This is a genomic window from Bradyrhizobium hereditatis (genome assembly GCF_020329435.1).
GTDB classification, from domain to species: domain Bacteria; phylum Pseudomonadota; class Alphaproteobacteria; order Rhizobiales; family Xanthobacteraceae; genus Bradyrhizobium; species Bradyrhizobium hereditatis.
The window spans coordinates 228,865-286,535 of record NZ_JAGKJK010000004.1 but is presented as its reverse complement, the minus strand read 5'-3'; the positions used below and the strand labels follow the sequence as shown (position 1 = coordinate 286,535).

41 protein-coding genes, 1 tRNA gene and 3 pseudogenes (2 of these 45 only partly in view) are annotated in these 57,671 nt (G+C 57.8%); 27 read left to right on the top strand and 18 right to left on the bottom strand.

The features are described from left to right. From J6524_RS11610 to J6524_RS11590, 5 genes are all read left to right on the top strand, one after another. Positions 1-373, top strand: partial view of a sensor histidine kinase gene (locus tag J6524_RS11610; RefSeq protein WP_225670574.1) — the final stretch only. The gene continues 1,103 nt to the left of window position 1, outside the view; only the last 373 of its 1,476 coding nucleotides appear in the window; the start codon falls outside the window, past its left edge; it ends in the stop codon at positions 371-373. A 245-nt stretch (positions 374-618) separates the two neighbouring features. Beyond that, a tRNA-Arg gene (locus J6524_RS11605) sits at positions 619-695 on the top strand. A 139-nt stretch (positions 696-834) separates the two neighbouring features. Continuing rightward, positions 835-1,167, top strand: coding sequence for a hypothetical protein (locus J6524_RS11600; RefSeq protein ID WP_225670572.1), 333 nt, complete (start codon positions 835-837; stop codon positions 1,165-1,167). 376 nt (positions 1,168-1,543) lie between these two features. After that, positions 1,544-1,762 (top strand): hypothetical protein, encoded by a 219-nt coding sequence (locus J6524_RS11595; RefSeq protein ID WP_225670570.1) that lies wholly within the window; start codon positions 1,544-1,546, stop codon positions 1,760-1,762. Positions 1,763-1,989: 227 nt separating this feature from the next. Next, entirely contained in the window at positions 1,990-2,217 is a 228-nt protein-coding gene (locus J6524_RS11590) for a hypothetical protein (protein WP_225670568.1), read from the top strand. Between the two features lie 73 nt (positions 2,218-2,290). On the opposite strand, the gene J6524_RS11585 is transcribed toward J6524_RS11590, so the two are convergent. Further along, entirely contained in the window at positions 2,291-2,635 is a 345-nt protein-coding gene (locus J6524_RS11585) for a response regulator (RefSeq protein WP_225670566.1), read from the bottom strand. 186 nt (positions 2,636-2,821) lie between these two features. On the opposite strand from J6524_RS11585, the gene ligD reads away from it, so the two are divergent. Next, positions 2,822-3,706: a non-homologous end-joining DNA ligase gene (gene ligD / locus J6524_RS11580; protein ID WP_225670564.1), complete on the top strand. Its 885-nt coding sequence runs from the start codon at positions 2,822-2,824 to the stop codon at positions 3,704-3,706. Positions 3,707-3,877: 171 nt separating this feature from the next. On the opposite strand, the gene J6524_RS11575 is transcribed toward ligD, so the two are convergent. Continuing rightward, positions 3,878-4,171, bottom strand: a complete 294-nt coding sequence (locus tag J6524_RS11575) for a hypothetical protein (RefSeq protein ID WP_225670562.1) — start codon at positions 4,169-4,171, stop codon at positions 3,878-3,880. Positions 4,172-4,442: 271 nt separating this feature from the next. Here J6524_RS11575 and J6524_RS11570 point away from each other — a divergent pair, with 271 nt between their 5' ends. Beyond that, complete coding sequence (locus J6524_RS11570) at positions 4,443-6,098, top strand: P-loop ATPase, Sll1717 family (RefSeq protein ID WP_225670560.1); 1,656 nt, start codon at positions 4,443-4,445, stop codon at positions 6,096-6,098. Between the two features lie 284 nt (positions 6,099-6,382). Here J6524_RS11570 and J6524_RS11565 read toward each other — a convergent pair whose 3' ends face one another. After that, a complete protein-coding gene (locus tag J6524_RS11565; RefSeq protein WP_225670558.1) occupies positions 6,383-9,706 on the bottom strand; it encodes an adenylate/guanylate cyclase domain-containing protein in 3,324 nt (1,107 codons plus the stop codon). A 660-nt stretch (positions 9,707-10,366) separates the two neighbouring features. On the opposite strand from J6524_RS11565, the gene J6524_RS11560 reads away from it, so the two are divergent. From J6524_RS11560 to tnpC, 6 genes and pseudogenes are all read left to right on the top strand, one after another. Beyond that, positions 10,367-11,641: a serine hydrolase domain-containing protein gene (locus J6524_RS11560; protein WP_225670556.1), complete on the top strand. Its 1,275-nt coding sequence runs from the start codon at positions 10,367-10,369 to the stop codon at positions 11,639-11,641. Positions 11,642-12,055: 414 nt separating this feature from the next. Next, positions 12,056-12,472 (top strand): ester cyclase, encoded by a 417-nt coding sequence (locus J6524_RS11555; RefSeq protein ID WP_225670554.1) that lies wholly within the window; start codon positions 12,056-12,058, stop codon positions 12,470-12,472. A gap of 263 nt (positions 12,473-12,735) precedes the next feature. Then, positions 12,736-16,062, top strand: a complete 3,327-nt coding sequence (locus J6524_RS11550; RefSeq protein WP_225670552.1) for an ATP-binding protein — start codon at positions 12,736-12,738, stop codon at positions 16,060-16,062. Between the two features lie 252 nt (positions 16,063-16,314). Continuing rightward, on the top strand, positions 16,315-17,484 hold the full coding sequence (locus J6524_RS11545; RefSeq protein WP_225670550.1) for an ABC transporter substrate-binding protein: 1,170 nt from the start codon (positions 16,315-16,317) through the stop codon (positions 17,482-17,484). Between the two features lie 190 nt (positions 17,485-17,674). Continuing rightward, complete coding sequence (locus tag J6524_RS11540) at positions 17,675-17,908, top strand: transposase (RefSeq protein WP_312002380.1); 234 nt, start codon at positions 17,675-17,677, stop codon at positions 17,906-17,908. Next, a pseudogene (tnpC, locus tag J6524_RS11535) lies at positions 17,874-19,037 on the top strand (IS66 family transposase); the annotation flags it as partial. The gene J6524_RS11540 and the pseudogene tnpC, both read left to right, overlap by 35 nt. Before the next feature lie 473 nt (positions 19,038-19,510). Here the strand turns inward: tnpC and J6524_RS38265 are convergent. Together J6524_RS38265 and J6524_RS11530 are read right to left on the bottom strand one after the other, a co-directional pair. Next, positions 19,511-20,689, bottom strand: coding sequence for a hypothetical protein (locus J6524_RS38265; RefSeq protein ID WP_512699564.1), 1,179 nt, complete (start codon positions 20,687-20,689; stop codon positions 19,511-19,513). Positions 20,690-21,035: 346 nt separating this feature from the next. Then, on the bottom strand, positions 21,036-23,711 hold the full coding sequence (locus J6524_RS11530) for a hypothetical protein (protein ID WP_225670548.1): 2,676 nt from the start codon (positions 23,709-23,711) through the stop codon (positions 21,036-21,038). Between the two features lie 686 nt (positions 23,712-24,397). Between J6524_RS11530 and J6524_RS11525 the strand changes: the two genes are divergently transcribed. The 3 genes from J6524_RS11525 to J6524_RS11515 all read left to right on the top strand — a co-directional run bounded on the left by J6524_RS11525 (position 24,398) and on the right by J6524_RS11515 (position 28,859). Next, positions 24,398-25,345, top strand: a complete 948-nt coding sequence (locus tag J6524_RS11525) for a hypothetical protein (protein WP_225670547.1) — start codon at positions 24,398-24,400, stop codon at positions 25,343-25,345. A gap of 19 nt (positions 25,346-25,364) precedes the next feature. Beyond that, entirely contained in the window at positions 25,365-26,765 is a 1,401-nt protein-coding gene (locus J6524_RS11520) for a TIGR02594 family protein (protein WP_225670546.1), read from the top strand. A gap of 954 nt (positions 26,766-27,719) precedes the next feature. Beyond that, on the top strand, positions 27,720-28,859 hold the full coding sequence (locus tag J6524_RS11515; protein WP_225670544.1) for a hypothetical protein: 1,140 nt from the start codon (positions 27,720-27,722) through the stop codon (positions 28,857-28,859). Between the two features lie 762 nt (positions 28,860-29,621). On the opposite strand, the gene J6524_RS11510 is transcribed toward J6524_RS11515, so the two are convergent. Together J6524_RS11510 and J6524_RS11505 are read right to left on the bottom strand one after the other, a co-directional pair. After that, positions 29,622-30,971, bottom strand: coding sequence for an NAD(P)/FAD-dependent oxidoreductase (locus tag J6524_RS11510; protein WP_225670542.1), 1,350 nt, complete (start codon positions 30,969-30,971; stop codon positions 29,622-29,624). 551 nt (positions 30,972-31,522) lie between these two features. Continuing rightward, a complete protein-coding gene (locus J6524_RS11505) occupies positions 31,523-31,636 on the bottom strand; it encodes a YjiS-like domain-containing protein (RefSeq protein ID WP_249789413.1) in 114 nt (37 codons plus the stop codon). Between the two features lie 274 nt (positions 31,637-31,910). On the opposite strand from J6524_RS11505, the gene J6524_RS11500 reads away from it, so the two are divergent. Beyond that, a complete protein-coding gene (locus J6524_RS11500) occupies positions 31,911-33,464 on the top strand; it encodes a winged helix-turn-helix domain-containing tetratricopeptide repeat protein (RefSeq protein ID WP_225670540.1) in 1,554 nt (517 codons plus the stop codon). A gap of 286 nt (positions 33,465-33,750) precedes the next feature. On the opposite strand, the gene J6524_RS11495 is transcribed toward J6524_RS11500, so the two are convergent. Together J6524_RS11495 and J6524_RS11490 are read right to left on the bottom strand one after the other, a co-directional pair. Beyond that, positions 33,751-34,683 carry an alpha/beta hydrolase gene (locus J6524_RS11495; RefSeq protein ID WP_225670538.1) on the bottom strand — a complete coding sequence of 311 codons (933 nt, stop codon included), beginning with the start codon at positions 34,681-34,683 and terminating at the stop codon, positions 33,751-33,753. A gap of 564 nt (positions 34,684-35,247) precedes the next feature. Next, positions 35,248-36,231: a Bug family tripartite tricarboxylate transporter substrate binding protein gene (locus J6524_RS11490; RefSeq protein ID WP_225670536.1), complete on the bottom strand. Its 984-nt coding sequence runs from the start codon at positions 36,229-36,231 to the stop codon at positions 35,248-35,250. A gap of 216 nt (positions 36,232-36,447) precedes the next feature. On the opposite strand from J6524_RS11490, the gene J6524_RS11485 reads away from it, so the two are divergent. Then, positions 36,448-37,410 (top strand): LysR family transcriptional regulator, encoded by a 963-nt coding sequence (locus tag J6524_RS11485; protein WP_225670534.1) that lies wholly within the window; start codon positions 36,448-36,450, stop codon positions 37,408-37,410. Positions 37,411-37,519: 109 nt separating this feature from the next. On the opposite strand, the gene J6524_RS11480 is transcribed toward J6524_RS11485, so the two are convergent. After that, a complete protein-coding gene (locus J6524_RS11480; RefSeq protein WP_225670533.1) occupies positions 37,520-38,107 on the bottom strand; it encodes a tyrosine-type recombinase/integrase in 588 nt (195 codons plus the stop codon). 236 nt (positions 38,108-38,343) lie between these two features. Here J6524_RS11480 and J6524_RS11475 point away from each other — a divergent pair, with 236 nt between their 5' ends. Both J6524_RS11475 and J6524_RS11470 read left to right on the top strand, forming a co-directional pair. Further along, positions 38,344-39,621: a serine hydrolase domain-containing protein gene (locus tag J6524_RS11475; RefSeq protein WP_225670532.1), complete on the top strand. Its 1,278-nt coding sequence runs from the start codon at positions 38,344-38,346 to the stop codon at positions 39,619-39,621. A 166-nt stretch (positions 39,622-39,787) separates the two neighbouring features. Beyond that, positions 39,788-39,940 (top strand): hypothetical protein, encoded by a 153-nt coding sequence (locus J6524_RS11470; RefSeq protein WP_225670531.1) that lies wholly within the window; start codon positions 39,788-39,790, stop codon positions 39,938-39,940. Positions 39,941-40,233: 293 nt separating this feature from the next. Here J6524_RS11470 and J6524_RS37685 read toward each other — a convergent pair whose 3' ends face one another. Together J6524_RS37685 and J6524_RS37680 are read right to left on the bottom strand one after the other, a co-directional pair. Further along, a complete protein-coding gene (locus tag J6524_RS37685) occupies positions 40,234-40,887 on the bottom strand; it encodes a hypothetical protein (RefSeq protein WP_249789428.1) in 654 nt (217 codons plus the stop codon). Positions 40,888-40,977: 90 nt separating this feature from the next. After that, a pseudogene (locus tag J6524_RS37680) lies at positions 40,978-41,163 on the bottom strand (YjiS-like domain-containing protein); the annotation flags it as partial. A 163-nt stretch (positions 41,164-41,326) separates the two neighbouring features. Here J6524_RS37680 and J6524_RS11460 point away from each other — a divergent pair. Continuing rightward, complete coding sequence (locus tag J6524_RS11460) at positions 41,327-42,868, top strand: winged helix-turn-helix domain-containing tetratricopeptide repeat protein (protein WP_225670529.1); 1,542 nt, start codon at positions 41,327-41,329, stop codon at positions 42,866-42,868. Between the two features lie 249 nt (positions 42,869-43,117). Further along, positions 43,118-44,902, top strand: a complete 1,785-nt coding sequence (locus tag J6524_RS11455) for an adenylate/guanylate cyclase domain-containing protein (protein WP_225670528.1) — start codon at positions 43,118-43,120, stop codon at positions 44,900-44,902. Positions 44,903-45,216: 314 nt separating this feature from the next. Here J6524_RS11455 and J6524_RS11450 read toward each other — a convergent pair whose 3' ends face one another. Further along, a complete protein-coding gene (locus tag J6524_RS11450) occupies positions 45,217-45,360 on the bottom strand; it encodes a DMT family transporter (RefSeq protein ID WP_225670527.1) in 144 nt (47 codons plus the stop codon). A 305-nt stretch (positions 45,361-45,665) separates the two neighbouring features. Between J6524_RS11450 and J6524_RS11445 the strand changes: the two genes are divergently transcribed. Beyond that, a complete protein-coding gene (locus J6524_RS11445) occupies positions 45,666-48,098 on the top strand; it encodes a bifunctional diguanylate cyclase/phosphodiesterase (RefSeq protein WP_225670525.1) in 2,433 nt (810 codons plus the stop codon). 535 nt (positions 48,099-48,633) lie between these two features. On the opposite strand, the gene J6524_RS11440 is transcribed toward J6524_RS11445, so the two are convergent. The 3 genes from J6524_RS11440 to J6524_RS11435 form a co-directional block, all read right to left on the bottom strand. Continuing rightward, complete coding sequence (locus tag J6524_RS11440) at positions 48,634-49,305, bottom strand: FAD-dependent monooxygenase (protein ID WP_225670523.1); 672 nt, start codon at positions 49,303-49,305, stop codon at positions 48,634-48,636. Between the two features lie 32 nt (positions 49,306-49,337). Continuing rightward, the gene (locus tag J6524_RS37355) at positions 49,338-49,466 is read right to left on the bottom strand and encodes a hypothetical protein (RefSeq protein WP_283843299.1); all 129 of its coding nucleotides are present in this window, start codon (positions 49,464-49,466) and stop codon (positions 49,338-49,340) included. 324 nt (positions 49,467-49,790) lie between these two features. Continuing rightward, the gene (locus tag J6524_RS11435; protein WP_225670521.1) at positions 49,791-50,030 is read right to left on the bottom strand and encodes a DUF1127 domain-containing protein; all 240 of its coding nucleotides are present in this window, start codon (positions 50,028-50,030) and stop codon (positions 49,791-49,793) included. Between the two features lie 145 nt (positions 50,031-50,175). Between J6524_RS11435 and J6524_RS11430 the strand changes: the two genes are divergently transcribed. Continuing rightward, entirely contained in the window at positions 50,176-51,726 is a 1,551-nt protein-coding gene (locus J6524_RS11430) for a winged helix-turn-helix domain-containing tetratricopeptide repeat protein (RefSeq protein ID WP_225670519.1), read from the top strand. Between the two features lie 170 nt (positions 51,727-51,896). Here the strand turns inward: J6524_RS11430 and J6524_RS11425 are convergent. Further along, a pseudogene (locus J6524_RS11425) lies at positions 51,897-53,478 on the bottom strand (winged helix-turn-helix domain-containing tetratricopeptide repeat protein). Positions 53,479-53,638: 160 nt separating this feature from the next. On the opposite strand from J6524_RS11425, the gene J6524_RS11420 reads away from it, so the two are divergent. Both J6524_RS11420 and J6524_RS11415 read left to right on the top strand, forming a co-directional pair. After that, complete coding sequence (locus tag J6524_RS11420) at positions 53,639-53,899, top strand: DUF1127 domain-containing protein (RefSeq protein WP_225670517.1); 261 nt, start codon at positions 53,639-53,641, stop codon at positions 53,897-53,899. 211 nt (positions 53,900-54,110) lie between these two features. Further along, the gene (locus J6524_RS11415; RefSeq protein ID WP_225670515.1) at positions 54,111-55,481 is read left to right on the top strand and encodes a heterodisulfide reductase-related iron-sulfur binding cluster; all 1,371 of its coding nucleotides are present in this window, start codon (positions 54,111-54,113) and stop codon (positions 55,479-55,481) included. 675 nt (positions 55,482-56,156) lie between these two features. On the opposite strand, the gene J6524_RS11410 is transcribed toward J6524_RS11415, so the two are convergent. Beyond that, positions 56,157-57,662 (bottom strand): phage/plasmid primase, P4 family, encoded by a 1,506-nt coding sequence (locus tag J6524_RS11410; RefSeq protein WP_225670514.1) that lies wholly within the window; start codon positions 57,660-57,662, stop codon positions 56,157-56,159. On the opposite strand from J6524_RS11410, the gene J6524_RS11405 reads away from it, so the two are divergent. Further along, positions 57,651-57,671 carry the 5' end (the start) of a hypothetical protein gene (locus J6524_RS11405; protein ID WP_225670513.1) on the top strand. Its footprint extends 222 nt past the window's final position, so only the first 21 of its 243 coding nucleotides appear in the window; the start codon lies at positions 57,651-57,653; the stop codon falls past the right edge of the window. The genes J6524_RS11410 and J6524_RS11405 overlap by 12 nt on opposite strands.

Below are 57,671 nucleotides of genomic sequence, written 5' to 3'. Positions count from 1 at the left end.
CCAGCTCTTCCGCGTGCTGCTCAACCTGGTTCGCAATGCGGTTCAGGCACTGGACAGCCGCCCGAAGGGGGACGGCTCGCCCTTGCAGATCCGCATCACCGGACGCCGCGAGGGCTCGGTTGCCATCATCGAAGTGTCCGACACCGGCCCCGGCGTGCCGGCGAAGACGCGCGAGCATCTGTTCGAGGCGTTCCAGACCTCCGGCCGCCCCGGCGGCAGCGGGCTGGGGCTCGCGATCGCCGCCGAACTCGTGCGCGCCCATGACGGCGACATCCATCTGGTCGAGGGCACCATCGGCGCCACCTTCCGGATCTCGATCCCCGACCGCCCGGTGGAACTGCAGAGCGTCCGCAACGAGCGGGCGCGGGCGTAGGGGTTTTGTCCGTCATTCCGGGGCATCGCGCAGCGATGGACCCAGAATCCATTGTAATCTCATAGGAATTCTGGATTGATGCCAGCGCCTGCGTGGGACGGCGCGGCCGATTAGCGGCCAGTGCAGATCGCGCGTACCGGACCTTGCAAAGCGAAGCCGGAGCGGGTAGCTAGAGCGCTCTTTCGCGACCGTCCGGACCTTCGGACGCATCCGGGCCCCTGAAGCCCAAATGCCAAAGCGAAAACGCGCCCGTAGCTCAGCTGGATAGAGCACCAGACTACGAATCTGGGGGTCAGAGGTTCGAATCCTTTCGGGCGCGCCAACACTTAGCTGGTAGTCACCGTGCAAAAAGTTACGCCGTTTTACGGCATTTGCAAGGAAGTCCTAGCAGTAAGCCTCATATCCGTTAGCAATCCGCTTCCGCCCGAGTAAGTCGCAGACATCGATCTCGGCCCTCGCAATTGCCCTTTGAAGTGTACCTTTATGAGCAGGTGATCGCCCCTGCCCGGGTGACCTTGAGTTCACTTTGTACTCTCGGCGAGGAACAATGCCGCCTTCAAGGCGTATCCATTCCGGCTGGAGGAGACGGCAGGACACCGGTTGTGAGTAGCAGTTTTCTGATCGAAGCAGCCTCTGCGCTGCTCAAGTTCGCAAGATCGACATCCGATCCGAACGTCGCCGCCGCGCTCCTCGATAAGGCCGCTGAACTCAATGAGAGGATTGCGACCGGGACCGTGTCAACCAGTGACACCAGCCCGAACGCGCCGGACGTAGCGACTTATCAGTCAGCCTAGTGCGTTGAGCCGACGACACCGCCCCCACTGGGGGGAAATCGCGTGGCCTGCATCGATACTCCCGTCTCAAAAGTTCGCCGAATTTTCAGACCGGCCATCACCTTGACACCAAGTTCTCATTTTGTTCTCATGGCTTGTCACCGTGAAAACTCGCCATGGCCCTCGATCACATCCGATCCGAAATAGCATTCATGCGCCTACAGGTTGGGCGGCAGCGAAGGGAAATCCTACTGCTCCAACGAGCGGGCATCTCGACCGCGTCGGCTGATGCCTTATTGCAGCGAATGCTGGACAAGATCGACATCCTCTGCATCGAACGAGACCGGCTGAAGGCCGAACTGCCCAAGCCAAAAGGCCGAGTGTTGGGAGGGCGGAAGTGGTGAAGCACTTCCAAGACGATCCCGACCCGCCGCCCTTCATCAAGGCGCTCGCTCAAATCCGCCAACTAGCAACACGGGAAGGCTATTGTTATCAGCATGTCCAAGCCATCACGGTGGCAATCGACCAGTACGCCGAGAAGGCGCTGGGCAACCGCGATTACTTCCTGAACAAGCCCTACAGCATCGGCGGCACACGGAACAAGGACGCTTCCTAAAATCTGCTACCCGGTGGGAACGGATCGGGCTGTCATCAGGTTTTCAATACGTCCCTAGTAAGAGGACAATGATCTAGCAATCTCTCCAGGCCCGTCGCATCCTGCCCGATGCGGCGGGTCTTTCCTTTATGGGTTCGGGTCGCAGGCCCTGTCCACGGACTTCAGCTTCACCACTTGAGGAAGGCTGCAAGGGAGGAACAGGGCACACCTGACAACGTTCGTTCGTCATGAGCGAGACGACGCAATCCATCTTCGCGAACTCCTTCCAGATCGCTTGGGATTATCTGGAAGCAACGGGTGAACTGGGCAATCCCGATAGGACCGCACAGTACCTGCTCAATACCATTGAAGCCATGATGCGGCAGGGCGAAAGACGACAACTCCTCTTAGCCAACAAAGCGATTATTGCCTATCAGCGGTTCAGAGCGGAGCAGGCGCTGTCCATTGCCTCCTAGAGGAAAGGCGTTCCTGACCTCATGGTATGGTACTGAAGGTGTGGGGTATGGAGCGAGGCGCCCACGCTTTTTGTTACTCACGAACCATATCTAGCAGCCGTTCGGGAGGAAAAGGCTTTTGCAAGAACGCCGTACCGACCGGCATAGGCTTCACGGTTGTGCCGGACATGATGACAATGTTCATGTGCGGGTGTCGGCGGCGGGCATAGTGGGCGAGTTCGGCTCCTGACATCTTGCCCGGCAGGTTGTGGTCAGTAATGAGCGCCTGCAATTCGGTTCCAGTTGACGCGACGATCAACTCACCAGCCTCGCCGGTGGTGCATTCGATCACCTCAAATCCCTCGTCCTTCAGTATGTCGGCCAGCACCTCACGCTGGAACATATCGTCCTCCACTAAGAGAACCACGAAATTCGACATCCGCACCTCCGTTTTACCACGTAATTCGGGTGGTAGGATTTGGTTCAGTGCGGTGGTGGACAGGAAGGATTACGTCCCCTAGATTGTTCGAGTTTCCTGCGAAGTCGGTAAGAATGCTCGCCGTGGCCCTCCAAGCGCGGCGGGCATTTTCATTTGTGAGTTTGCGTTGTGTCGAAGCGTATTTCCATGCCGGGCTTCATCAAGCCACAACTCGCCACGTTGAAGTCTAAGGCACCAAGGGGCGAGCAGTGGCTACATGAGATCAAGTACGACGGCTATCGCATCCAGGTTCACACCATCGGCGGCAAGAACAAAGTCTACACCCGTAATGGACTAGATTGGACGAAGCGGTTCTCGACCATCGCTGGCGCTCTCGACATTCCCGGTGATGCGATCATCGATGGTGAGGTGGTTGTTGTCCACGAAGGACGCACCAGCTTCTCAGAGTTGCAGGCTGAACTTGCTGCCGGGAGGCAGGACCGGCTGGTCTATTACGCCTTCGACCTCTTATGGCGTGACGGTGACCTCCGCAATTTCCCACAGATCGAACGCAAGCAGGCGCTGTTGGACTTGCTCGGTGAGAACGGCATTGAACTGCCCGTCCTGTACTCTGAACATCTCGTCGGCAACGGCCAGCAGATGTTTGAACATGCCGCCAAGCTGAACTGGGAAGGCATCATCTCTAAGCGGGCTGACGCTCCGTACCGTTCTGAGCGAAATGAGAACTGGCTGAAGATCAAGGCTGTTCACAAGGGCAAGTTTCCGGTCGTCGGCTTTATCAAAGACCCAAGCGGCGTGGCCGCGTTGTATCTGGGCAAGCAGCAAGGCAAAGACCTCGTCTACGTGGGCAAGGTCGGGACCGGCTGGTCTCGCACTGTCTCCAGCAAGATCAGGAAGCAATTGGACACCGTGGTTAGCCCGAAATCAAAGCTGACGCGGCCCATCAGGAAGCCGAAAGCGACATGGGTTGAACCGAAATTCTTTGCGGACGTTGAGTACCGCGACATCACGTCGGAGGGCTTATTACGTGCCAGTTCGTTCAAAGGGCTTTCTCGGAATCATAAACTCTGATTGTCCCGTCTGCTTTGGCGTGGGCTGGGTATGCGAGAATCATCCCAAGCGGGCTTGGAGCGAGGATGTCGGGTGTCAGTGCGGAGCAGGAATGCCATGCGAATGCGTCAGTGTTGACGGGCTTGAGGAGCCTGACATAAGCCAAGTCCTCAAAGCCCCATCAACGCTCCATTAGCGCCGACCTCCCTTGGCGGTCTTGCGCCTATTGTACGGCGAGCGATTGGTCGGTTTCAGGGAGATGCCTTCACGCTGCGCTTTGCTGGCTATCGACGCAGGCGGACGCTCCATCTTAAGGCTGATCACGCCAGTGGGCGTGTTGGCCTTCGCAAGCGAACGCAGTTGCTTGACCTCTTTGTCGCTCCACGGCTGACGCGAGCGGCGTTTATACTTCGGGTTTGTTTTGCGCGGTCCCTTTTTGCCGATGGGCGAGCCGGGACGCTTCAATGATGTATGTCTTGCAGCCATGTGATCCTCCTATGTCGGTTAAGGCACGAATCGGCCGACTGGTTCCTTCTTGCCCGACCCGCTATCGCGGCTGCACGGATGGCCTTAGCATCTAGCTATCCACCCGGCTGTGGAGCGCAACTTCGATCATTGACGCTACTCAAAATAGAGTAGGGTGGGTGTAGGTTGTCGTTTTGTGTGGACTGCTCGAAATGCTGCTCGCCGCTGTTAGGCGTTCTCATAAGATCGAGAATCACTGGTCGCGCTTTAGAAGTCACTTAGGAGTTTCGTTATGAATAAACCGCCTGTTCGGCTGTCGCAATTGCGCTTCGGCCAGATCGACGCTCGAAACGAGGTGACCACGCGTGATCCTATCGCGATAGAGCATTTTCGACAGTCTTTCCTGGAACCAAGTGGGATCAGGATTGACGACTTCAAGAAAGGCGTTCGTTACTTTGTGTACGGAATGAAAGGTTCAGGAAAGACGGCGTTCCTGCGCTATCTAAGTATGACCCTCGATGAGGAGCATTGCTTAACCAAGTTCATTTCGTTCGCCACGCAGATTTCTGATCAACAGCGAACCAAACTCGTCCAAGATGCAGGGATCACGGCGTATGAACAGGGCACCGAGGCCGACGAAGACGTGGGTCAAAGCGCCGTCAATGTTTGGCTTCTCTTCATCTTCAAGCAAATCGCAAACTTCATTGACGAAAACCAAACGGCTTTCACTCGCAACAAGGAAATAGATACATTCTGCGATCTGGTAAAGCGCTTCCATGAAGGCGAAACGAAGGGGCTTCTGAACTGGTTGGCTGGCATGGCGAAGCGAGGACGCTACAGCCTCAAATCGCGTCACTTCGATGCCAAAGTCCAAGGCAAAGCGGCCGATATGGACAAAGAGTTCACGACAGACCAAATCGTCGAGCAATGCTTCAACTTGCTCGCAAAGCTATTTTATGAAGGCACTCAAGGAGCCTATATTTTCTTTGATGAACTAAATCTTTCATTCGGATCGCGGAGCCAACATCGACGTGATGCGATACTAATACGCGATCTCATCTTGGCGATTGATCGAGTGAATGGGTTTTTCACCGATCAGAGGATCAACATCTTTATTCTTGCCGCGGCTCGATCAGAAGTGCTGCACGCGCTCAACGTTCCCACTCTAGAGATAAACAAGGTGTTGTCGGACAAGGGCGCGGAGTTGCGCTGGTTTGGTCAGACGGCGAGTGAGACATGGCCAATAACGCGGCTTATTGAGCGAAAAATTCAGGCGTCTGAAAGTCTTCTCAAGCGCAAACCATCGCCCGATGTTTTCGAGCAGTACTTCCAGCGCGGCATATTCAACATGGCGCCGCAAGTGCTGATGGTTGAACTGACATGGTGCAATCCGCGCGACGTTGTCCTCTTACTTGGTAAAGCGGCGGAGGCCTCTGAGGGTGAACTCCGGTTCGGCGAGGCAGTCATAAACCGTGTGTTGGAAAAATTCAGCGAAGACGCTTGGAATGAGCGCGTAGAGGAACTGAACGTCAAATATGCGAAGGTCGAAATCGATTCGGTGAAGCGAATATTGTTGAGTTTCCAACCTTGGTTCAAGGCAGCAGACTTCACCCGTCAAGCCAAAACCAAGGAGGCGGATCCCAATATCAAGAAGCTGATGAAAGGTAAGACTGCTGAACGGATCCTGGAGGACTTGTATCGAATAGGCGTGATTGGCCAGTCCAGCCGAGAACCGGATTTGTCGAGCGGCGGCCTTCGGCAACTGCGCGAACACTGGGCCTATAGAGGAGACCTCAACTTTGATCCGACAGCTTGGATGATAGTTCATCGCGGGCTTTGGCCACAACTGCGTCTGGGACGCATCCAGCCAAATCCAGCAACTCTTAAGCCGATGGAACCGAGGCGATCTAGAATACCACAGCATCCAAGCGGCGATGCGAAGGGGTAACTGATAACTGGCTCCTCCACATTGAGCGGCTCATGCCGCCTGCCGCTTCATTTATGGAGCCTAGCTCCACCTTCGGTCATGTCCAAGTTCGGCTTCGGCACACCACGCCGCGACCGGCCAACGTGCTTTGATGGGGGATTAAGAATGCTTGTGGTTGCGGTTAAGCTCCGAGGGTGGTCCGCCAGGATGTCAGCTTCTTCAGGGTAAGGCGGAAGAACATTCGCTCGCCGGCGCCCGCTTTTTTGACCCGAAGCAGAAGTCGCAGACCTCACTGAGAGACCTTTCTAGGTCAATTCGGTAAGGAGCGCAGCGACTTCCTTGAGGTCGCGTGTATCGAAGCCTTCGGTGAAGGATGCGTAGATCGGTGCCAGCAGCGCGCGGGCGTCGATGCGCTTGGCTTGATCGCGCCAAAGGCGCGCCATGCTGGCAGCGGCACGCAATTCCCAATGCTTCGCACCCTGTTTGCGCGCTGTTTGAAGGGCGCCGCGAAGCCAGCGTTCGGCATCGTTTCGATCTGAGCCGATGATTGATGTTTCGCCCATGAGCCGATACAGCTCTGCCTCGTACCATCGCTCGTCGGTCCGCTCCACCAGCTCAAGAGCTTCATTTAACAGGCTCATCCCGTCCGCGATCCGGTTTGCTCGCCGGTGTGCTTCGGCCAGAAGGCCAAGATAGTAAGGCACCTTGATCTCCGCACCCGTCGCCCGCTTCGCCGCCAGTCCCCACTGCATCCTGCTGATGGTCTCCTTGATTGATCCTCCCATCTCGAGCATGGCCCATGCCCGGAAGCAGGCTCCCGTTCCCACGAAGTGCGGAAAGCCATGCTCGGTCGCGATTTCCACTAGTTCGTCGGCTCGTTGTTGGAGAATAGCCCCGTCGCAGCGAAGTTGGTGGAAAACACAGTTGACGTGCAGCGCAAATGCCAATGTGTAGGGATGTGACAGCTCGCGTGCCCAAGCCAGCGCGCTTCGGCTCTGCTCCAGCGCCTGATCCGATTGTCCGAGCAGCAGATGTACCCAGGCAACGAAGCTCTCGCAGGTGACGCGGACGTCGTGCGGCGTCAGCTTCGGAGGTCGATGCCTGGCCTGGTCATAGAAGTCGATGGACCGTCGCAGGTGGGCAAGTGCGCGGCTGAACTCGGCCCGAAACAGAAGGCTGATACCCACATTACGGTGCGCAATCAGCTTGGTCTCGCTGTCATTTCGGCGCTCAGAAAGCTGAAGCAGTTCGTTTGCCAACTCGTGACTGCCACGGATGTCTGCGCTGTTGTGCAGGTACGAGAGAGCGCCGGCCCAGGCTGTCGCCACCTGCGCTCCATCCGGTGCGTCACGGCACAGCTCGCGGGCGCGGGCATAGGCTTCACCGGCCTCGGGCGACGCCCACCCTTTGGCCGCGGTAAGAGCCCCGGCGAGGGCGAGCTGCAGCGAACGTTCATTGGAGCATTCCTCCGGACTCTTCGGCAGGCTGCCAAGCAACTCGAGTGCCTTGCCAAAGTGCGCGGCGGCCTCGGCCATGGTCGAACGCTGGACGGCCATGCGTCCTGCTTTGTCCCAATACTCAACTGCCTTTTCAACCATGCCGGCACAAGTGCAATGCTGCGCCACAAGCTCGGGCTGTGCCGCTGCAATCTCCGGAAACTTGCGTTCAAGCGTCGCTGCAATACGGCCGTGCAGTTGCTGGCGTCGGCTGCGCAGCAAGGTGCTATAGGCGGCGTCTTGCACCAGCGCGTGTTTGAACGTGTATGTCGCGTCGGGCGGCGTGCCGCGCCGGAACACGAGTTCGGCACGGGTCAATTGCTCCAACGCGTTCTCCAGCCTGGCTGACGGCACGTCGGCGACCGCATTAATCAGCTCGTGGGAAAACTGGCGCCCCAGCGTCGCCGCGATCTGAGCCACTTCTCGCGTAGGCGCCAAGCGGTCGAGTCGAGCGAGAAGCGAGGCTTGGAGTGTGCTCGGGATCGCGAGATGCTCTCCCGCTCCGGTGATGCATCCGCTTTCGATTACAGACTTCGTCAGCTCCTCGATGAACAATGGCACGCCATCCGTGCGATCGATAATCTGATCAGCAATCGCCGTGGGCAATGTCTTTCCCCCGGCTACGTGAACGATCATCTCGGCGCGGTGCCGAGGGGGCAGGCGATTGAGACTGAGCAATGTCACGTGCGGACGGCCGACCCAGGGCGGCGTGAACTCCGGTCGAAAGGTCAGAACCATCAGGAGCCGCAGCGTCGCGGCCCGATCGATCAGCAGATCCAGCGACTCCAGCGTGGTGGGATCGCTCCAGTGGATGTCTTCCCATAGCATCAGCAGCGGCTGCTGTGCCGTAAGCCCCTCGACCTGCGCCACCTGCATCTGAAGTGTTTTCTCCTTGCGCTTCTGCGGCGTGAGATTGAGCGGCGGGTATCGGTCCCCGGTCGGTATCGACAGCAAGTCCGCCAATAAAGGGACAGCTTCGCTCAGCTCTTGGTTGGCCAAAGCCAGCACGGCCACAAGCTTGTCCAAACGGGTCTCGGCCGTGTCCTCGCGTCGAAATCCGGCCGCCTGCTCGAGCTGAGTGATGCTGGGATAAAGCGCACTGTGCTGATGATGTGGCGAGCAGAAATAACGCAACCGCGTGTGCGGCTCGTTGCCCAGCTGCTCCAGTAGGGTTTGTGCGATGCGCGACTTGCCGATGCCCGGCTCGCCGGCTATCAGGACGACCGAACCGTCGCCGGCCTTGGCTCGCTCCCAGCGCCGCGTCAACAATGCGATCTCTTCCTCGCGACCGACCAGCGGCGTGCTGGTGGCGCGCAGCGCCTCGAATCGACTGCCGACCAGGCTTGCGCCCACGACCCGCCAGACCTGCACCGGATGGTCCATGCCCGCGATCGCCAATGGGCCGAGATCGCGATAGTCGAACAGGCCGCCCAGCAGGCGGCGCGTATTGTCCGCAATGACAACCGTGTTCGGCTCTGCAAGCCCCTGGAGCCGGGCGGCGAGATTGGGGGTCTCACCAATGACCGCTTGTTCTTGGGCCGCGCCTTCACCGAGCAGATCGCCAACGACGACAAGGCCGGTGGCGATACCGACACGCACCTGCAGCGAGGACGACCCACCAGCATTGAGCCTGGTCACGGCCTCGATCAGAGCAAGGCCGGTGCGAACAGCCTGTTCGGCATCCTCCTCGTGCGCCTTCGGGTAACCGAAATAGGCCAGCACCCCGTCACCGAGATATTTTGCAACAAAGCCACCCGAGTTGGTGATCACCTCGGCGCACCGGCGGTGATAGGCGCCAATGATGTCGCGCAGCTCCTCAGGGTCAAGCCGCCCGGACAAGGCGGTGGAGCCGACGAGGTCGACGAACATGACCGTCAGCTGGCGGCGTTCCGCAGCGTCGCTCGTTTTCGACGGCACGGAAGCAGCAGCGGGTTCGAATGCGGCCTGCGCCGCGGAAGCGGGCCCTCTGATGGCTGCAAGGATTTTCCGCCGGTGCCCGAGCGGAATACCGATGTCCTTGAGGTCCTGGTCAGTCAGATGGGGGAGTACCGAGACATCAATTTCATTCTCAGCAAAGCGCTGCGCGTATTGCTCGAAACCGAGTGCATGAAGCCAGTGCGCAATCGACTGCATCCCGGCCACCTATTCTTTCGGCGTGGCCTTAAGGCAACCAGCACTATATCCCGATCTTTTCTCGATGACACCTCATCTGTCTCGTCATTGGGCTGTCCTTACGACCCAAATACCGCACATGCGACTTCGACCCATCCCGCGAAATGCCGCGAGGTTACGGCCGGAGACACGTTCACGGCGACAATGGCCGGTATTGGCCCGAAAGCGAAGTCCGGTCAGGCTCTTTGATTGCGGCTTAACGGGATAAACCGGAAGCGGCCGAACGATCTTCCAATCGGCGCCTTTTGACCCCAAAGCCGACGTCAGTGAAAGCATCGCGTAGGGAATGCCGGTGCAAGTGGCGTACCCGTTCCGACCGAAGCTCGTATGTTCTTCATTCTGCGTGCGGGGCGATGGATAGGGCAAAGCGGCTGACATTCCCTGTGCCCTCCTGTTTCGCCGTGAGCGCGCGCACGGTCGCCGTACATTGTTGGCAAGAGTCGAAATCGGAGGATGCTCCCTTCTTCGGCGCCGCGGCGCCAGGTTGGCTCAGTCGGCATCGCTGGCGGCAAGCGAATTCTGGTTGCGGACCATTGTGCCGAATCCTAGTCTCGCGCTGAGGTCGCCAACCACACCACCTCTAATAGCCAATCAAAAGCAATAGCGGCAAAGGAGGACATAATGCGACACAGCAATCCAGACCGTCGAACCATTCTGAAAGCCATGACGTCACTGGCGGCGGCATCATCGATGGCAAAAATCACTGTTGGACGTGCGGAGGCCGCCGCCGCTTCTGAACCGGCCCTGAGCCCCGCGCTTGGGGATATCGATCAGGCGCTGCGGCAGGCCGTCAACGCGAGGACCGTGCCGGGCCTCGTCGCCATCGCGGCAAACGACAAGGGCATCGTCTACGAGGGCGCGTTTGGACCCTCCATAACCGCGGACAGCGTGTTCTGGATCGCTTCGATGACGAAGGCGATCACGGGCGCGGCCTGCATGCAACTGGTCGAGCAGGGCAAGTTGGAGCTCGATCAGCCGATGGGCACGCTGCTTCCGCAACTTGAGCAACCCAAGGTGCTTGAAGGATTCGACGCCAGCGGCGCACCGAAGCTTCGCCCCGCCAAGCGATCGATTACGCTGCGGCACCTCCTCACTCACACTGCAGGTTTCACCTACAGTATCTGGAGTGAGCCGATGATGCAGTTTGAGAAGGTCACGGGAACTCCTTTCATCGGCCAATGCAAGAATGCCGCCTTCAACGCACCTCTGGTATTTGATCCCGGCGATCGCTGGGAATACGGCATCAATATTGACTGGGTCGGCAAGGCGGTTGAGGCCGTGAGTGGCCAGTCATTGGAGGTCTATTTCAAGGAGAAGATCTTTGCGCCGCTCGGCATGACGGATACCGGCTTTCTGATCAGTTCCTCGCAAAAGGCCCGTGTTGCGCCGATGTTCAGCCGCCAACGCGACGGCTCGCTCAAGCCGATGGCCTTCGAAATGCCCCAGCGGCCCGAATTCTTCATGGGCGGCGGTGCGCTCTTCAGCACGCCGCGGAACTACATGGCGTTTCTGCAGATGCTGTTGCACGAAGGCACGTTCAACGGCGCGCAGGTACTGAAGCCCGAGACCGTGGCGCTCATGCGGCAGAACCATATCGGGGATCTCAATGTGGTCACGTTGAAGACAGTGCGACCGGAAAGCTCGAACGATGCGAACCTGTTCCCCGGCATGACCCAGAAATGGGGACTGTCGTTCGACATCAACACCGAACCCGGCCCCGCCGGACGCAGCGCCGGTAGCCTCGCCTGGGCCGGGCTGTTCAACACCTACTTCTGGATTGATCCGAACAAGCGTGTGACCGGCACGATCATGACGCAGCTCCTGCCGTTCGCCGATGATCAGGTCCTGAAGCTGTTCGCCAAATTCGAGAGCGGTCTCTATGCCGCTATCGCCTGACGCATGATCCGGAAAACGGACACGTCCTCCGAAAAGGTTATGCGTCGCAAACAATGAGCCAAAGCGCGCTGTCGATTAGAGCGAACGCGCTTTAGCGCATAATTTGGAAAAGCCTGCCCCGCACTTGGTGACGGGGTGGGCTCCGGTTTCCCCTCGCGACACGGCTGAATATGGAGGCAATGCTCCTAGGGCGTTTTTCGGAAGTGGTGATCCCGATGCGTGATGTGTGCAGTTGGGAGAATACCGGAAGTGGTCGGCCGACGACCAAGATGACGCGATTGACACGCAACGGACATTGGGCGGAAAACCTGTCAAGAGCATTGAGTCGTCTCAGACAGCCACCAGCAGCGTGATGGCCTGAGCATAGCCGGAGTGCTAAGCAGACATCGATAAAGCACACAGGAGAACCAGTTCATGGCGTCGATCACGGCAACTGCCAACGAGTTCTTTGCCGCTTGCGAGACTGGAAAGGGTTGGGAAGTCTGCAAGGCTTACTGTGCTCCAAACGCGACCTTCGCTGCTCAGGCCGAACCGCTTGCAGAGATCAAAGCTCTTGCAGAATACGCGGATTGGATGAAGGGGCTCATGACGATTATGCCGGACGGCAGCTACGAGGTGAAATCCTTCGCCACCGACGCCGAGCGAAACAATGTCGCTGCCTATGCTGTCTTTTCGGGTACTCACACCGGTCCTGGCGGTCCGTGTGAGCCGACCGGCAAGAAGACGACGTCGGACTATGTCTACGTAATGCAATTCTCTGGCGACAAGATCAGCCACATGACGAAGATCTGGCATTCTGGGATTGCTCTGAAGGAACTGGGATGGGTCTGAGCAGCATCCCTCGTTGCTGTGAGCGCGCCTCGCCGCAAACATAAGTGTGTAGATCGGACTTGGGCGACAAAACGCGGAGACGCGGGGTAGATTGGTCAGCGCAGCTGCCCGATACCCGACACCGCGTTGAGGTCTCACGCATGGACCAAAGTCTCCAAGCCCTGGACCGGGAGTTCGTTATAGTTGCTGACCGAGGCAGTGCTTGCGTGTATCCTGACGCACATACATAGCCAAGACGTACGTCGAACTCTGCGAGCGCCGCTATGGCAGAACTTCGCGAGTGGCTTGAGGCGCGAGGACTGGGCCGCTATGCGGACGCGCTGTTGGCTCAGGACATCGAACTCGACATCCTTCTCGAACTGACAGATGCAGACCTGACGGCGGCCGGTCTGCCAGTTGGCGCCCGCAAGCGTCTGCTTCAGGCGATTGAGGGACTGCGCAACATCTCCGACGCAGCGATGCAGTCCGTGGAGGCACCGCGGATCGCTCCGACAGCAGCGCCGGCAGCTGAGGCGGAACGGCGGCAACTGACCGTGCTTTTTTGCGACGTCGTCGGCTCGACCTACCTCGCTGAGACGTTAGACGCGGAAGATCTGCGAAATCTGCTGCTGTCATTTCAGAAAGTATGCGCAGAGGTGGTTCAGCGCCACGAAGGGCAAATCGGCCTTTTCATCGGTGATGGCGTGACCGCCTATTTCGGCTATCCAAGGGCCCACGAGGATTCCGCTCAGAGTGCAGTCCAGGCGGGCCTCGACATCATGGCCGGACTAACGGAGTTTAGGGCGGATGGTCTCGAAGCCCGCTGCGGCGTCCACACCGGTCCGGTTGTTGTCGGTGAACTGGGAGTTGGCGAGAAGCGCCTCTGTGACGGCATCGTTGGCGAAGCGCCAAATATTGCCGCGCGTCTGCAAGCCTTGGCAGCGCCGGGCAGCTTGGTCATGAGCGAGGCGACGCAACGCCTCGTGGAGGGCTTCTTCGAGGTTGAGCCGCTTGGCCCCCAAATGCTCAAGGGCGTCGGTGCACCGATTGCGATCTATCGGGTGCTGCGCCCCAGCGCGGCGCCCAACCGCTTTGAGGCGAGAGGTGGACGCTTTCTGACGCCACTCGTTGGCCGCGAGACCGAACTCGGCTTTCTCACCAAACGGTGGGAGAATGCGATGGAAGGCGAAGGCCAAGCCGTTCTGCTGCAGGGAGAAGCCGGCATCGGCAAGTCCCGCTTACTGCAAACGCTGCGCATGCAGATTCGCGAAACGCCGCATGCCGAGATTGTCTTTTATTGTTCTCCACAACATCAGAGCAGCGCGCTTTGGCCGGTGATCCAACAATTGCATCGGGCGCTGGGTTTTGCCGGCGAAAAGGATGACGTCGCGCGCCGCAATCGCCTCCGGCATTTTCTCGGCGATCTCGAGTTGGAAAGTCCCGATGTGGTCGAACCGCTCGCCACGCTGCTGGGTCTTCCCGCAGATCCGGGGTGGGATACGGGCCCAGCCGATCCGGAGGAGCTTCGCCGAGCTGTGTTCCGTGCTCTGTGCCGGATTACCTCCGCAATGCAGCGCCAAAGCCCGGTGCTCGTGGTTCTCGAGGACGCCCACTGGATTGACCCCTCAACCATAGAACTTGTCGGTCAGATGCTCACTGACATGTCGTCCCAACGGGTTTTCGTTTTGCTGACCGCCCGACCGGAATTTCGGGCGCCATGGTCGAATTCACCCCAGATGGTGACCTTGCCACTGGCGCGGCTCAGCCGCCGCGAGACCGAAGCGATGATCCGTGGCGTCGCACCTGATGATCTGCCGGCAGCCATGATGGCGCAATTGGTCGTAAAGACCGACGGTGTACCACTCTTTATCGAGGAGCTGACCAAGTCGGTCGCCGAGAGTAGAAGTAATTTCGGCTTTGGCGAAGCGATCGAAATACCTGCGACCTTGCAGGCCGCGCTTCACACCCGGTTGGATCGTCTGGCGCCGATCCGGCAAATCATTCAGGTCGCCGCGCTTTTGGGCCGGGTTTTCGATGCCGACCTTCTGATCGCGGTGAGCCACCGGGACGCCGCCGCGGTCAAAAGGGCACTGCACGACTTGATCGAGGCCGAGCTTATTTACCCGCAAAGAAATGCCCAATGCGAAAGCTATCAGTTCAAACACGCACTGATCCAAGACGCGGCCATCGACACCCTGCTTCGCAACCAGCGGGCCCAATTGCACCGCCAGATCGCCGTTGCCCTGGTCGAGCTTCGTGCCGATGCGATCGAGCATAGTCCGGAACTCCTGGCGCACCATCTTCAGGAAGCCGGCGATTGGGATGGCGCGCTCGAATACTGGCAAAAGGCGGGAGCGGCCGCCATGGCCAGGGCTGCCGCCCGGGAAGCCGTGTCGCACTATGCCAACGCGATTGACTGCAGCAAGAAGCTAGACGAGGTGTCCGGCGGCGCCGAGCGCATGGCACATCTCCACCTGGCGATGGCCAATGCCTTGATGCAAACGGAAGGCTTTGGTGCTGAGCGCCTTGGTCAGGCGCTCGAAGATGCACGTCGTGCCGCTGCGGATACCAAATTGGTCGAATTGCAGTGTGAGGTGGTGCTTTCGTCCGGTGTGTATTTTTATGCCACCGGGCGCAATCGCGAATATCTGACGATCGCGGATCAGCAACTGGAAAAACACGTCGATCTGCTACCTCCGGCCTATGTGAGCGGCCTTTGGTTGAACAAGGGCACCGCTCATTTCAACCGGGGCGAATGGCGCTTTGCGCTCGAAGCTTTGCGTAAGGCCCGAGGTCTGATTGATCGTACTGACGCCAGCCGTCGCATCCTGCTGGGCGGCGGGGATCAACTCATCGCGATCCACGACATACTTCAACGGTCACTATTTGTTATGGGGTTCATTGATGAGGCCGTCGAAACGACGGAGCACCTTGTTCAAGCTATTGACCGGATGGAGAAGCCTTTCGATATCGGCTGGGCCCTTAACGTGAAGTGCTACTTGTCCGCGTTGTTCGGCCGGGACGACCTGCTATTGCAGGACGCTGGGAAGATCATCGAGATAAGCGAACGCCATGGATACGCGGCCCGGCGAGGTCTTGGTCTTTCATGGCGCGGCCTGGCGCGCTCGCGATTGGGTGAATTGGACGCCGGCATCGCCGATGCGCGAGAGGGGATGGTGGTTTTGCGCGGTAAGGGGGTCGTATTCCGTGTCCAAGAGAAGGTATGCTGGCTCTGTGATCTTCTGGTGCAGGCGGGCCGCCACGAGGAGGCATCGCACGTGCTGGCTGAGGCCGATGCCATCGCTATCAATACCGACGATGCTTGCTTTCTGGCTGAATGCACCCGGATACGCGGCCAAATCGCCGCTTGCAGAAACGATCCGACCGGAGCTGTTCGCCTGTTTGAAAAAGCGATTGCCATTTCCCAGCGCCAGGAAGCTCGACTGTTCGAACTCTGCGCCACAACACAACTAGCAACAGTTCTCGCAAGACAAGGCCATCCCGAGGAGGGTCAGACGCGCCTGCGCGCGATCATCGACGCATTCGACACCAAGCACGAAATCGTCGATCTTGCCGCTGCTCGAAAAGTGCTGGACACGTTGCACAGATAGGCTCGACCCGCCGCGCGGATGCACGGAATGAGGAAAGCCAACTAAGAACTTAACGATCGCCTAGCGCAGAGCAAATGCGAAGTGCCTGCTGATCTGAACAAGCCGAAAGTGGACAGTCAAGTCAAATTGATTTTGACGAGGGAGAACTGCGCCGGGCGCACTTCTCCATGCGCCGTCGATGTTACGAGCCTGCAAATGACAATCGAGTCCGGAGCATTCCAGAGAGGAGAGTTCTTTCTACGGAGGTCCGCGATGCGCCATGCACTCAAACTGGGCGTGCTTTTGCTGTCCCTTGCATCAGGTGACGTTGCCGCCGAGCCAATAGTCTTCGGCCAAACATTGCCATATAGCGGTCCGACCTCTGGCTGGAGCGCTATAGGAAAAGTACAAGCAGCCTACTTCAAAATGATCAACGCGACCGGGGGCGTGAGGGGGCGTCAGCTTCAGCAGCTATCCCTTGACGATGCGTATACCCCATCAAAAACGGTAGAGCAGACCCGAAGGCTCGTCGAGTCGGACAAGGTGTTGTTCATGTTCGGATCGTTAGGGGACACCAACCAAGCAGCCGTTCAGACGTACCTCAATTCCAAGAGAGTTCCCCAAATCTTTATCTTCGCGGGAGGCACCCGGTGGAATGATCCGGAACACTTTCCGTGGACTATGCAATGGCCGCCGACTTTTAAGACTGAGGCTATATTGTACGCAAAGTACATCCAGCAGAGCGATCCGAACGCGACAATCGCCGTCCTCTATCAGAACAGCGACTTTGGAAAGGACTATGTGAAAGGACTGGAGGCGGGGCTTGGCGCGGAAGCGGGGCGCATGATCGTGGCCCGAGCATCTTACGAGCCGACGAGCCCCACTATCGATTCACAAATGGCCATCCTTGCGTCATCGAGGGCGACCGTTTTTTTCAACGCGACCACACCCAAATTTGCAGCCCAAGCGATCCGAAAGGCGGCCGAACTCAATTGGAGGCCAACGCAGATCTTGGCCCTTCCGTCAGCATCTATCCAAACCGTGCTGGAGCCTGCCGGTGTGGACCATTCGGTCGGCATTGTCTCCAGCACGTACATGAAGGACGTTCAGGATCCGCAATGGGCGAGCGATGCTGGCCTGAAGAAGTACCTCGGTTTTATGAGTAGATACATGCCGGGGGCCAACGCAGCCGACGTTTTCAATGTGTCTGGCTATCTTGCAGCTCAAGCGCTAGTTCATGTTCTGCAAGAGTGCGGCGATGACCTCAGCCGCGAAAATGTGATGAAGCAGGCGACATCCATCTCCAACCTCGAATTGGATATGTTGCTTCCGGGGATAAGACTTAACAATAACGCGAACAACTATTCCCCGATAAGTCAGCTGAGAGTGATGCGGTTCAATGGTACGAGCTGGGAGTTGTTCGGCAACGTGCTCGCGGAATAATGAAGAACATCGCGATTCGAGTCGCAAACCAACGCGCGGGGCGCTCAATCGTTAAACAACGTAGCGAGGACGGAGTATTCGAACGGGCTCCCTACCCTACCGACTTTCTCTTGGTGGCAACGACATGCGGAGTCTCCCTCCGGCGGGGGCCGCCTTGTTGGATTAGTCCAATTGGAGCGTAACAGTGCTTATGGACAGCCATAAGGGCAGTACTCAGCTTGAACGGCTTGAGGTGGTCGAGACTGGTCGCCGGCGGCGCTGGTCGGATGACGAGAAGCTGCGGATCGTCACCGAGAGCTTGCAAGCGCCGCGCGCTATATCGTCGACAGCAAGACGCCACGGCATATCACGTTCGTTGCTGATGACATGGCGGCGCTCGTTCGGCCCCGATCCAGCACGTCCGCGAGAAGTTTACTTGCCGTGATTGTGAGAAGATCAGCCAGGCCCCGGCGCCGTTCCATGTGCTTGCCCGCGGCTGGGCGGGGCCAAGCCTGCTGGCGATGGTGCTGTTCGAGAAGTTTGGTCAACATCAGCCACTGAACCGGCAAGCCGAACGCTATGCCAAAGAAGGCGTGCCGATCAGCCTGTCGACGCTGGCCGATCAGGTCGGCGGCGGTACGGTGGCGCTGACGCCGCTGTTCCAGCGCCTCGAGGCCCATGTGCTGCGCGCCGAGCGACTGCACGGCGACGACACCACGGTCCCGGTTTTAGCCAAGGGCAAGACCAGCACTGGCCGGATCTGGGTCTACGTCCGCGACGACAAGCCGTTCGGCGGGCCCGAGCCGCCAGGGGCAGTGTTTTATTACTCACGCGATCGCGCCGGCGAACATCCTCAAGCGCATCTGGCCAGCTACAGCGGAATCTTCCAGGCCGATGCCTATGGCGGCTATGGGAGGCTTTACGAACCGGGCCGCAACGCAGGTCCGATCCTGGAAGCCGCTTGCTGGGTCCATGCCCGACGGCCGTTCTTCGTGATGGCTGATCTGACAGAGAATGCGCGCCGCAAGGTACAGGGCAAAAAGCCCGCGGTGATCTCGCCCTTGGCACTGGAAGCAGTCCGCCGGATCGACGCCTTGTTCGAGATTGAGCGAGGTATCAACGGCCAGAATCCCGAACGGCGCCGCGCCGTCCGCCAGGACCTCAGTGCGCCGCTGGTTGCGGATTTGGAAGTTTGGATGCGTGAGCAACGCGCCAAGCTCTCACGTCGCAACGACGTCGCCAAGGCGATGGATTACATGCTCAAGCGCTGGAGCGCGTTCACCCGCTTCCTCGACGACGGCCGCATCTGCTTGTCGAACAACGCTGCCGAACGAGCCGTGCGCGGCATTGCCCTGGGCCGGAAGTCGTGGCTGTTCTGTGGCTCCGATCGCGGTGGCGACCGTGCTGCGGTGATGTACAGCCTGATCGTCACGGCCAAAATGAACGACGTGGATCCGCAAGCCTGGCTCGCCGATGTCCTGGCGCGGATCGCTGCGCATCCAGTCCATCGGCTCGATGAACTGCTTCCCTGGAACTGGCGCGCCCCAAACAAGCGAGTCGATCAGGCAGCCTGAATCGACCGCCACGCGGTCGTCACCGGATGCTTACCATGCGGATTGCGCGCGAGTGTTGCTCTGTTCATGGACCAAAGTAGACGAACGCGGAACGGGCGTCCGCGCGGCCCGGCCTTGGCGGCTCCCCGACGGCTCCCCGTCCGCGGGCATGGTCAGTTGATGCAAGCTGATTGAAGGCGCTTGTTGCTTCGACCCTAACCTTCACAGGGTTGGGGTCCGGCGCGCCGGATGCGATCAACCAGACGAAAAAACGTTTGCGATCGGGCTTAAAAGATAAACCAGCGTTTACGTTTGACGGCGCTTCATGAGCGCTTCAAGACGGGAGCATCTTCCGGTCCGTTCTCTATTAGATTGGTGTGACTTCGCCCCCATGTCGGCGACGGTCCGTTCGCACTCAAACGTCGCACCATATCAACGGCGCGTCGGGCATATCGGGAGAGGTTCGATGTAGTGGCGCTTGTTCGACACTACAACTACCTCGCTTTGCAGATGGTGTTAAGCTCAGCCTGAAGGGCCATTCTAGCTCGACCTTCGAGCCCGAAGGAGGCGCTGACCAATTTTCCAATTTCTCCAGCTGCGCGGAGACTAACATCTTGGATGTTGCAATCCGAGCCTCTAACCGTCGCAATTGCGGTGATACGATCTGAAATCCCAGCACGCACAAGAGCAGCCTCGCTCGTCCTACATTGAAGCGTAGCAACTATTTCGACCTTCGACATTGGGCCGTCGGAGCTGTAACAGACACTCTCCAGCTTATGATCGGCTTTGTCGAAGCCGGCTACTCCGAGTGCCGTGCATCCAAGCGAAGATATCGCAGGCCCCAACTGCGCCGATAATTGCTTGCTGATGAACGCGTCGCAGACCGGGGGAGCACATGAAATCTGGAATGCAGTGTACCCACAGCGACCGCCCGATTGGCCGAAAATCTGCCGCTTAACAAATCCAGACTTACATTTGTCTGAAGCCCAGGTTTCGAGCGAGCCGCCACAAGCAATTCTCTCGGTGCCGGCGGGACATCCATTTCCAGGATCGCCAATGCAGACTTGGTAAGATGCAGGACCAGTCGATCTAAATTCCGTCGCCTCCACATATGCCGAAATGAGCGCGAAGGAATCTGCCTGGATGGGCCGCGCAGTTACCTGGAAGCAGATGCGGTCTGGCGTGTGCTCTATCACACTCGCAAAGCTTGCCCCCTGGCCCGAATATTTGTCGGTTTTGGAAGTAATAACGATCCGTGGCGGCTCGACGTCGAACTTCCAACCTGGCTCAGGTGTGAAACAGTTCGTTCTCGTACGATTACCACCAGCGCTCTCTAGTACCAAGTCGGCACTTCTAAGGGTCTTTCTTTCCAAGCTTGCCACAGCCTCGGCAGCATCCGAGGGCGTGGACTTCCCGGGGATCACAATAGTTGCTTCGCCTACCGCCGAGGTAACTAGCAGTGCAGATTCTCCCCTATCTCTGCGAGGTACAGGGAAAGAAGTTGGTTGACCTGATACGAGATCGAAAGCTCTTTGAAACGAGCTATCTCCTATGCTGCGTACAGAAGCCGTAGTTCTGCTTTGCGTTTCCGAATTCCAAACGATTGAGACTGACGCTTCGATGCTGCCTATATCCGACAACCAGGCATGCAGTCCATTGCCCTGTCGGCGCATACACGCATTCCAGTCCCGAAATGTCGCCTGATCGATCGAAGTCAGCAAATTCGTTCTGGCGCTGGCCAAGCCAAAGACAAACGTAAGTTTTCGAGACATTTGACTGCGAGCGTCGGAAAACTCTTCAAAGGTCTTCGCCGTCGCTAGGGGACCCGACAGAACGGCCGATGGTTGTGCGCGCAATCGATCGAACTGCTCCCGTGTAATCAGTTGCAAAGCGCTTCCACTTGCATCCATAGTTGGATTGCGCAGAGCGCTTTCAACGAGGATTTCGTCGCATTCAGCCGAATGACCGAGGCACGGAAAGCCGAGCCAGCCCCAACAAAGAAAGATGGATGCAAAGACTTTACTCTTTGTCATCTTTTTTGCTCCCCGATGCCGTCGAGCAGGCTGCGATTTCGAGAGACATGCTTACCATTCCGTTCCGATTGGCGGCGATCAATTGTGTTCTACCGGCCACTTGTCTCATATCTGGAGGCATCTTCGTTACAAGTTCAACGACCTCGGGTGCACCAGCTTCTTCAGCGGCTCCAATGAGCTTTGCGTCAGCTTTCTGGCCTCCCAGATAGAATTCAGTTATCAATTGCTTGGTATCCACGGAAACAAGATTTTGCCCGCTCAAAACAATCAACGCTGGATCAGCGCACCCTTGAATGCTCGATGGGCTTAGTTCGAACACCACCGGAGCGCGGCGCTGTCGTGCCCGCACAATAGGAGTAGTGACATTATAAGGAGACTGACATTCGCCATTTTGGGCTCGCTGTCCCATAACTCGTATGGGGCGCCAATCATTTCCATTGCGAGTGTTAACTCGGAGGGCGACCTCTTCGTATCCGAGGGGGTTTTTAGCAGAGTTTTTCTGATCCAAAAGGTCCATCAGTTCAAATGTAGCGGCGATTCCCTCCATATCCGGCAACACTGTAATCTGCTTTGCACGCAGGCCTCCAAAGTACACTTCGGTGTTGCGCCAAATGTTGGCGCCATAAATCAAAAACGTCACAGTCTTAGCGCAAGCCGATATGACAGATGGTTCAACGAAGCGAATACTGGTCAGCTCCTGCGTAGCGCCAAACGCTCTCCCTGTAAGGAATTTAGTCAAGCCGTCTAGATCAGCACGATTCAGAGGCAATGGTATTGAAATCAATCCTCTTTGCTTATGTCCAGCGTCGGCCGATGTGCCAATTCCCTGCGCAAACGAAATAGGAGGCAGCACATCGGCGGTGCCGTACCAATTCTTTACCCACGCGGTCTCTAATTGAAAATCTAGGCGGGGCCACCAGCTTGGGACCGAAACATCGGCGGAAACATCGTAAGCTGCCACTCCATGCTCGAACGTAAGGCCGGACGCTCCAATTGTTCGTATACGTGGCCCAAATACCCACCCGAACTGTGGCTCCTGACTAGGTTGCTGGCCATCGATGCGCCTGTCGGAGAAGCCGACCACAAGTGGAATGCGTTCCAAAGCTGCCGCTGTTTGTGCCGCACTGCGAGCCATGTCCGCAGCTGATTTCATTTCAGCTTGCTTTCGGCTTGCTTGAAGGGCGAGCGCAATATCCAACGACGCGGAAGCTCGGGCCGTGGTCGTCAGACGCTGGCCTAACTCAGAGGGAGCTGTGCCTAAGCCGTAAGCCTGACCCTTGGCTTTCGCCCCATTGATTAAAGCGGCAGTGAATGACTTCGGTGCTAAACTGGACGCCTGCCGAGCGGCCTCTGCATTGAGGTTCAGATTAGCCGGTAGCTTTTGCTGAATCTCCTGTGCGCAAGAAAGCCTCGGAACCAGGGACAAGATGTAAGTGGCCGGTGCTTCTAGCCCTCGAACATGATCGCGCATTCGTGCCGCCTGCTGCCCCAGCTGAATATACTTACTCCTCAAGTCCAGAAAGTCGCCTGATCTAACGTTGTCGGCACGCGCCATATCAGAAGACGAATTGCCGGCGGCTATACCATTGAACGCAGCGCCTAGCGTCGACATTGCTTCTAATGCCGTCTTGGCAACCATGATTATCTGTCGAAACTTATCCTGCTTGAGAGGGTCGCGGCAAATTGACTGCTCGAAATAGTCCCGATCGCTGGTGAATTGTTCGAAAAATGTGAGAAGTTGGACATCGCTCCGGTCGCGAAAGAGATCTCGAATTAAAGATCGGTCGCTGGGTCCCACTGCCAATGCCAAATAACTGCAAACTTGAGGAAGCGAAGCATTGAGCTGGTCTTGGTACCTAAGGCAGATGTCCTCCCTTGGGTCCGTCGCCCGCAAATCAATCGTAATTTTCAGAATGTCCGTAAAAGCCGGCGCTATGCCCGTGCTCTGGTATCTTCCGTCCACAACCAGATTGCCTTGCGCATCATAGATATTTAGCCGGGAAGATATATGCCCAAGCCATGTTAAGTAGAGCGTCTCTAAGTCCGCTGCAGAAATGGTCGGCGCAACCAGCGTTAATCGAGTCACACCGTATTTGTTCTTTTGCTTGCCAGGGAATACGGATGCCTTGAACTGTAGTCTGAATAACGCGTTACCAGCGAAATCATGCAGATCGTCAAGGTTGACAGATGCAAGAGCAGCTCGAAGTTCATTCCTATAGGCTTGCCTATCTCTGAATTCTTCATTTGGGGAGTATTGCAATTTGTCCCGTGAAGCCGCTGATCGATCTTGATCGGCCGTGACGGGGCTCGGCATCGGCTTTGGTTCGCCGCTTGGGGCGGTCGGAGTGTTCAGAGCTGCGCTCACCTGGACGCTTGCGGTTGAAAGCGTACTAAGATCTCTTGCCAGCTGAGGTGAGAATTGAATCTTACTCGAATCGATCAGCAAATCAGTCAAGAAGTCGTATTCGCGGCGACGGTCGTTAATGAGCGTCTCTCGCGCGTAAAGGAGAGGATCACTGAGCGTTATGGTCGCGTCGCTTTCCGGAGAGGTTTCATCGATCGCCTCAACAGTCGGAACTTGGCTCCATAGCCGAGCGAAAAATATGGGCCCTAGGACACCAATACCGACAAGAACACAGGCAATGATAATTCGCTTAGTCATGCCTACCCTCCGGCCCTTCTTTAGCCGCGCGTTCGGCAATCTCGTTGTCCGGCTGGCGGATCAGGGTTGCCTACTGTGCCGCTCTCCCTCAAGCTGCATCGTCTCGCAAGTGCCCGTAAGTTGCAAGAAACAATAGTGACCTTTAAGCCGGTCTTACTTTGACCGGATGCTCTAATACCAAGCGCCGACAAGCAGGATCGAACGACGCCTGATCGCGTAAGCCGCGATCGCGACGCTGCGGGGTGGGGGTCCGCGGTGCTGCGTTAACCCTGAGCTAGCCAAGAATGCGCCCTCACGTCGTCCTGGGGGACCCCCTACACCCCAGTGGCTCTCCTATTTCCGCGACAAGAACTTCAAGTGAGCTTGCCCTTAAGAGCCCTTCAGAGGTGATGTCGCGGTACTCGATTTCGGCGACGAAGATGGGCTCGCCCTTGGTTGCCTAATCGGCTTTGGGAGCTTGGATTGGGCTAACCAGGGCGTCGAGCTGTGGCCGGATTTGACTGGAGGCAGTTCCTGCTGCGACGATAGCAGTCGGCTTCTGAACGGAGAGGATCTGCTGACAGAGCAGGTGTCAGATGAGGACGTACGATCCGCCGCGACTACCTAGCTATCTGCGCATTTTTTGCACAACCGAACATTGCAAGGCGCAAATTAGTCTGCCATTATCGTTCGCGGGGGAAGGGAGTATGAGTAATTTCATTTGGAATTTTTTATACGTAGCAAGATTGCTAATATCGGTAACAGCAACGACTCCGATCGATTATTGCCGCCTCACTCCTGCCTTTGCCTGGAGCCGCGTTTCTCATCTCCTTCCATTGGTTTTGATTCCATTGGGGCTTATCGGTTGCGCTCAGGGGGCAGCTGAATTTCAGCTCTATGTCAAGGCGTTCGACGGGCAGTATGAGCAGGCTCAAAGGGTCTTTGATGCCATGGCTCATGCCGAACGCGTTGTTGTGAAGCGTAATCTTGTTTCCAACGAATTCCGGCCGGCTCAGGCCGCGTACTATCTGGACAACGTTGATCCGCCAGTCACATCCTCGATCCGCAATTCGCTCAAATCGCTCAAGAATTACAATGATGCTATGGCGGCCCTGCAGAATGGTGAGGCAGCGAACGCTCTGGTGAATCGCGCAGGGACAATAGCAACCAACGTCGTCGCCGCGATCGCCTCCACGCAAGTGGCGCTCGGTGGTCCGGCCGCGCAGATTGGAGCAACGAAACTCATTGGGGATTCCGACGGTATTCTGAAGACGGTCTTGCCAATACTGCAGCCGCTCGTGACTGCCGCGAGCCGAGAAGCTTTCCGCCAGCAGCTTGTTCTTGCCTACCCTTCGATGAAGGAGCTGGTGATAACGCTAAGGGACAACACGCCGGTCATCTTTGCGCTTTTCAAGCGATCACATCAGAGCATCGAGGAAAGACGACCTTCCAAGGACGCCTTCCTTGCAATGGAGAAGGATCGCGAAATGCTTGCCGGTTGGGTCCTCCTTCTCGACCAAACCCTCATCACCATGGAGGCAGCGGCGGCGGCAGCGATGAGCGATGCGCCATCGAATGAATTGGCCGTTCTGGCGGAAGCGTCGGTCGAGCTTAAAGTGCTGGCTGAAAAGGTCAAAAGCTTGAGATTAAAATAGACATTTGCGGAGCTCTGGGATGGCAGTCACGGATATTTCAGATTTTCAGAATGCCGAACAAGAACTTGAACATCTTTACGAACAAGCTGTACAGACGTTGGAGAAGGCCGAAGCTGCCGGTGATAGCAAGGGAGCAGCGGCGGCCGAGAGCCTGCGTAGACAGATATTCCGGGCCCAAGATGATTTGGTCATCAAAGGACTTCGTGGTCTGGCTCAGAAGCTTCAAGACTTCCGTCTTGAACTCGATTCGCTGACGCGGAGGGCACGAAACTGGCCGTTCCCCTCGAACGAACCCCGCCCGGCTCAACCACGCGATCCAGGACCAAGTACTGAACCAGGTGGCGCTCACGGCATGCCGGATGCGCCTCCGAGTTCAAACTTGGACAGCCCTCAGCCGGCTCCAACAGGCCAGCCCGGACAATTTGTGCAGGCACGCAAGATCGCCGCAAAGACTATCCTCTATGTTGATGCGCAAGGTCGCCAGCTCGCGAAAGAAGGGGGGTCTCGTAGTTGGCGAAACAACAATCCCGGCAACATCCGCAAGGGCAATTTTGCGACGATATCGGGCGCGATTGGAGATGACGGCGCTTTTGCGATCTTTCCTGAATATAAACTTGGATTTGACGCGATTGTCACGCTGCTCAGATCAAATGCCTACGTCAATCTGACTTTAAAGGATGCTGTGTTCCGTTACGCACCTCCGAACGAGAACGATTCGGACCAGTACTTGGCCTTTCTCGTGAGGCAGACCGGTATCTCGGGCGCTACCGTGTTGTCCACGCTCGCCGTTGCCGACATTCGCAAGATTGCAAAATTCGTACAGATCGTTGAGGGATGGCAGGTCGGGATTGAGCGATCCGATGAACCCCCGTCATCGAGCAATGCGGGTGCGCCGATATCTTCGGCTGCTGGCGCCGCGATGGAATGGATGGACATCGCAAAACGTGAAGCAGCCCTTCCAATGCGCGAACGCTCACAATGGGCGGATCCCGGTGAGAATCCCAGGATTCTGGAATACTTTAGAGTCGCTTGCGCCTGGTTCGATCCCGCTGGTGGAGATGAAGTCGATTGGTGTGCTGCATTTGTAAATTATTGCCTGGCGACAGCGGGTTATGCCGGAACTGACCATCCAGGGGCAAGGTCATTCTTCTGGAACAAGAAAAATCAATTTGTTCGATTAGAGCAACCCAGGTATGGCGCGATCGCCGTGCGCCGCTACGAACCCTTTTCAGACCCCAACTGGGCGACAGGTGAAGGACACGTCGGGTTTGTTCACACCTGGACTACAGGCTCAGTGGAGCTCCTCGGCGGGAATCAATCAAACGCCGTGAAGCTCGAAACCTATCCGCTGGTTAGGAAGAATGCGTCGGGCAAGATTACGGCCCAGTTTGTAGCTTTCATGATGCCTGTAATGAACTGATCTGCGCAACACGGAAGGACCACCCGCGCGACATCTTCTTAGGCTAACGCATTGCGAGCACGTGACGTTCTCGACGCGATCGGCGACACCTCCCCAGAGTGCCCTCGCGAGCGTGTATCAACGGAGGATTACGCCATACCCGCATTAGTGACAACATCGTTGGCGCTGTGAGCTGGCTATGGCTTCGCACGCCTTCTCTTGGAATGCACGAGCAGTCGGAAGTGATTATGTATATCGATCCAATGCAAAGCCTCATTGGGCGCTGATCGCCACGAGGAAGCTGTCTTGCGCAAGGAACAACTGGCTGTATAGTAACGAGGCTAATGCTGGAATGGCTTCTGGGGGAGGCCGCTATTTCAATACTCTTTTTTTCTTCTCGACTCATTAAACATAGCCGGAAGAATCTCTTCCGCATTGTGTTGATGTCAAGCGCGGCATTAGTGATGCCGCCAGAGCCTGCTCGAGCGCAGCAAGCAGCATTTGCGTAGACAATTCTTATGTCGCAAACTCGTATCCCGGCTCCATTTTCGTTTCCGAGACTGCACTCACCTATTCATACTCGAACTGCCCCAGGGCGGGTGCGAGGCTCAATCAGCGAGTTCGTCTGCAGGTAGGTCAATCTCTCTACTTCTGGTTCCGCTTACAAGGTGACTGGTCGTACTTAAATTCAGCGCAAAGCTATCAACCGTTCCGTCTGAATTTTTACAGAAACAATGGCGTCGCTCTGGTAGATCAGGGCTCTCTGCTCATGGGCTATCTCGATAGGTCAGCACTCATCCGTGAAACGCAGATTGCTGATGGTCTGTTCGATTGGCGGCTCGGAGCGGAAAAATGGAAATTCAGCATTCCAGGCCTTTACCAAATTACGTTGTCGCAGGGCGACACGCTCGTGAACTGCCCGAGAACTGGCCTATTTTTGGGAGCATCTTGCAGCTGGCAAATTGAGGTAGTTCCTTGAGTGACGACAAATCGACGAGCGACTTCCACCTTTTGAAGGCTGCCGGTTACGTGCGGCAATTAATTGCCCATGTGGCCAACGAAGGAACTGTGCAACTCGATGGAGATGCTATCACTCCTCTTTTGGTGGCAGTGAGCAAAATAGACAATCTCACTCCCGAAGAGGAGACGCAATTCTGGAAAGACTATCAGGCCTTAGTAAAGCAAGCGTTGCCCGCGCGTCCTGATGCTCTATCCTACGCCGATTATCTCGATGCTGAAACGTTCGGCAATACTGCGGATCCCGAGGTTAAGAAAATTGTTCGACAACAAGAATCACTCAAACGAATACGCCGAATTTCAATCGCAGCATTTAGTGTAACCCTGGTGCTTTTCGCTTATCTGTCGATCACAGAAAGTGCGATCTCAAGAAATAATTTAATCTCGGAAGAGTATTCCAACCTTGGAGCCGGAATCACCAAGGGTTCAGCAATTGAGAAGACCTACCAAGCCATCAAGGATGAGCCGACGCGTTCTCCCAACCAAGCCAGCAATCCGAGCTCGGGAGATCGGTCCGCTGCGACGGGAAGTAGTCCACCTCTGCCTAAGCCCGATGGGGGTGGTGGTTCGGCTGAAGGTGCAACACCGAATTTCACGTCGGCCACCAAAGAGCAACGTCAAGATCTTCTCATCGAAAAGCGCCGGAATGAGCTTGAAACACTTGCCGGTTACAATGACTCTATCTTGAGATTTCTTCAGTTCAGATGGCTGACAGGCACAAAGCTGCCCACGCAATTTAGTCCCGTAGATGGCTCCGTCCTTGTAGCTCAACAATCCGTAAACGCACTAATATCGAAGTACTTGCTGCCAGTGTTTGCTGCCCTCCTAGGTGTTACTGTCTACATTCTTCGATCGACCAGTGCCGAGATAAAATCACTTTCTTTCCGGACCTACGAGTCGGGGGTCTACTCAAATCGCCTGGCCTTGGGCGTTGTTGGAGGGATTGCAATCAGCTGGTTTTCAGTTACCGACACCACTGGTATTGTTGGCTCCATTACGCCATCAGCGCTCGCATTTCTCGTCGGGTACTCCGTTGAAGTTCTCTACAATATTTTGGATTCTCTCGTGAAAGCGCTTGGAGCGAACGAGAAAGGCTAGCACATTATCAGGCGAACAACCGAGCTGACCTGGCGACCGTAGCGTCGTCTGTAGCTCGATGACGATGAACTCTCCGGGCCGCGCGCTTCGGAAATCGGTCCTCAGCGAGCCGCTTCTTTCCTGATCTTTTACCGGATGGATTATCGATTGCCGACCGTGGCTAGCCTTCGAGGATTTCCTCTAGCTCCGGCAATTCGGCAATTCGGAATCCCTGCCCTGTGCTACCAGCCGGAACGGAGGGCGGGCCGATCGGAGTCGTCTGGGGCAGGAGCACTTTCGATGTCGATGGTCAAAGAACGGCAGGTCGCGATCCGGGCTCTGAGTGGCTGGGCGATCCCGGTGTTGCAGGAAGCCGGAGCGATGTCTCCTACTGGTCCCGCAGCAGGCGTACCCACCAGGCACGGCTATGTCTGCTGCTGGGGATTCAGCGGTCGTGACCTAGCTGGAAAGGCGGCCGCGCTTGGATGTTAATCCAGCGCCAACGGCTTGCAGCTCTGGGCGACGAGTTATAGCGACACTACTTCCTACCATGGACGTCTTGCATCCCCTGACGCTCCCCCACCGAGGGACTATCGACCTAATCGCATTATGAACCAATCATATTGGGCGCCGAGCCCAACATTGAGAAGGTTGAGGTCCGAGGAGCCTGCTATGAGGCACGGCCGGGCAGACGGAAGGGGCGTGGCTGTTGAAGGCTAGTCCCAGCGTTAGTTTATTAGTTTATGGAGACCGCTAACGGGCGCCAGTCCCTCTCCGCATCGATCACGCCTCGGCCATCTTCGCGAGCACTCGCTGCACGAGCGTGGGATCGCGATAGACGCTGCGTGGCTTTAATAGATGTTGGACCTCAATGGTCAGCTTGTGGACGGCTGGATCTTCGGCGGCGAGCCGGGTCAGGGCGGTACCGAATTTGAGCGTGGTCTCAAAATCCGCCGGACGTTGCCCCCGGGTATCGGGAAACACGAAGTCGAGTAGGGCCACCGACCACGGTGTCTCGATCAACGTCTGCACCTCGGCGAAAAAAGCAGGTCCCAGCGCAGCGATTGGATTGCTGTCTTCGCCTAGTCTCTCGATCAGCCTTTGCAGCAGGCACGCCTCCAGCGCAGCCACGCTCATGCCTTGGCCGTAGACGGGATTGAAGCGGCAGATTGCGTCGCCGATGGGAAGAAGTCCGCGTGGGAGGACGTAGAGCTGCTCGAAATGGCGCCGCACACTCTCCGGGAATCCGTAGCGCGCGACCCCGTCCAGGCGCTTGGCGCGGCTGATCGCGTTGTAGATCGTCGGCGTCCGCAGCGCCTTCGCGTAAGTCAGGAAGCCCTCCGCATCGCCAGGCGGCCCGTCACCATGGCGCCCACCAATGGTCACCATCCAGCGGTTGCCTTCGAGCGGCAACATCAGGCCGCCACGGCTGTTCTGGGGCGCCTGGCCGAAGGTCATGACGCCTTTCCAGTCAGTCGAGGCGTCGTCCGGGATGGCAAAAACGCATGTGGCATAGCCGAGATCGATGCCAATTGTGGTCTCCTCTGGCAGTGGTCGGCCGATCGATTGCAGCAGAGCGAGGGTGAGGGCGCCGCGTCCGGAGGCGTCAACAACCAGATCCGCCGCAATCGTTTCGCTCGCGCCGTCGCCGTTCTCGTAGCGCACGCCGGTGACCGCATCTCCATTTGGCGTCGCCAACACTTCCTGCACCCGGCAGCGCTGGTACAGCGTGGTATTTCCGCGGCTTTCCACCCGCCGTCGCACGGCGTGCTCGATTGTCGGCCGTGACGCCGCGTAACCGAACCAGCCGAGATCGCGTTGCGGAAAGGGATCGTAGCCAGGGCGTTCAACGCGAACATCGAGCCCAGCCCTGAGCGGTACGGCTCCCGCCCGCGTGAGATCCTGTTCGAACCCCGGGAACAGCTCGCTGAGGGCACGCTGGCCGCTGAGCAGCAGCCCATGAACGTGCCGCGCCTGCGGCGTTCCCGCGCGGTGCGCAGGCTCCGAGGACAGAGCGTCGCGCTCTAGCACAACTACCTGATCGAAGCGGTCGGAGAGTGCCCCCGCGGCCGTTAGCCCGGCCATACCGGCGCCGATCACGACCGCCTGTTTGCCAATTACAGTCGACGCCATCGCCACCTCCCAACTGCGTGCTCCGCCGCGATGTACAGGCTCATTGCCTCACATTGTTATCAAGCTCCAGCCACAGTCAAAGAAGGACTAGGCCGGCGATGCAAGCAATGCTTGCCGGGACGACATTCCCTTCGGGCGTATTCATCCTTTTGCCTACCTAGCGGCCATTCTCAAAGCAAACTAACCTGACCGGCTCGACAGAGCTTGTGAGCTGGCTAACAATCTTCGTGCTTTAGCAGCGATCTCATACTTGCAGGTGGTTCGCTCACTGACACGGTCTGCTCTCATGTGGGCTGATCTGGATATAAGTCAGGTCTCTTGCTGACTGGGACGTGTCAGAGTTTCCCACGAAGCGGCACACCACTCCCAAAGAGATCATGGAGGGTCGGGCCGAATAACACGCGATGTCCGCTGTTGAGGGAATGGCGGACCGAGGGCGGGGGTATTCTTCGGCTTCCGCAAATGACCCCGTGCCGGAAGACGGCATCTGCGCCACGAGCCGGCCTGTTCGGGGCCAATTCCGGCCGTCCACCGCCGTCAGATATCGAAATTCATTCGAGGGATCGGATGCCTCGCGGGTCGCTACTTCGGTGCGAGGCGACGTAGTCGATTTCGCTGCGCGTAATACCGATATCCTTTAGCTCCATGTCATTTAAGTCGGACAAGTTGGCTAGTAACCTCCGGCGTTTGCGCCATTCCTGAAATGCATTCCAATATGTTTCGAGAGGACTAGAACTGCCGCCTTGTGGTGGCTGGTCCTAGCTCGGTGGTCCGGTGGATCGTGCTCATTGCGGTGTGTCCGGTCTGGACTGTTCACGAGGCGAAGTTGCCGCAAGATGCTCCAGCGCGCTTAACTGGTGGCTTACATTTCCCTTACCGGCGGCTTATTCTTCGTGTGCTAGGGGTGCTACAGAGGCGTTCCCGAGAAGGAATGGCAGCTTGCGTTATCTTTTCGAGGATTACACATTCGACACCGACCGGCGCGAGCTGCATCGGGAGACCGATGCGGTGTCAATCACACCTCAGGTTTTTGACCTGCTCGATTACCTGATCCGCAACAGGGAGCGAGTTGTCAGCAAGGACGACCTCATCAAAGCCATTTGGAATGGGCGCAGCGTCTCTGACGCGGCGCTGACAACACGCCTGAATGCCGCCCGGGGTGCAATCGGCGATTCCGGCGAGCAACAGCGCTTTATCAAAACACTTCCGCGCAAGGGCTTCCGCTTCGTCGGACAGGTGCGGGAGGCGCGAGACGTTGCGGGCCCAAATCCGGGCGATGCGCCCGAGAGCGCTCCTGCAGTTCCCGACAAGCCCTCCATCGCCGTGCTGCCGTTCGCGAACATGTCTGGCGATCCCGAGCAGGAGTACTTCGCGGATGGGATGGTTGATGAGATCACGACCGCGCTTTCGCGGTTCAAAGGGTTGTTCGTGATCGCGCGCAACTCGAGTTTCACCTTCAAGGGCAAAGCGGTCGACATCAAGGAAGTCGGACGCAGGCTTGGCGTGCGCTATGTCCTCGAGGGGGCGGTGCGCAAGGCGTCGGGGAAAGTTCGCATCACGGGCCGGTTGTTTGAAGCAGCTACGGGCACACACATCTGGGCGGACAGGTTCGAGCGTGATATGACGGACATTTTCGCGCTGCAGGACGACGTCACGCTCGCCGTTGTCTCAGCTATTCGGCCCAAGTTGTTTCAAGCAGAACTTGCACTGGCGTCGCGGCGGCGACCGGAAGACTTCACCGCCTACGATCTTTATCTTCGGGCCATACAGCAGATAGGCCCAGCGACCCGCGAAGGGTTGGCCGAGGGACTCCGACTGGTCCAGCGCGCCCTGGAGCTCGACCCCCGGTTTGCTGCTGCCGCCGCTCTGGCAGGTGCCTGTCACGCGGAAAACGTGGTTAGGAACTACGCCATCGATCCTCGATTCGAACGCAAGGAAGCCGTTCGGCTCATGCGCTTAGCATTGAGCCTCGACGATGGCGATCCAGACAGTTTAGCAACTGCTGCGTTGATCTCGGCACTTATGATCGGCGATTGTGAGACTGAGATCGAGATGTCCGACCGGGCTGTTGCGCTCAACCCAAATTCATATCGCACGTGGAACTGCAGAGGTTGGGTCTATAAGATTGCGGGGCAGCCAGAGGAAGCGATCCGGAGCTTTGAACGTGCCATGCGAATCAGCCCGGTAGACTTGCAACAATTCACAGTCTTAACCGGGATGGGATTTGCCCTTATTGAGCTTCGTCGCTTTGACGAGGCCATCAGTGCAGGGAAGAAAGCCCAGCGTCACAACCCCTGCTATCCAGGACCATACCGCTGCCTCGCGTCTGCTTTCGCCCATCTCGGGCGCGACGCCGAGGCCCGTGAGGCGGCGGCTCGTATGCTTGAGATCGACCCCGCTTTCACAATATCGGCGTGGATCGCCCGGAGCCAGCTATCAAAAACTGCGAAGCTGATGATCAAGGGTTTTCGGAAAGCGGGGTTGCCCGAGTAGCTCTCCAATGTCCACGAGGTGATCGAATAGCGGCACTCTGGCGCATGAGTCCGGTTATGTGACTTTAGCGGCCGTGCCGCATGGGCCGGATGATGTCCGCCTTGGAGAGCAGAGCAGAAGCGCTTTTAAAGCCGAACGATATCGCCTTTTGACCCATATCGGACTCTCGGCGCTTGTCAGCGCAGCTTCTTAGAGGCGCATCGCCAAGTAGTCGGTACCCCAATGATGCGCGCAACCGTCGTGATCCAAATGGCGAGACTAGCTCCGCGAGAAGGGCGAAGAGCTTTCAGTTTGTCAGGCGCGCCCTATCGAGGAAGAGTTGCACCTCCTGGAAAAGCTGGATCCGATTCTTCTCCAGCATGAGGAAATGGGTCCCCTCGCCAAGCATGACGAGCCGCTTGTCGGGGCCGCTCGGCAGCTTGTGGAAAATCGCTTGCGCGCCCTCGGGAGGGGCGAGCCTATCCCACTCCGCGACGATCACCAGCGTGGGGACCTTGATCCGCGCCGGATCATAATATGGCTTGCCTGCCTGCCAATAATTCCTGTTGTCCTGAAATACGCCGGCGGGGCTGCGCAGCACCGGCGGGGTCTGTTTGGAGCCGACGGGATCGGAGGCGACGGCGGCCGCCGCCCACGCCTCGAACCCCGGCATCAAGTCGGCCTTTCGATCATCGGGTGCGCCGGCTTGCAGGCGTTCTCGCGTGGGCGGGGCTGCAACGTACGCGCCCAACGAAGGGGGCGTAGTTTGCGAGGGCGGCGGGGTTTGCAGCCATACAGGCGCAAAGAGCACGAGGTTGTCGACCTTGTCGTTGTGGTCGGCGGTGTAGGCCGCGGTGATGACTGCCCCCCATGACCAGCCCACGAGACTGAGCTTGGAAACGCCTCGTCGCTGAAGGATGAAATCGATGGCGGAGCCGGCATCCCTCACCGCGACATCGGTCGTGACGATGGGAGGATTACTGGCGGCTGGCTGATCCATTTCCGGCGGCCGCGTCGATCGACCGTAACCGCGCGCATCAACCAGATACACATCCCAGCCGCGCTTGGCGATGTAGTCCATCCAGGATAGTCCTTCGATCTGAAAATCGAATGTCGCCTCGCCTGGCAAGGTCGCACCGTGGACAAACAGCACCGTTTTCTGTGCTGTAAATTGTGTCATGCCTTCCGGGTGCTTGTTTCTGACGTACAGCTTTATCCCGGGATCGACAGCGTCGATCATGAAGTGCTCGGTCACCAGCTTTTGCGCTGGATCGGCCGCAAAGGCGGACTTGGGCGCAGTGGTCTCGGCCTTTGCGAATCGCGTGGCCAGTACGACACCGCCGAGGGCGAACGTGCTGCTGCAGAGCGCCTCACGTCTGGTGATCATCATGATCTTCCTCCCTGCTTTGGGGCCGGATGACGGTCCCGGGCCAGCCGGAGGTCGCGCCAGGGAACCCCGGCGACCACACTCTACTCTCTCCGGCGGCTATCAGTGAGGAAGATCGGACCCCGCGACGTTGTGTCCGGTCTTGGGGAATTCATTGCAAGGAACGGGGTGCCCAATCGCAAAGCTCTCAACTTCGAACGAAGAGGAACATCAGATGAAAGGCCGCTTGTGGGACTTCAGAGACCTGCCAACAGCCCGTCACGACGTCTGCTGCTCAGGGCAGACCGGAAGCGGCGGCTTGGTCGCCAAAACGGCGCTCATGACCCAAAGGCGACATAGGCGTCACCAAGTCTAGATCCCTCAACCAGAAGCGCGTCGGTCGATGATGCTAGATCGCAGCCGCGGGCCTGCCTCACATCATGAATCAGAGGGCATGAATCCCGTCTCTAGTACAATCGCTTTCCACCGTGCCGACTCGGTTGCAATCAGTTGGTTAAACGCACCCATCGAGATCGGATCGAGGTCAACCGACAGTTTTGCCATGCCCGATTTTACCTCGTCGGAGTCAAGAGCCTCTTGAATCGCGTTATTAAGCCTCTGAACGATATCCGTCGGCGTCTTGGCTGGAACGAAGAAGCCAAACCAGGTGACATCCTCAAGCGAGGGATAGCCGGCTTCCGCCATGGTCGGCACATCCGGCAGATACGAGCTCCGGCGCCGACCGGTGGTTGCCAGCGCACGGAGATCACCGGATCGGACTAGACCTAGCGAAGTGCCCATCGGCATAATAGCCGATGCGATTTCGCCCTTGAGGAGGTCGTCGATCGCTGCCCTGCCCTGATAGGGAACGTGAAGATATTCGAACTGTGCAGCGCGCCCCAGCATCGCACCGATAAGATGGAGCGTGGTGCCCATGCCCGCGGTGCCGTAGGTGGCAAGTTTAGGATTAGCACGGCACCATGCGATAAAATGGGCAAGGGTTCTTACCTCGCCGGGCACCTTCGGACCCACCGTCAGCAATGTCGGAAATGAGGCGACGGTGGATACTGGCGTAAAATCGTTCGCCTCGTACCTAAGCATCTTGTGCGTGTGCGGAAAGAGCGTGAGAAAACCAAGCGGCGCGAACAAAATGACCGATCCGTCCGCATCGGCAGTCTTCACAGCTCCCGCCGCGATACGGCCGCTGGCGCCCGGCCGGGTCTCCACGACAATGGATGTCGCATAGCTCTTCATATGGTCGACAACCAGCCTCGCGACCGCGTCAGGCAGCCCGGGCGTGAAGCCCGTCAGGACATGCACCGTTTTCGAAAGAGCCTGTGCCAAGCTCCGCGATGCAAAAACGGGATAAGAGACCGCGAGACCAGCAGCTGAGAATTTCAGCATCTCACGACGTGTCGCCATGACCGCTCTCCACTGCATGCTTGAAGACAACCAGTGTGTTCGACGGCAGCAAGAATTGATACAAATGGGGTAGAGGTCGGCGACACATTTGCAGGCCTTGCTGACGCCACGACTGCAACTGTTGGACGTAACCTGTCAATGAGAGTGCTGGAAATAGCAGCACATGTCTAATACGATAATGTGAGGCTTCTATAACTGTTTTGATAAGGAGCAGGGATGCAACCCGTCGAGCGCGCTCGACGCCGTATCAAGTTGCGCGAACTAAACATTCTGCTTGCCGTGGCGCAGCGCGGCAGCATGGCGAAAGCGGCAGCTGACCTGGCAATCTCCCAACCGGCGGTGTCGCGGGCGATCGCGGACCTGGAGCATGCGCTCGGGCTCCGACTTCTCGACCGCAATCGCAATGGCATAGAGCTCACACTCTGCGGCCGCGCGCTGGTCAGGCGCGGCTTGGCGATCTTCGACGAGTTGACGCAAGGTCTTCAGGAGCTCGAATTTCTTTCTGACCCGATGCGCGGCCAACTGCGCATTGGCAGTTCCGAGAGCGTGGCAGCAGGCCTGCTCTTGGCCGCAATCGGTCGGTTTGCGGAACAGCATCCGAACATTCGACTGAACGTCGCGCAGACTGTTCTGAGCTCGACGCACTATCGTGAGCTGCGCGAACGCCGCATCGATCTGTTGCTGGGCTGGATTCCGACGCCATTTGCTGAGGATGATCTGGTTGTTGAGACCATCTTGAATGAGCCTCGGGTGGTGGTTGCGGGACGGCAGAGCAAATGGGCGAAGCGTACGAAGCTAAGCTTGGCTGAGCTCGCGGATGAGGCCTGGATCTTGCCTCCTCCGGATACTTTTCCCGGCACGGCTGCTGCTGATCTGTTTCGAGAAAGTGGATTAGGCATGCCTTGTACCCCTATCACGACGCTATCCATTCATCTTTGCTGCGGATTGGCTGCAAGCGGGCATTTTGTCACCCTGCTTCCAAGCTCGATCATGCACTTCAGCGGTCGCGCTTTTTCGCTGAAGAAATTGCCGGTCGAGCTCCCGAAAACGTCGGCGGTATCGGTTGCGATCGTGAGGTTGAAGGGCCGTACCCTTAGCCCGGCCGCCGACCTCTTCATCGAATGCGTCCGTGAAGCTTCGGAATGCCTGGTGGGCGAGGGGCGAACCCAAAGACCGTGAGCTCCTGATGCGGTCGGCCTTGCCTGCCACGGCTGCCGGTCCACTCATCCGCTATTGGCCCCGAGCTGCCCAATTCGAGGGGCGGAGGTTGTCCGCTCCGCCCGGTAATTCAGACGTCAACCTGTTCTGCTATTGCGAGCGCGTCGTCGACCTCGATCCCGAGGTATCGCACGGTGCTCTCGATCTTGGTGTGCCCCAGCAGGAGTTGGACGGCGCGCAAGTTGCCCGTGCGACGGTAGATCAGCGTCGCCCTGGTTCGCCGGAGCGAATGCGTTCCGAACAAGTGCGGGTCCAAACCGACATTGGCAATCCACTCGGCGAGAAGACGCGCGTATTGCCGAGTCGTGAGGCTGCGGTTTAGGCCGCCGCGACCGGTGAACAGGTAGTCGCCCCGCTTCTTGCCGGTAGCCTTCACATAGTCGTCGACGGCTTGCCGCGTTGCCTCGGTCAGTTCGAATTTGACCGGGCGGCCTGTCTTCCTCTGCCGAACAATAGCCCGGTCAACCGCATAGCCACTCGGTGCAATGTCATCGACCTTGAGTGCCACAACGTCGCAACCGCGAAGCTTGCTGTCGATAGCGAGGTTGAACAGAGCAAGATCGCGGACGCGACCTTCGACCTGGAGCTTTGTCCGGATAGACCAGACATGCTTGGGGCGGAGTGGCGGCTTCGGGCCGATGATCTTGCCCAGGGACACGCCCAGAGGTGGCTGCGGCGATGCTTGAAGCTTCGGTTATGGTGACCTCCTCAGTTAGTGAGGCGGGCCACAGTGTCGTAGGTTGCTGAAACCGCGTCGGCTTTCGGACGATTGGAGATGTAGTTTGCTCCAACTGGATCACCTGGCCGTCGCTCCTGACCCCGAGCCGACATTGGCTAACACATGAGAGTCAATTATGATCTTCCCCAGCCTCATTTGCTTTGGGTGCTCTCTCAATGGCTGGACGAAGCTTCAAACAGCTACTTTGCGTCGCCAGTGCGGTGGCATTTCCCCTCCTTTTGGATGTGCTCACGCTGAGTTCGCATCGCGCCTTCGCCCAAGCAGAACCGGCACCACAAGCTGCCAGTCCCCGCTTTCGTGCGGATGGACCGACTGCAGACGAATTTGGCCAGAAGGACAGATATCCGAGTTGCAAGGGTATCGACTATGTTGACCAAAAGCGCTGCCGGGTAGGCGCGCTAAGCCGCTATGACGCGCTGTTTCCTGCACGCATTATCAGTGCTCCTAAACAGTCAATCCCGCTGGCTCGCGCAGCGCACGAACCCGTCATTCACTATGCCTTCGCCGGACTCAAGCTGACGCTCGACGACTACCTCAATCGCCAACCGGTCACTGGCCTATTGATTGCGAAAGACAATACGATTCTGGTCGAGCGCTATCAATACGGTCGCAATGATACGGATCGCATGACGTCCTTCTCGTTGGCGAAGACGGTAGTTGGCCTTCTGATCGGCATCGCCCTGAAGGAGAGCGCCATCGCGTCCGTGGATGACTTGGCGCAAACCTACGTCCCCGGTTTGAAGGACACCGAATATGGGCGTACGCCGATCAAGGCTTTGCTGCTGATGTCTTCAGGTGTTGCATTCTCGGAGGATTACGGCAGCAGATCCAGCGATATTAACAAGCTGGCCCGTCTGACGATTGAGCCGGGCTCTCCCGGCAGCCTCGCCGCGGTGAAGCAGTTCAATACCCGTCTCTCCCCGCCCGGCGTGCGTTTTTCTTATTCGTCCGCTGAATCGCTGGTACTGGGCCTCGTGCTCGCGGCCGCCACCAAGCGAACCGTATCCGACTATGCCGCCGAAAAGCTCTGGCAGCCTATGGGAGCGGAAGCCGATGCGACGTGGATCATCGATGCGACCGGGCAGGAAATCACGTTTGCCTATGTCAACGCGGTGCTGCGCGATTGGGCGCGGCTCGGCCTGATGCTGGCCAATCACGGCAATTGGAATGGAAAGCATGTCGTGCCTGCAGACTGGCTCACGGCATCGGCTGCTGATGCGCTTCCCACAGACTCACCCCTGGCGAAGTACGGTTATCAAGTCTGGTATTCCGCAGATACCAGGCGTTTCGCGCTCCAGGGCCTCCGCGGACAATTTGTCTTTGTCGATCCGGACCTAAAGCTTGTTCTCGTTCAGACCGCGCTCAGCGGTGATCAGCCCGCGACCGCTGAGCTGTTTGCTCTTTGGAATGCGCTGCGAGCGCAGGTTCAGTAGGCCGCGGGTGGCAAGACGCCGTTTCGGCTTGTGGCCTAAGCCGAACAGCGGTCGAGCGGTCACCATGTCGGCTCTGCGAGGTAGGCCAGACGTCCCCGATCGCCTGCCTTGACCGCGGCTGTTGACCGATGCTGTCGAAAAAGGGGCTTGAGGAGCCGAGCGAACAATGATTCCTGCTGAGGAGGCGGCAGGAGAGTCGGCGATGATGGGGCGGCAGGACCGGGATCAGCGGCAGCTCTTTTATGAGTTTTGCCTCGACGAGATGATCCCGAGGGACCACCTGTTGCGACGGATCAATGTGTTTGCGACCGCCGTCTGACCGATTTCACGGCAAAGCACCGGACGAGCTGGACTGGACCGATGCGCAACGTCAGAAGCGTGCGGTGGCCGAGTATCTAGCTGGACTTGAGGCGGAGGCCCAGGACCAGGAAGAAAAGGATAACCGTAGTGGCGGTTCTGGCGGGACGCCGACCGCAAAACCCGATCGCAAGCCGCCGAAGGTGATCTCGCCTTCCGATCCGTCCTCGGCCTGGACGGCCAAGGCTAACAAGCGCGTGCAGTTCGGGTATGGGCTCAACTTCTTATTGACGTCATCACAATACGGTGTCGCAATCAGGGATGGACGAGTGCTGCCTCCGCAGGTACGTTTTTATAGGGCCTCAGGAATACAAAACGGGACGCCACGGAAATCTCTGCGTCAGCTCGGCCATCTTGGCCGATGAGGATTAGTCCCGCTCCGCCATTGGCTACAGTTAATATGACCGGCTCGCCTTCCCATGTATTGATCGGCTCCATTCCGATAATGAGAAATTCACCGATCGGCTGATCTAGGTATTGAAGCCTCAGGTGCGGAGCGATCTCCGCTGCCGCAAGACCAAAACCTAGCTGTTGAGCGCGGGCATAAATTTGCCCCAGCGACGCAGTCTCGGTTTGAAAGCCGAGTTCCGCCGCCGATACCGTAAAGAGCTCCAGGTCTGCTTTCGTGGCGCTGAGGGTAAACGCCGGTCGAGCAAGAATTTCCCCAGCCGAGCCTCCGACACCACAACCTACTGCATACAACGCGTTACGAAGAGCAAACGAATCTGAAAACCTCCCTACTGTAATCTTCTTCCATACCGGAATATCGACGGCAGACCTGACTAGAACCTGCGGCATAATAGGTGAGGCAGTCTTCTTGAGTCTCAGTTGGTTTTGCAAACCATCCCTCGCCGTGCATTGAGCTCTGGCCTCGCTCGGGAATCCGAGGCTGCACGTGCAGAGCAGCATAAGGATAATGGCGCCTTGCCATCCTATCGAATGATGCGGTGTTGTGACATCTCGCCTCGAGCGATTCGAAGTGACGTAGTCGATCTCACCGCGGGGGATACCAATATCCGTTAGCTCCCTTTCGCTCAGGTGGCACAATTGGGTTCGCAGCCTCTCGCGCTTGCGCAACCCCTGAAGTGCATTCCAGAACGCGTCCCAATATCTTTCGAGAGGGCTGTAGACTTGCCGCTTTGCGGTTGCTTGCCCTAGCTCGGCGGACCCGTGGATCGTGCTCATTCGATGTGTCCAGGCTTGGATCGTTTCACCAAGCGAGGATGCTGCGACCGGCGTTGGCGCGCTTAACAGGTGGCTTACATTTTCCTTACCGGCAGCTTATTCTTTGGGCCAGCGGCGCTGGAGGGCCTCCCGAGGACCCGAGGCTACCTGGGAGAATGGCAGCTTGCGTTATCTCTTTGAGGATTACGCATTGGATACTGACCGGCGCGAATTGCACCGCGCAACGGACGTGATCGTTGTCACACCCCAGACGTTCGATCTGCTTGATTACCTGATCCGAAACAGGGAGCGCGTTGTCAGCAAGGACGATCTCATCAGCGCCATCTGGAACGGACGCATCGTCTCTGATGCGGCGCTGACCACCCGCCTGAATGCCGCCAGGATCGCGATCGGCGATTCCGGCGAGAAACAGCGCCTGATCAAAACACTGCCGCGGAAGGGCTTCCGTTTCGTCGGACAAGTGCGGGAGGCGCGAGAAGTTGCGGGTCCAAATCCCGGCGATGCGCCCGAGAGCGCGCTTGCGGTTCCCGACAAACCCTCCATCGCCGTGCTGCCGTTCGCGAACATGAGCGGCGATCCCGAGCAGGAGTATTTTGCCGATGGGATGGTAGAGGAGATCATCACGGCGCTCTCGCGGTTCAAATGGTTGTTCGTGATCGCTCGCAATTCGAGCTTCACCTTTAAAGGCCGAGCCGTAGATATCAAGGAAGTCGGACGCAGGCTTGGCGTGCGCTATGTCCTTGAGGGGGCTGTGCGCAAGGCATCTGGGAAAATTCGCATCACAGGGCAGTTGATTGATGCGGTCACGGGCGCGCACATTTGGGCAGACAGATTCGAGCGTGACCTCACAGACGTTTTCGCTCTCCAGGATGAAGTCACGGTCGCAGTTGTCTCGGCCATTCGGCCAAGGTTGTTTGAATCAGAACTTGCAATGGCGACGCGACGGCGATCCGAGAACCTTACCGCGTATGACCTCCTTCTACGCGCCGCGCAGCAGTTCTATCTGTTGACACGTGAAGGGTTGGCCGAGGCACTTCGACTGCTCCATCGCGCCTTGGAGCTTGACCCCGGGTTCGCCGAGGCCGCTTCCTTGGCGGGTGCCTGTCATATGCGAAACGTCCTTTTTGGCTACTCGCTTGATCCTCAATTCGAGCGCAACGAGGCAATTCGGCTTTCTCGCTTGGCCCTGAGTGCCGACCATGGTGATGCAGAGACGTTAGCAACGGCTGCCGTAGTCTCGGCGTACATGGTCGGCGACAGTGAAAGTGCGATTGCAATGGCTGACCGGGCGGTCGCGCTCAATCCGAATTCATTTGGTGCATGGTTCAACAGAGGGTGGGCTTACAGAATTGCGGGGTTGTGGGAGAAAGCGGTTCGAAGCTTTGAACGCGCCAAGCGCCTGAGCCCGGTAGACCCGATGCTATACTTTGGGATAGGGACGGCCCTTATTGAGCTTCGACGGTTTGACGAGGCCATGATCGCAGGGAAGAAAGCCCTTCGTCACAACCCCTCCTTTTCGGCAGCTTACCGCCTTCTGGCGTCCGCCTTCGCCCATCTCGGACGTAACACGGAGGCGGGTCAGGCGGCGGCGCGGGCGCTTGAGGGCGATCCCGCCTTTACAATATCTGCGTTCATCGCTCGGGGCGGACAATCAAACTCGAAGCTTATGATTGAGGGTCTGCGGAAAGCGGGGTTGCCCGAATGAGCCGGCGCGCACCCGTGCCGACGCGGTGATCGAACAGGTCCTGCTTGCTGCGCTGCATGAGTCCGAATCTGGCCCTTCAGCGAGGTGGCGGTACGCCTCGTTGAGGTCCGTTCAATGGGGCATAGCGGACTGGATTTGCTCAGGTTGAGCTTTTCGCATTTTGACCCATTTCGGACCTTGGGCATAGCCGGACATCGACCCACAATCGTGCTATATAACCATTCGATTTCCCCAGTACGGGGGACCATCTTGAACAGCGAGCACGTAGAGCGACGACTAGCAGCTATTCTGGCGGCGGATGTCGCAGGCTCCTGCCGCTTAATAGGGATAGACGAAGAAGGCACGCTGACGCGACTGAAAGCGCTTAGAAGGACGCTTTTCGATCCCAAAATCGCTGAGCATCGCGGACGCATCGTCAAGAATACCGGGGACGGCGCTCTCGTTGAGTTCGCCAGCGTCGTCGACGCCGTGCGATGCGCCGTCGAAGTTCAGCGCCGCATGGCCGAACAAAATATCGACGTGCCGCAGGACAAGCGTATCGAACTCCGCATCGGCATTCACGTCGGCGATATCATCATTGATGACAACGATATCTTTGGCGATGGCGTCAACATCGCCGTGCGTCTCGAAGGGATCGCAGAACCGGGAGGTATTTGCATTTCCGACGACGCGCAGCGGCAAATCCGGGGCAAGGTCGAGCTTGCCTGTGTCGATATGGGCAGGCAGGCCCTCAAGAATATTGCTGAGCCCATGCGTGCGTGGTGCGTGAGGTTTGACGTGGCTGTGTCGACGTCGATGAGACCATCTGCGGTTACTGCTCAACCTCTCACAGTTCCCGGCAAACCTTCCATTGCTGTTCTGCCATTCATCAACATGAGCGGCGATCCGGAACAGGATTACTTTGCCGACGGCATGGTCGAGGACATCATCACGGCACTGTCTCGCTTCAAGGCGCTGTTCGTCATCGCCCGCAATTCGAGCTTCACCTACAAGGGACGCGCCGTCGACGTGAAGCAGGTCGGACGCGAGCTTGGCGTGCGCTACGTGTTGGAAGGGAGCGTTAGGAAGGCGGCAAACCGGGTGCGCATCACGGGACAGCTCGTCGACACCGCCACTGGGGCACATCTTTGGGCAGAACGGTTTGATGGAGGTCTCGGCGACATCTTCGATCTGCAGGACCAGGTTACTGAGAGCGTTGTCGGGGCGATCGCCCCAGCGGTTGAACAAGCCGAGATCGAGCGCGCCAAGCGCAAGCCGACCGAGAGTCTCGATGTCTATACGCTCTACTTACGCGGTTTGGCCAGGTCTTATCAGTTTGCGAGCCGGCAAGCGAATGACGAGGCATTGCGCCTGTTCAACAGCGCGATCGAGCTCGACCCAGATTTTGCCTCCGCCTATGGTTGTGCAGCCTTTTGCTATGTCATTGCCAAGTTCAATGGCTGGATTTCAGGCACAGCGAACGAGATTGCCGAAGTGACGAGGCTCGCCCAGCGGGCGGTTGAGTTGGGCAAGGATGACGCGATCGCGCTCGCCGCCAGCGGGCAGGCGTTAATGTATGTCGTTCGCGATCTCGAGGCAGGCGCCGCCTTGATCGATCGCGCGCTTGTGCTCAATTCCAATTCGGCGGAGGCATGGTATTGCGGCGGCTGGGCAAAAAACTGGCTCGGCGAGCCAGAAGCTGCGATCGTGCGCTTCGCGCGTGCCATGCGCCTGAGCCCACTTGATCCGCGGATGAGCGGTATGCGGACTGGGACCGCGCTTGCCCATTTCCTCTTGGGCCGCTATGACGAAGCGGCATCGTGGGCGGCAATGGCATTGCAGGACAGGCCGGATTATCAACCTGGATTACGCATCGCCGCCGCAAGCAACGCAATGGCCGGGCGACCGGAGCAGGCAAGTCAGGCAGTGGCTCGGCTGCGGCAAGTGAATCCCGCGTTACGTCTTTCCACTCTCGAGGACGTGCTGCCCCCTTATCGGGCCGAAGACCTCTCGCGATACGAGGAAGGATTGCGGCGAGCCGGGCTGCCCGAATGACCATCGCAGCCAATGTTCGCCCCTGGCGACGAGCTCATCGAATGAGTGCGACTTCCGCTAGTGGCCCCCGAGCCGAACAGCGGTCCAGCCGTCACCATGTCGGCTTTCCGAGCTAGGCCAGACGTCTCCAACCGCCTGTCTTGACCGCGGCTGTTGACCCAAAGCAGTCGAAGGCGCGCCGACGCTGATCTCGGCGTCCGAACGGAATGATCTGGTCCCACAAAGCCTGAACGACGGATCAAAACGACTCCTGCGATAAGGAGCCCTCCGCCGATCAGACGGGAAAGATCGACTGACCTTTGTGCCAGGCCCAGTCAGCCGAAGTGATCGACAGTGATGGATGCGATCATCTGCTTCGTCAGCAGGGGAGTGATCAGCGCCGCAGGCCCGAGATGGTACGCGACACCGATCGAAAGTCCGATGAAGATCGCTCCAAACAGCCCGCCGCTCCAGGTCATCAGAGAATGCGTGCCATGATTTTCCCTGACGGGATCGGCTCACGGGACATTCCTGATCACGCAGTCGCTGAGTTTGCGGTGGAGGGGCGCAAGGCCGCCCAGCGAATTGGCCTATCCAACCTTCGGACAAAGTAACGAGAATCGACGAGGGTCTGGCCGCTGTCGGACTGGTTACCGACGGCTGTCACTGAAAACAAACCATAGTGTCAGTTGCGCAAGCGTTGTTCAGGATTGCGCAAGGCCGACGGCTGCATGGTCAGCAGAATTGAAAATATGCAAGATATTTCACCGGGGGCGTTACCTCGATGTTTACTATATACAACTGCATCGCCTACGAGCATGACCTGCGACTTGTGGTACTGGCAGCCGCCGTATGTGCACTTGCGTCTTTCGCAGCAATCAACTTCTTAAATCACGTCCGCAAGACAACCGGCTATATGCGCGATATCTGGTTGTGCGTCGCAGCCACCGCGAGCGGATTCGGCATCTGGGCGACTCACTTCATCGCTATGCTTGCGTACTCGCCAGGCATTCCAAGCGGATACAACATTATCCTTACCATACTGTCGCTCCTTGCGGCGATCCTGCTCACCGGCGTGGGTCTTTCAATCGCGTCCGGAAATAGAGTGCCTGCCGGGCGCTGGATCGGGGGGGCGACGGTCGGCGGCGGCATCGCGGCGATGCACTACACCGGAATGGCAGCCTTCGAGATCGCCGGACGGATTCAGTGGGACGCCGCTTTCGTTGTCGCTTCTATAGCGCTGGGTGCAGCGATCGGAGCGACGGCGCTGCCCGCCGGCTTGCGCGACGGGTCATTGAAATGGAAGGCCATCGGGGCGATGCTGCTCACGCTGGCAATCTGCAGTCATCATTTCACCGCCATGGGCGCGGTTTCGATCATTCCGGACCCGACAGTCGCGGTGTCGGAAATGGCAATCCCTGCCGGCTGGCTTGCGCTCGGCGTCGCGCTCGCATCGCTGGCGATCCTGTTGCTCGCCTGCGCAGGCCTTGCGCTCGATATCCGTGAACGCCATCGCGCCGAATTGGAAGTCGATCGCATGCGCGGACTTGCCGATGCGTCGGCCGAGGGATTGTTGGTCTGCTATGGCGACAAGATCGTTTCGATCAATTCAAGCCTGACGGAGCTGACGGGCTATGTCCCCGACGATGTAATTGGGAAATCGCTGGCGATCTGCCTGCCCGAGGAGTCTCTCAGGCACAGGCTGGTCACGAGGCCACGGGAGCGTATCGAGGCCGAGTTGCGCGACGTTAACGGCCAGTTCATTCCTGCTGAATTCATCCTTCGCACGATCGATTTCGCCGGTCAGCCGCATCATGCGATCGCCGTCCGAGATCTGCGTGATCGGAAGAAAGCTGAGGAACATATTCATTTCCTGGCGCACCACGACGCACTAACAGGCTTGCCTAACCGAAACAGCTTCAACGCCCGGCTCGACCACGAAATCGAGGTGCACCAAGTCTCGGGTCAATCATTTGCCGTGTTCTGTCTCGACCTTGATCGCTTCAAGGAAGTAAACGATCTGTTCGGTCATGCCGCCGGTGACGCACTTCTGAAGAGGGTTGCGAGATGCGTTACCGCCGTTCTCGATCGGAGCCAGATGATGGCGCGGCTCGGTGGCGATGAATTTGCCATTATCGCAACAAATCTCTCCGGTCCATCGGCGGCGGGCCGCATCGCCGAGAATATTATCGAAGCGCTGCGGATCGAAAACGAATCATCGACTACGGCCTCGTTCGTGTCCACCAGCATTGGCATAGCGATTTTCCCAAACGACTCCCAGGACGGACGGGGCCTTCTCACCCACGCGGATACGGCACTCTATCGCGCCAAAACCGATGGTCGCGGAGTTTATCGCTTCTTTGAAGCCGAGATGGGCATTGAGGTGCGAGATCGGCGCATGCTGGAGCGCGATCTTCGCAGCGCGATTGCACGCCGTGAGTTTGAACTGGCCTATCAGCCGCAAGTCCGGCTCGATACGCGCGAGATCGCGGGCTTCGAAGTCTTGTTGCGGTGGCGTCATCCGCAGCGCGGTCAGGTTCCGCCGTGCTTGTTCATTCCCGTTGCGGAGGAAAGCGGTGCGATACAGCACATTGGCGAATGGGTACTGAGGCAGGCATGCCAAGAAGCCAGCGGCTGGACTAACCCGCTCAGCGTCGCCGTGAACGTCTCCGCGATGCAACTGCACAATCCGCAGTTTACACAACTCCTTCACGAAATCCTTGTTCAAACTGGGCTGAAGCCGGGCCGGCTCGAATTGGAGATCACCGAAACCGCGCTGATCCGCGATTTCAATCGGGCGTTGGCGACTTTGCGTCAGCTCAAGGCGCTTGGGGTCCGGATCGCGATGGACGATTTCGGGACCGGTTACTCGTCGTTGTCGAACTTGCGGGCATTCCCGTTTGACAAGATCAAGATCGATGGCTCGTTCATCAAGTCGGTCGGGGCCAACGAGCAGGCGGCGACCATCGTTCGGGCGGTGCTCGGCATTGGGCGCGGGCTCAAGCTGCCGGTCTTAGCGGAAGGCGTTGAGACGCTCGAGGAACTCGGTTTCTTGGGTGCCGAGCTGTGCGATCAAGTTCAGGGATATTTGGTGGGGAGGCCGGCCGATATAGCTGGCTTCCGCTACCTCACACATGCCGCGGAGAGCGCACGCGATCTCGAGTTTCCCCTACCTCATACCGGAGACGGCGCTGCGCTGAAAGTCGTCAATCGTTAATGGGGGATCGGCGCGGCACACTCTCGCTAGATTTCATTGGGCGGTTTGGTACGACCGACTGCAACGCAGCCAGCAACTGACCCGGAGCAGAAGTGGCAGACCAAGACCCGAACCTCTGTCACGGGCACCAGCCTACGATCCGGAGGTCAGGAGTTCGAATCTCTTCGGGCGGGCCACGCCCGACGATGATGGGCACTACGTCTACGCTATAGCACTCTAATCCAGTCGATTTTTGCCACCTGAATTGCATAGCGCCTCCACCAATATTTGCGGGACGACCGACCACGGAATCTCGCTGACTTAGCCAGGCTCAATAAGGATGGCTTTGCGGTTTCGCATGATCGTTGCCGCAATCTCCACGATTCCATTCCGTGTGTTCGTACGCCGCCGCTAGGTGATAGTGATCTGCATCAGAAGAAAAATCATCAGGGGCGAAGTGTCCAGGTGCAAAGATTTCGGATCAATCAGGTAGCTGGGCTGCACTGCGCACGGTGAGGTCTTGCGCTTCCTTCACGGGAGGAGGCAATCTCATGGGTTATGGAAGAGCCAGCAGCGGCCGATAGTTGGCCCTGTAAAGTCGGCCCGACAGCAGGCGCACGAACACGTCGCGAATCGTCGGAGGAAGACTGCGCAGATGGTCTCGGCGATCGGTCTGTTGCTGCACCCAGCCCACACGCGCCGATCGCCTGCGGACGAACTCGGGGACGACTTCCGATGCGGCGCTCGCGCGCGAAACAATCTCAGCCAGGACCAGTGCATCCTCGAAGGCCATCGCCGCGCCGCACGCCATGTTGGGCGACATCGCATGGGCTGCATCGCCGATCAGCACGACGCGTCCTTGGCCATAGCATGGGTCCGCGACCTCCTCGATGGCCGAGAAATGGATCGGGTCGGCTGGCTCGAGCCGGGCAAGAACCTCGGGAATCGGACTGGCGAAGGCGGCGAAATTTTCACGGAGTCTTTCGATGCTCCTTTGCGCAGGATCATGGATGGGCCGGGCACTGGCCTTGTCCGCGTAGCAGTATGCCAGTTCATTGCCGATTGGCAGCATCAAGAATGCGGACTGCGTGCCGAGAAACACCGTCCAGCCTTCGAGATCCGGCGGCCGCCGAACAATGAAACGCCATCCTACCTGGCCGCGAAACTCGACATCCAAGTCTCCGTACTCCAATTGCCGAATGGACGACCGGATGCCATCCGCGCCCACGACGAGGTCGTAGGTTTCGCAGGAGCCGTCGCTCAGATGAATGCTGCGATCGCTTCGGGGTCGGAACGAACCACGCCTTCACGTTGAATCTTTCCCGTTCGATCAACAATGCAGATCGCTGTTAGCTTCAGGGACACGTCCAGTCCGACATATTGTTCCATTGCAGCTCTCCTGTTTGTGAGGCCCAAGAGGTGAGCCTCATCGATTCCTGGAGAGCTGATTCGCAGCCTCAGTATGGCTCTGGCCCGGAATTACCCCATGTGTAAAAACGCGAAGGATCGAAACGCGACTAGAATTTCATTCTTTAGTTTGTCGTCTAAGTTGATGGTGTTTGCGAGCTTGAGCGCGAGAGCGGTCTTGGACGAATAACCTCTTCTATCGTGCTCGAGCGTCTTGGCGTTTTCACACAGCCAAGACCCATACCGGAAGTCAGCATCGGCGCCACGACGCTTCCCCGATCCTCCACCGCTGCCAGATATCGACATTCATTCGCCGGAAAGGACGCCTCGCGGATTGCACCCTCCTTGGGAAGCGAGGTAGTCGATTTCGCTGCGCGTAATGCCGATATCCATTAGCTCCCTGTCACTGAGGTCGCGCAACTTGGTCAGTAATCTCCGGCGTTTGCGCCACTCCTGAAATGAATTCCAATATGTTTCGAGAGGACTGTAGACCTGCCGCTTTGCGGTTACCGATCCCAGCGCAGTGGTTCCGCGGATAGTGCTCATTAGGGTGTGTCCTGTCTGGAATGTTCACTAGGCCGAAATTGCCGCAAGATGCGCGGGCGCGCTTAACTGGTGGCTTACATTTCTCTTACCGGCGGCTTATTCTCCATGCGCTAGTTCAGAGGCGACCCCGAGAAGGAATGGCAGCTTGCGCTATCTTTTCGAGGAATACGCATTTGACACCGACCGGCGCGAGCTGCATCGGGGGACCGATGCGGTGTCGATCACGCCGCAAGTTTTTGACCTGCTCGATTACCTGATCCGTAACAGGGAGCGGGTTGTCAGCAAGGACGACCTCATCAAATCCATTTGGAATGGGCGCAGCGTATCTGACGCGGCGCTGACAACCCGCCTGAATGCCGCCCGGGGTGCAATCGGCGATTCCGGCGAGGAACAACGCTTTATCAAAACACTACCGCGCAAGGGCTTCCGCTTCGTCGGACAGGTGCGGGAGGTGCGAGAGGTTGCAGATCTAAACTCAGGCGATACGCCCGATAGCGTTCCTGCACTTCCCGACAAGCCCTCCATCGCCGTGCTGCCGTTCGCGAACATGTCTGGCGATCCCGAGCAGGAGTACTTCGCAGACGGGATGGTTGAGGAGATCACTACCGCACTTTCGCGGTTCAAATGGTTGTTCGTGATCGCTCGCAACTCGAGCTTCACCTTCAAGGGCAAAACCGTCGACATCAAAGACGTCGGGCGCCAGCTTGGCGTCCGCTACGTTCTCGAGGGGTCGGTGCGCAAGGCGTCAGGGAAGGTTCGGATCACCGGACAGTTGATTGATGCGGTGACAGGCACGCACATTTGGGCAGACAGGTTCGAGCGTGACCTGACGGATGTTTTTGCACTTCAGGACGAAGTGACGGTCGCCGTTGTCTCAGCTATTCAGCCAAAGTTGCTTCAAACGGAAATTGCCATGGCGACGCGGCGGCGATCAGAGAACCTGTCCGCCTATGATTTTTTTCTCCGAGCCCTGCAACAGTATTACCTACCGACCCGCGAAGGGGTGGCCGAGGCGATAAGGCTGGCTCATCGCGCCCTGGAGTTGGACCCTGGGTTTGGCCTTGTCGCGGCTCTGGAAGGTGCCGGCCACGGGCTCAACGTCCTTCTCGGCTACGCCATCGATCCTCAACGCGACCGCAACGAAGCAGTTCGGCTTCTTCGCTTGGCATTGAGCCTCGACGATAACGATCCAGAAACGTTAGCATGGGCTTGCCTAATCTCGGCGTACCACGTCGGCGACTGTGAAAGCGCGATCGAAATGGCTGACCGGGCGGTCGCGCTCAACTCCAATTCATATTGGGCATGGAACTGCAGAGGCAATGTCTACAGAATTGCGGGGCTGCCGGAGGAAGCGATCCGGAGCTTTGAACACGCCCTTCGCGTGAGCCCGGTAGACCCGCGCCTACACCGAGCGCTTTCTGGGATGGGCGTCTCCTTTATCGAGCTTTGTCGCTTTGACGAGGCAATCGCCGCAGGGAAGAAAGCCCAACGTCAGAACCCCTCCTATTCGCCAGCTTACCGCTGTCTCGCATCCGCCTTCGCCCATCTCGGACGCGACGTTGAGGCCCGTGAGGCGGCGGCGCGTCTGCTTGAGACCGATCCTGCATTTACAATATCTTCGTGGATCGCTCGGGGCGGACAATCAAACGCGAAGCTGATGACTGAGGGCCTTCGGAAAGCGGGGTTGCCCGAGTAGATCTCCACTGTTCACGAGGTGATCGAATAGCGGCACTCTTCTGCGGCGAGTAAGTCCGGAGTTGGCCCTTCAGAGACCTGCCAACAGCCCGTCACAAGGTCTGCTGCTCAGAGTAAACCGGAAGCGGCGGGCTTGGCCGCCAAAACGGCGCTCATGACCCGCAGCCGACATCACCGCTCCGGCACTCCAGCTAGTCTCATCCCTTCACAAAACCGCTCCTGCCCAGCAAGGTACGTCGGATTGTCGCTTGGCTTGGCGGCACGCAAGCGGCGGATGGTAAAGCCAAGGTTGAGCGCAAGTCCCGCCCGCGCAGCCGCTCGCGCCTCATCCAGCGCGCCGATCAGGCCCAAGGCGGCGGCTAACGCAAAATGGGCTGGAGGGAAGTTGTGGTTGGTCTCAATGCTTCGTCGTAGCCATACGACGGCTTCGGCATCCGCACCGAGATGCATCTTGGCTGCGCCCATAAAATGCATCCACCAGTGGGCACCCATATCGCGAGGGGATAGACGTAAAGCTTCGAGTACATGGCCCTCGGTCTCGGCTGCGCGACCCATAAGCGCTTTAGCCCAACCAATAGCGCCGTGAGCCCTGGCTGTATTTCGATCAAGCGCTAATGCGTGCTCGCACTCAGCAATCACTTGAACAGCGCGGTTTGTCAAAATGTAGATGCCACCCAAGGTCATATGCACATATGCATCGTCCGGGACTAACGAAAGCGCTTTGATCGCATTTGTTTCGGCTGCCGAAAGGGCCGCGGTCGGTTCGTCAGTTAGCAGGGAGAACGCCGCTATCAGATCGACGTTTGCCATGCCGAACAGCGCTACGAAACTTCGATGGTCGATCGCCAGGGCACGTTCGAAAAAGCCGCGCGCTTGCGTTACGTATTCAGGGGTCGCACCCTTTTGCAAGCAGGCAATGCCTTGAAAGTTCAGGTCCTTTGCATCGGGATGCGCTAAACGTTCTGCTCGTCGCGCCGCGGCTATGACGAGTTGGACGTGTAACGTGTAGGCAAGCCTTGATACGATTTCATCTTGCATATCGAAGAGGTCAGCGGTGAGCTTCTCGAAGCGCTCGGCCCAAAGATGCTTACCGTTCTCGGCATCGATCAGCTGCACGTTCATCCGAAGCCGATTGCCGTTCCGCTGCACCGAGCCTTCGAGCACGTAGCGGACGTTCAATTCTCGCCCGACTTGCCGTACGTCGATTTCCTTTCCCTTATATTTGAAGGCGCTGTTCCGGCCGATTACAAACAAGTTGCGGGAATGCGACAAGTCCGTGGTCAAACTTTCGGCCACACCATCCACGAAATTGTCGTGCTCCGGATCACCGCTGAGATTGACGAACGGCAGCACAACGATGGAAAGACGAGGCGGAGAAAACGGCCTTTGTGCCGTGCCGTTGTTCTCTGTCGCCGAACTAGCCGAAGCAGTTGCGGGCTTCAGCTCTTCCTGCACTGCGCCAACGAAGCGGAAGCCCTTGCGCGGCAATGTTTTGATTAGGCGCTGCTTGTCACCGTCATCGCCGATTGCGGCCCGAGCGGCATTCAGGCGGGTTGTCAACGCGGCATCTGAGACGATGCGTCCGTTCCAAACCGCGCTGATCACATCGTCTTTGCTGACGACACGCTCCCTGTGCCGGATCAAATAGGCGAGTAGATCGAAGACCTGCGGCGTAATGGAGACTAGGTTTGCCCCCGCGATGTAACTCGCGACGGTCGGTGTCGAATGCGTACTCCTCGAAGAAATAGCGCAACTGACGATCCCTTAGGCGGCCTTCGATCTTCGGGCTCCAGCGCCGCTCGAACGCAAATATTAAGCCGCCGGTAAGGAAAATGTAAGCCGGATGTCAAGCGCGCTGGCGCATCTTGCGGCAACTCCAGACTGGTGAAAAAGACCAGACAGGACACACCGCAATGAGCACGGTCCACGAGATCACCAAATTGCAGCACAGAGCAACTACCGACCGGCCGGTCTATAGTCCGCTCGAAGCATATTGGAAGGCATTTCAGGAGTGGCGCAAACGCCGGAGGCTGCAAAATGAATTGTGCCGCCTGACGGACAGCGAGCTTATGGACATCGGTATTACACGCAGCGAGATCGGCTACGTCACCTCTAACCACCCGATACCACGGGATCCCCTCCGTTGGATGTCTGATATCGGCGCCCTAAGATGACCGCCATTGGCCCCAAGCAGTGCTTGGGAAATGTCTGCAATTCCGCCGCTGTCAGGAGGCAAGCAAACACCCGGCGAAAGGGTCAAAAATAGCGCGAGTGACCCAAGGCGGACGGAAGACTCGGCCTTCAAAAATTGCCGACTGGTAGGTTAGCTTTCGAGGCGACTACTGCGCGCGAGCGGCCAATCCGTCAGCAGACTCGGAGCCTGCGATGCCCCTAGTGGACAAGATATCCTTCGAGACGGCTCTGGGCGAACGCGTCCAGGACATGCTTGACGCTTGCACGCGATGCGGCAAGTGCGTTGAGGTTTGTCCAGGCGTAGTGCCCGCCGGCATCTCGGATACCAAGTCCGAAGACGTCATCAGCGGTATCCTCGATCTCGTCCGCACCGGTAACGGTCCGGAGGCGTCTCGCAAATGGGCGGCCTCTTGCATGCTCAGCGGAGAATGTATCAAGGCGTGCGACTACGGCGTCAATCCACGCTTCCTGCTTGCTATGGCGCGCCTCGGCATCGCGAAGTCCGATAAAGAACTTGCTGAACGACGCCGGAAAGGCGTGGAGATATACCGCGAGGTCAGTCGCAGCGTGACGGTGCTGTCGCAGTTGCAGCTGGATGCGGAGGTCATGGATCGACTGGGTCAAAAGTCGGCGTCAGTGTCCACGTCCGTCGAGATGCCGGACTTCGTGTTTTACACCGGCTGCAATGTCCTGAAGACGCCGCACATTGCCTTGCTTGCTCTCGATATCATGGATGTGCTCGGCGTCAGTTACCGGGTCATGGGCGGCCCCAGCCATTGTTGCGGTATCTCGCAACTCAAGTCCGGCGACGCCGAGATGGCCGGTCGCATGGGCTCGAACACCATGGAGAAGCTGTCGCACTCCAGGTCGGGACAGGTGATCTCTTGGTGCCCGAGCTGCTACGTCCAGTACACGGAAACCATGCTGCCGACGGTGGAGCGACAGCGTGGCTCTCGCCCGTTCGCGATGAACCCGTTCATGCGGTTTCTCGGCGACCGGCTGGCGCAGCTAAAGCCGTACCTGCAGAGCAGGGTCGAGATGCGTGTCGCGCTGCACAAGCATCCTGGCGTAGTCGGCGTTGTGGAAGCCGCCACTGAAATCCTGAAGATGGTCCCCGGCGTTGAACTTGTCGAACTGAACCAGCCGGCGGTAGGTCTGCAGAGCGTGAATGTTGGCGTACTTCCAAAATTCAAGCGCGAATTGCAGCTCAGGGAACTTGAGGCTGCGCGTGACGCGGGTGTTGATGCGCTGGTTGCGGTTTATCATTCCGATCATCGCGAACTGTGCGCGCACGAGCGCGATTGGCCGTTCCGCATCATCAATATCCTTGAAGTGGTTGGTGAAAGCATGGGGCTGCATCGGCACGATCGCTACAAGGAGCTCAAGATCATGCAGGACGCCGACCGGATCGTCGCTGATTGTGGTGACCTGATCGCAAAGCACTCGCTTGATCCCGGCAATGCGCGTGACGTGGTGGTCAAGGTGCTACTTGGCGACCAGCCGCTTCCCCTGAAGGGCGGTGCGCTCCCGGAGCAGCGCGCGGGCGTCGTGGCGCCGTCGTAGCCAACCTAGCGTCGCCTGTTGGCCCTTCAGCCCTTCAGCGAAGTGGCGGCACGCCTCATTGAGGTCCGTTCAATGGGGGGTCAGTGGACGTGGCCCGGCAAACAACAGCTCTATTGGACTACTTAATTGGCACGGCCGCCGAGCCGCTCAGAAGGCAAACAGCGCGATTCCATTTTGACATCCCCCGGCGCTCCCCCACCGCAAGACTGTTGACCCAATCGCGGTAGAATCCAATCATATTCGGTGCTGGGCCCAACCTTGAGAGAGTTAAGCTCTGAGGGTGAAACAGAAGAACGCTCCAGGCGCCGCGGGTCCGCACGTGAGGACGCGCGACATCGCAATGCGGGTCGCTTACCTATTTCCTAAGGGAAATATTTTTCTCACCCATCGGAAGAGGGGGCGCGCTCCGTTTCTGCCCCCAAAGAGTTTGTGTTATTGGAAGGACCCACGAAAAATTTCTCTTGTCTATGGAGCGTTGTCCTTTTTCCTTCCGCCTTTCCAACAATCAAGAGAGATTGGTGAGTGTCGATTGCAGAAAGAAAGTCCGCCTAACTCATTGATCTCCATGGAAAGAGTTCGGATGATGGATCGTAACTGTCACATGGATCTTTAAAAGTTCCATAGCGTGTCACATCCCATAAGTTTTGGGCAAACATCTTGTGACGCTCGCCGCCGTCATTTGTCAGAGCCGGTATTAGGTAACCGAAATTGCTTTTTGCGATGAGGGTCGTAGGTCCAAGCGATGCCAGAAAGCCCGTGTTGAGGTTGTGACACGGATTCATGACCATTCGCGCGGACCCTCCGCTGGGTTCTGGTAACGGCTGGCGCAAATGCAGTTTCCAGGTCGCCTTTTAGCTGCGATATGCTTCTCTTCGCCGATCCCTTGACACCATTGATCCAGCACCAACCGTCATATGCTTCAGTCAACATCCGATCAGTAACGAAATCCTTCCGTTTGCGCGTGACATTCAGACATGTGGTGGCAAATTCGAAGGCGGGACTTTGATCTTTGCGAGCCTGTACCGCCGCGCGCTTCGAAGATGCGCCTCGTGTGAATTTGTTGCCGTTCGCTCGCAGTCGCGATAGGCCCTTGATTGCCAAGTTTGCGATGCCACTCAGCTGTCGAGCCAGTTTGGCGCCGAGTTGTTCGTCCTCGTTGCCAAGGAAACTCTTCTGAAAAGTTAGTATTACTTCGCGAGCAGCAAGGGCGCCGCTGTCGTCGAGAAACTTTGGATGGCGATTTGCTGCCATAACAATACGGGTCGCAAGCCGCACGTTCTCAATGTCTCCGTATTTCTTATTGATGCTAATCGTGTCCTTACCAGTGATACTCTTCAGTCTGTTCAATGCTATGTGATGGTTTTTTGAGTCTGCATCATGTGCATCCGGTATCGTCATTAGACGCTTGCCTTGTGAGCCCTGGAGACCGAATGAGCCGCAAAGCTCATCTATGGTCCGGGATAAGACGTGCACGGGACCACAAAGCAACTCCAGCACAGTCATCACTGTGGATTTTCCGCTTCTAGGTGGTCCAAGCATCACGAGCATCTTCTGAAGGCTCGTATCAGCCGTCAGGAGATAGCCCATGAACTCGTGCAGCGTGTCCTGATCGGACGGGTCGAGCCATTGATCCAAAGCTTTTGCCCAGAGAGGACAGCTCGCGTCGGGGCGGTAATCATAGCTCGGCGTTTCAGTCGCAAAATACCGTCCGTCGTGTGGTGTAAGAATGTTTCGTTTGACATCGTACCGCCCATTGCGAAACAGCATGAGATTTGCCGGACTTGGATCGCCTGGACGAGTGTCTAGCCACTCAAACGGAGCTATATTTGTTGAGCACCTTTGATGTATGGATTGAACCATCTTTTTGACGTGCTGAACGTCCAGGAAGGTGGCGAAGTCGGTGCTGGCGATTTCCGATTCCAGTTGTGCTTCAGGCAGCTCTCTCCACAAACCATCTTCATGAAGAGAATACAGTATGCCTTGGGATGCGATAATCCTCCGAGGATGCCTGTATTTGAGGAACAGCTCTGCGCATTTGGCACCATGCTTATGTTCGTAGGCGATTCGCCTAGGCCAAGGCTGCATCCATGATTTGCTTATTTCTGTGCCTTCAAGCCATTCATCTGGGCTAGGAACAAGCTTGTCGGGCGAAGCAGAGTAGAGGCGGGTATGGCGGTTCATCGTCTCGCC

Coding starts and splice junctions, on each gene's coding strand:
- J6524_RS11590 (WP_225670568.1), top strand. CDS start 1,990: ATGAGCGAGACGACGCAATCCATCTTCGCGAACTCCTTCCAGATCGCT.
- J6524_RS11585 (WP_225670566.1), bottom strand. CDS start 2,635: ATGTCGAATTTCGTGGTTCTCTTAGTGGAGGACGATATGTTCCAGCGT.
- ligD (WP_225670564.1), top strand. CDS start 2,822: ATGCCGGGCTTCATCAAGCCACAACTCGCCACGTTGAAGTCTAAGGCA.
- J6524_RS11575 (WP_225670562.1), bottom strand. CDS start 4,171: ATGGCTGCAAGACATACATCATTGAAGCGTCCCGGCTCGCCCATCGGC.
- J6524_RS11570 (WP_225670560.1), top strand. CDS start 4,443: ATGAATAAACCGCCTGTTCGGCTGTCGCAATTGCGCTTCGGCCAGATC.
- J6524_RS11565 (WP_225670558.1), bottom strand. CDS start 9,706: ATGCAGTCGATTGCGCACTGGCTTCATGCACTCGGTTTCGAGCAATAC.
- J6524_RS11560 (WP_225670556.1), top strand. CDS start 10,367: ATGCGACACAGCAATCCAGACCGTCGAACCATTCTGAAAGCCATGACG.
- J6524_RS11555 (WP_225670554.1), top strand. CDS start 12,056: ATGGCGTCGATCACGGCAACTGCCAACGAGTTCTTTGCCGCTTGCGAG.
- J6524_RS11550 (WP_225670552.1), top strand. CDS start 12,736: ATGGCAGAACTTCGCGAGTGGCTTGAGGCGCGAGGACTGGGCCGCTAT.
- J6524_RS11545 (WP_225670550.1), top strand. CDS start 16,315: ATGCGCCATGCACTCAAACTGGGCGTGCTTTTGCTGTCCCTTGCATCA.
- J6524_RS11540 (WP_312002380.1), top strand. CDS start 17,675: ATGGACAGCCATAAGGGCAGTACTCAGCTTGAACGGCTTGAGGTGGTC.
- J6524_RS38265 (WP_512699564.1), bottom strand. CDS start 20,689: ATGCGCCGACAGGGCAATGGACTGCATGCCTGGTTGTCGGATATAGGC.
- J6524_RS11530 (WP_225670548.1), bottom strand. CDS start 23,711: ATGACTAAGCGAATTATCATTGCCTGTGTTCTTGTCGGTATTGGTGTC.
- J6524_RS11525 (WP_225670547.1), top strand. CDS start 24,398: ATGAGTAATTTCATTTGGAATTTTTTATACGTAGCAAGATTGCTAATA.
- J6524_RS11520 (WP_225670546.1), top strand. CDS start 25,365: ATGGCAGTCACGGATATTTCAGATTTTCAGAATGCCGAACAAGAACTT.
- J6524_RS11510 (WP_225670542.1), bottom strand. CDS start 30,971: ATGGCGTCGACTGTAATTGGCAAACAGGCGGTCGTGATCGGCGCCGGT.
- J6524_RS11495 (WP_225670538.1), bottom strand. CDS start 34,683: ATGATCGACGCTGTCGATCCCGGGATAAAGCTGTACGTCAGAAACAAG.
- J6524_RS11490 (WP_225670536.1), bottom strand. CDS start 36,231: ATGGCGACACGTCGTGAGATGCTGAAATTCTCAGCTGCTGGTCTCGCG.
- J6524_RS11485 (WP_225670534.1), top strand. CDS start 36,448: ATGCAACCCGTCGAGCGCGCTCGACGCCGTATCAAGTTGCGCGAACTA.
- J6524_RS11475 (WP_225670532.1), top strand. CDS start 38,344: ATGGCTGGACGAAGCTTCAAACAGCTACTTTGCGTCGCCAGTGCGGTG.
- J6524_RS11470 (WP_225670531.1), top strand. CDS start 39,788: ATGATTCCTGCTGAGGAGGCGGCAGGAGAGTCGGCGATGATGGGGCGG.
- J6524_RS37685 (WP_249789428.1), bottom strand. CDS start 40,887: ATGCTGCTCTGCACGTGCAGCCTCGGATTCCCGAGCGAGGCCAGAGCT.
- J6524_RS11450 (WP_225670527.1), bottom strand. CDS start 45,360: ATGACCTGGAGCGGCGGGCTGTTTGGAGCGATCTTCATCGGACTTTCG.
- J6524_RS11445 (WP_225670525.1), top strand. CDS start 45,666: ATGTTTACTATATACAACTGCATCGCCTACGAGCATGACCTGCGACTT.
- J6524_RS37355 (WP_283843299.1), bottom strand. CDS start 49,466: ATGGAACAATATGTCGGACTGGACGTGTCCCTGAAGCTAACAGCGATC.
- J6524_RS11435 (WP_225670521.1), bottom strand. CDS start 50,030: ATGAGCACTATCCGCGGAACCACTGCGCTGGGATCGGTAACCGCAAAG.
- J6524_RS11420 (WP_225670517.1), top strand. CDS start 53,639: ATGAGCACGGTCCACGAGATCACCAAATTGCAGCACAGAGCAACTACC.
- J6524_RS11415 (WP_225670515.1), top strand. CDS start 54,111: ATGCCCCTAGTGGACAAGATATCCTTCGAGACGGCTCTGGGCGAACGC.
- J6524_RS11410 (WP_225670514.1), bottom strand. CDS start 57,662: ATGAACCGCCATACCCGCCTCTACTCTGCTTCGCCCGACAAGCTTGTT.